52 protein-coding genes, 1 pseudogene and 1 riboswitch are annotated in these 49,237 nt (G+C 65.2%); of the genes and pseudogenes, 23 read left to right on the top strand and 30 right to left on the bottom strand.

Going from position 1 to position 49,237, the window contains the following annotated elements:
- A partial coding sequence (locus VEI45_RS22055) for a diiron oxygenase (RefSeq protein ID WP_324856648.1) occupies window positions 1–950 on the bottom strand: 950 nt, incomplete at its 3' end.
- Window positions 951–1,158: 208 nt separating this feature from the next.
- On the opposite strand from VEI45_RS22055, the gene serC reads away from it, so the two are divergent.
- Both serC and sepH read left to right on the top strand, forming a co-directional pair.
- On the top strand, window positions 1,159–2,277 hold the full coding sequence (gene serC / locus VEI45_RS22050) for a phosphoserine transaminase (RefSeq protein WP_324856647.1): 1,119 nt from the start codon (window positions 1,159–1,161) through the stop codon (window positions 2,275–2,277).
- A gap of 124 nt (window positions 2,278–2,401) precedes the next feature.
- Complete coding sequence (gene sepH / locus VEI45_RS22045; RefSeq protein WP_324856646.1) at window positions 2,402–3,181, top strand: septation protein SepH; 780 nt, start codon at window positions 2,402–2,404, stop codon at window positions 3,179–3,181.
- Here the strand turns inward: sepH and VEI45_RS22040 are convergent.
- From VEI45_RS22040 to VEI45_RS22030, 3 genes are read right to left on the bottom strand one after another with little or no spacing between them, the layout of a single operon-like run.
- Window positions 3,178–3,450, bottom strand: a complete 273-nt coding sequence (locus VEI45_RS22040; RefSeq protein WP_324856645.1) for a DUF2537 domain-containing protein — start codon at window positions 3,448–3,450, stop codon at window positions 3,178–3,180. The two genes, sepH and VEI45_RS22040, sit on opposite strands and share 4 nt — an antisense overlap.
- On the bottom strand, window positions 3,447–4,301 hold the full coding sequence (locus tag VEI45_RS22035; protein WP_324856644.1) for an RNA methyltransferase: 855 nt from the start codon (window positions 4,299–4,301) through the stop codon (window positions 3,447–3,449). The genes VEI45_RS22040 and VEI45_RS22035 overlap by 4 nt, the downstream gene beginning before the upstream one ends.
- Entirely contained in the window at window positions 4,298–4,726 is a 429-nt protein-coding gene (locus tag VEI45_RS22030; RefSeq protein ID WP_414687559.1) for a MarR family winged helix-turn-helix transcriptional regulator, read from the bottom strand. Before VEI45_RS22030 ends, VEI45_RS22035 begins: the two co-directional genes overlap by 4 nt.
- Before the next feature lie 82 nt (window positions 4,727–4,808).
- Here VEI45_RS22030 and VEI45_RS22025 point away from each other — a divergent pair, with 82 nt between their 5' ends.
- Both VEI45_RS22025 and VEI45_RS22020 read left to right on the top strand, forming a co-directional pair.
- Window positions 4,809–5,090: a DUF2530 domain-containing protein gene (locus tag VEI45_RS22025; protein ID WP_324856642.1), complete on the top strand. Its 282-nt coding sequence runs from the start codon at window positions 4,809–4,811 to the stop codon at window positions 5,088–5,090.
- Between the two features lie 27 nt (window positions 5,091–5,117).
- Entirely contained in the window at window positions 5,118–5,573 is a 456-nt protein-coding gene (locus VEI45_RS22020; RefSeq protein ID WP_324856641.1) for an SRPBCC family protein, read from the top strand.
- Here VEI45_RS22020 and VEI45_RS22015 read toward each other — a convergent pair.
- Window positions 5,570–6,361: a DUF3027 domain-containing protein gene (locus VEI45_RS22015; protein WP_324856656.1), complete on the bottom strand. Its 792-nt coding sequence runs from the start codon at window positions 6,359–6,361 to the stop codon at window positions 5,570–5,572. The genes VEI45_RS22020 and VEI45_RS22015 overlap by 4 nt on opposite strands.
- Window positions 6,362–6,467: 106 nt before the next feature.
- On the opposite strand from VEI45_RS22015, the gene VEI45_RS22010 reads away from it, so the two are divergent.
- Together VEI45_RS22010 and VEI45_RS22005 are read left to right on the top strand one after the other, a co-directional pair.
- On the top strand, window positions 6,468–8,141 hold the full coding sequence (locus VEI45_RS22010; protein WP_324856640.1) for an MFS transporter: 1,674 nt from the start codon (window positions 6,468–6,470) through the stop codon (window positions 8,139–8,141).
- Complete coding sequence (locus tag VEI45_RS22005; RefSeq protein WP_324856655.1) at window positions 8,138–8,641, top strand: DUF2771 domain-containing protein; 504 nt, start codon at window positions 8,138–8,140, stop codon at window positions 8,639–8,641. The genes VEI45_RS22010 and VEI45_RS22005 overlap by 4 nt, the downstream gene beginning before the upstream one ends.
- On the opposite strand, the gene VEI45_RS22000 is transcribed toward VEI45_RS22005, so the two are convergent.
- The 3 genes from VEI45_RS22000 to VEI45_RS21990 form a co-directional block, all read right to left on the bottom strand.
- Complete coding sequence (locus VEI45_RS22000) at window positions 8,638–9,642, bottom strand: glutathione S-transferase family protein (protein WP_324856639.1); 1,005 nt, start codon at window positions 9,640–9,642, stop codon at window positions 8,638–8,640. The two genes, VEI45_RS22005 and VEI45_RS22000, sit on opposite strands and share 4 nt — an antisense overlap.
- A gap of 11 nt (window positions 9,643–9,653) precedes the next feature.
- Window positions 9,654–11,591, bottom strand: a complete 1,938-nt coding sequence (locus VEI45_RS21995; RefSeq protein ID WP_324856638.1) for an acyl-CoA dehydrogenase family protein — start codon at window positions 11,589–11,591, stop codon at window positions 9,654–9,656.
- A 135-nt stretch (window positions 11,592–11,726) separates the two neighbouring features.
- Window positions 11,727–12,134 carry a cold-shock protein gene (locus tag VEI45_RS21990; protein ID WP_324856637.1) on the bottom strand — a complete coding sequence of 136 codons (408 nt, stop codon included), beginning with the start codon at window positions 12,132–12,134 and terminating at the stop codon, window positions 11,727–11,729.
- A gap of 153 nt (window positions 12,135–12,287) precedes the next feature.
- On the opposite strand from VEI45_RS21990, the gene VEI45_RS21985 reads away from it, so the two are divergent.
- Together VEI45_RS21985 and VEI45_RS21980 are read left to right on the top strand one after the other, a co-directional pair.
- The gene (locus VEI45_RS21985; RefSeq protein WP_324856636.1) at window positions 12,288–12,698 is read left to right on the top strand and encodes a YccF domain-containing protein; all 411 of its coding nucleotides are present in this window, start codon (window positions 12,288–12,290) and stop codon (window positions 12,696–12,698) included.
- A gap of 331 nt (window positions 12,699–13,029) precedes the next feature.
- Window positions 13,030–13,211: riboswitch (cyclic di-AMP (ydaO/yuaA leader) on the top strand.
- 9 nt (window positions 13,212–13,220) lie between these two features.
- Window positions 13,221–14,276 (top strand): transglycosylase family protein, encoded by a 1,056-nt coding sequence (locus tag VEI45_RS21980; RefSeq protein ID WP_324856635.1) that lies wholly within the window; start codon window positions 13,221–13,223, stop codon window positions 14,274–14,276.
- A 42-nt stretch (window positions 14,277–14,318) separates the two neighbouring features.
- Here VEI45_RS21980 and VEI45_RS21975 read toward each other — a convergent pair whose 3' ends face one another.
- Complete coding sequence (locus tag VEI45_RS21975; RefSeq protein WP_324856634.1) at window positions 14,319–14,519, bottom strand: hypothetical protein; 201 nt, start codon at window positions 14,517–14,519, stop codon at window positions 14,319–14,321.
- Window positions 14,520–14,651: 132 nt separating this feature from the next.
- Here VEI45_RS21975 and VEI45_RS21970 point away from each other — a divergent pair, with 132 nt between their 5' ends.
- Both VEI45_RS21970 and VEI45_RS21965 read left to right on the top strand, forming a co-directional pair.
- Entirely contained in the window at window positions 14,652–16,913 is a 2,262-nt protein-coding gene (locus tag VEI45_RS21970) for a helicase-associated domain-containing protein (protein WP_324856633.1), read from the top strand.
- Between the two features lie 9 nt (window positions 16,914–16,922).
- Window positions 16,923–18,572 (top strand): DNA repair helicase XPB, encoded by a 1,650-nt coding sequence (locus tag VEI45_RS21965; protein WP_324856632.1) that lies wholly within the window; start codon window positions 16,923–16,925, stop codon window positions 18,570–18,572.
- Here VEI45_RS21965 and VEI45_RS21960 read toward each other — a convergent pair.
- Both VEI45_RS21960 and VEI45_RS21955 read right to left on the bottom strand, forming a co-directional pair.
- Window positions 18,569–19,723: a thiolase family protein gene (locus VEI45_RS21960; RefSeq protein ID WP_324856631.1), complete on the bottom strand. Its 1,155-nt coding sequence runs from the start codon at window positions 19,721–19,723 to the stop codon at window positions 18,569–18,571. The genes VEI45_RS21965 and VEI45_RS21960 overlap by 4 nt on opposite strands.
- Window positions 19,724–19,738: 15 nt before the next feature.
- On the bottom strand, window positions 19,739–20,152 hold the full coding sequence (locus VEI45_RS21955) for a Zn-ribbon domain-containing OB-fold protein (RefSeq protein WP_324856630.1): 414 nt from the start codon (window positions 20,150–20,152) through the stop codon (window positions 19,739–19,741).
- A gap of 247 nt (window positions 20,153–20,399) precedes the next feature.
- On the opposite strand from VEI45_RS21955, the gene VEI45_RS21950 reads away from it, so the two are divergent.
- Window positions 20,400–20,651, top strand: a complete 252-nt coding sequence (locus VEI45_RS21950) for a hypothetical protein (protein ID WP_324856629.1) — start codon at window positions 20,400–20,402, stop codon at window positions 20,649–20,651.
- A 19-nt stretch (window positions 20,652–20,670) separates the two neighbouring features.
- On the top strand, window positions 20,671–20,964 hold the full coding sequence (locus VEI45_RS21945) for an antibiotic biosynthesis monooxygenase family protein (RefSeq protein WP_324856628.1): 294 nt from the start codon (window positions 20,671–20,673) through the stop codon (window positions 20,962–20,964).
- A 6-nt stretch (window positions 20,965–20,970) separates the two neighbouring features.
- Here VEI45_RS21945 and VEI45_RS21940 read toward each other — a convergent pair whose 3' ends face one another.
- Together VEI45_RS21940 and VEI45_RS21935 are read right to left on the bottom strand one after the other, a co-directional pair.
- The gene (locus VEI45_RS21940; protein WP_324856627.1) at window positions 20,971–21,960 is read right to left on the bottom strand and encodes an LLM class F420-dependent oxidoreductase; all 990 of its coding nucleotides are present in this window, start codon (window positions 21,958–21,960) and stop codon (window positions 20,971–20,973) included.
- A gap of 11 nt (window positions 21,961–21,971) precedes the next feature.
- Window positions 21,972–22,526, bottom strand: a complete 555-nt coding sequence (locus VEI45_RS21935; protein ID WP_324856626.1) for a TetR/AcrR family transcriptional regulator — start codon at window positions 22,524–22,526, stop codon at window positions 21,972–21,974.
- Window positions 22,527–22,609: 83 nt separating this feature from the next.
- Here VEI45_RS21935 and VEI45_RS21930 point away from each other — a divergent pair, with 83 nt between their 5' ends.
- From VEI45_RS21930 to VEI45_RS21920, 3 genes are all read left to right on the top strand, one after another.
- On the top strand, window positions 22,610–23,833 hold the full coding sequence (locus VEI45_RS21930) for an FAD-dependent monooxygenase (RefSeq protein WP_324856625.1): 1,224 nt from the start codon (window positions 22,610–22,612) through the stop codon (window positions 23,831–23,833).
- A gap of 4 nt (window positions 23,834–23,837) precedes the next feature.
- Window positions 23,838–24,455: a class I SAM-dependent methyltransferase gene (locus VEI45_RS21925; protein ID WP_324856654.1), complete on the top strand. Its 618-nt coding sequence runs from the start codon at window positions 23,838–23,840 to the stop codon at window positions 24,453–24,455.
- 79 nt (window positions 24,456–24,534) lie between these two features.
- Window positions 24,535–25,143, top strand: a complete 609-nt coding sequence (locus tag VEI45_RS21920; RefSeq protein WP_324856624.1) for a class I SAM-dependent methyltransferase — start codon at window positions 24,535–24,537, stop codon at window positions 25,141–25,143.
- 4 nt (window positions 25,144–25,147) lie between these two features.
- Here the strand turns inward: VEI45_RS21920 and VEI45_RS21915 are convergent, their stop codons facing one another.
- The gene (locus tag VEI45_RS21915; RefSeq protein ID WP_324856623.1) at window positions 25,148–27,292 is read right to left on the bottom strand and encodes a 3-hydroxyacyl-CoA dehydrogenase NAD-binding domain-containing protein; all 2,145 of its coding nucleotides are present in this window, start codon (window positions 27,290–27,292) and stop codon (window positions 25,148–25,150) included.
- Window positions 27,293–27,296: 4 nt separating this feature from the next.
- On the bottom strand, window positions 27,297–28,508 hold the full coding sequence (locus VEI45_RS21910; RefSeq protein ID WP_324856622.1) for an acetyl-CoA C-acetyltransferase: 1,212 nt from the start codon (window positions 28,506–28,508) through the stop codon (window positions 27,297–27,299).
- A gap of 226 nt (window positions 28,509–28,734) precedes the next feature.
- On the opposite strand from VEI45_RS21910, the gene VEI45_RS21905 reads away from it, so the two are divergent.
- Complete coding sequence (locus tag VEI45_RS21905; protein ID WP_324856621.1) at window positions 28,735–29,913, top strand: pyridoxal phosphate-dependent aminotransferase; 1,179 nt, start codon at window positions 28,735–28,737, stop codon at window positions 29,911–29,913.
- Here the strand turns inward: VEI45_RS21905 and VEI45_RS21900 are convergent.
- The 4 genes and pseudogenes from VEI45_RS21900 to VEI45_RS21885 all read right to left on the bottom strand — a co-directional run bounded on the left by VEI45_RS21900 (window position 29,890) and on the right by VEI45_RS21885 (window position 32,434).
- Window positions 29,890–30,351: an SRPBCC family protein gene (locus tag VEI45_RS21900; RefSeq protein WP_324856620.1), complete on the bottom strand. Its 462-nt coding sequence runs from the start codon at window positions 30,349–30,351 to the stop codon at window positions 29,890–29,892. The genes VEI45_RS21905 and VEI45_RS21900 overlap by 24 nt on opposite strands.
- 48 nt (window positions 30,352–30,399) lie before the next feature.
- Window positions 30,400–30,867 carry an SRPBCC family protein gene (locus VEI45_RS21895; RefSeq protein ID WP_324856619.1) on the bottom strand — a complete coding sequence of 156 codons (468 nt, stop codon included), beginning with the start codon at window positions 30,865–30,867 and terminating at the stop codon, window positions 30,400–30,402.
- Window positions 30,868–30,906: 39 nt separating this feature from the next.
- The gene (locus tag VEI45_RS21890) at window positions 30,907–31,986 is read right to left on the bottom strand and encodes a CaiB/BaiF CoA-transferase family protein (protein ID WP_324856618.1); all 1,080 of its coding nucleotides are present in this window, start codon (window positions 31,984–31,986) and stop codon (window positions 30,907–30,909) included.
- Window positions 31,987–31,991: 5 nt separating this feature from the next.
- Window positions 31,992–32,434, bottom strand: a pseudogene (locus tag VEI45_RS21885) (SRPBCC family protein).
- Between the two features lie 62 nt (window positions 32,435–32,496).
- Between VEI45_RS21885 and VEI45_RS21880 the strand changes: the two are divergent.
- Window positions 32,497–34,185 (top strand): alpha-keto acid decarboxylase family protein, encoded by a 1,689-nt coding sequence (locus tag VEI45_RS21880; protein ID WP_324856653.1) that lies wholly within the window; start codon window positions 32,497–32,499, stop codon window positions 34,183–34,185.
- 16 nt (window positions 34,186–34,201) lie between these two features.
- Here the strand turns inward: VEI45_RS21880 and VEI45_RS21875 are convergent, their stop codons facing one another.
- The 5 genes from VEI45_RS21875 to VEI45_RS21855 are packed head-to-tail and all read right to left on the bottom strand — an operon-like array spanning window position 34,202 to window position 39,226.
- On the bottom strand, window positions 34,202–34,378 hold the full coding sequence (locus VEI45_RS21875; protein ID WP_324856617.1) for a (2Fe-2S)-binding protein: 177 nt from the start codon (window positions 34,376–34,378) through the stop codon (window positions 34,202–34,204).
- 12 nt (window positions 34,379–34,390) lie between these two features.
- On the bottom strand, window positions 34,391–34,990 hold the full coding sequence (locus VEI45_RS21870) for a fatty-acid--CoA ligase (RefSeq protein ID WP_414687558.1): 600 nt from the start codon (window positions 34,988–34,990) through the stop codon (window positions 34,391–34,393).
- A 26-nt stretch (window positions 34,991–35,016) separates the two neighbouring features.
- On the bottom strand, window positions 35,017–36,432 hold the full coding sequence (locus VEI45_RS21865; RefSeq protein ID WP_324856615.1) for a FadD3 family acyl-CoA ligase: 1,416 nt from the start codon (window positions 36,430–36,432) through the stop codon (window positions 35,017–35,019).
- 29 nt (window positions 36,433–36,461) lie between these two features.
- Window positions 36,462–37,652, bottom strand: coding sequence for an amidohydrolase family protein (locus tag VEI45_RS21860; protein ID WP_324856614.1), 1,191 nt, complete (start codon window positions 37,650–37,652; stop codon window positions 36,462–36,464).
- A 35-nt stretch (window positions 37,653–37,687) separates the two neighbouring features.
- Window positions 37,688–39,226, bottom strand: coding sequence for an AMP-binding protein (locus VEI45_RS21855; protein ID WP_324856613.1), 1,539 nt, complete (start codon window positions 39,224–39,226; stop codon window positions 37,688–37,690).
- Between the two features lie 115 nt (window positions 39,227–39,341).
- On the opposite strand from VEI45_RS21855, the gene VEI45_RS21850 reads away from it, so the two are divergent.
- Window positions 39,342–40,076, top strand: a complete 735-nt coding sequence (locus VEI45_RS21850) for an enoyl-CoA hydratase/isomerase family protein (RefSeq protein ID WP_324856612.1) — start codon at window positions 39,342–39,344, stop codon at window positions 40,074–40,076.
- Between the two features lie 89 nt (window positions 40,077–40,165).
- Entirely contained in the window at window positions 40,166–40,492 is a 327-nt protein-coding gene (locus VEI45_RS21845; protein ID WP_324856652.1) for a hypothetical protein, read from the top strand.
- On the opposite strand, the gene VEI45_RS21840 is transcribed toward VEI45_RS21845, so the two are convergent.
- Window positions 40,408–41,088 (bottom strand): helix-turn-helix domain-containing protein, encoded by a 681-nt coding sequence (locus tag VEI45_RS21840; protein WP_324856611.1) that lies wholly within the window; start codon window positions 41,086–41,088, stop codon window positions 40,408–40,410. The genes VEI45_RS21845 and VEI45_RS21840 overlap by 85 nt on opposite strands.
- A gap of 194 nt (window positions 41,089–41,282) precedes the next feature.
- Between VEI45_RS21840 and VEI45_RS21835 the strand changes: the two genes are divergently transcribed.
- Entirely contained in the window at window positions 41,283–42,611 is a 1,329-nt protein-coding gene (locus VEI45_RS21835; RefSeq protein ID WP_324856610.1) for a cytochrome P450, read from the top strand.
- Here the strand turns inward: VEI45_RS21835 and VEI45_RS21830 are convergent.
- Both VEI45_RS21830 and VEI45_RS21825 read right to left on the bottom strand, forming a co-directional pair.
- On the bottom strand, window positions 42,598–43,800 hold the full coding sequence (locus VEI45_RS21830) for a cytochrome P450 (protein ID WP_324856609.1): 1,203 nt from the start codon (window positions 43,798–43,800) through the stop codon (window positions 42,598–42,600). The two genes, VEI45_RS21835 and VEI45_RS21830, sit on opposite strands and share 14 nt — an antisense overlap.
- A 36-nt stretch (window positions 43,801–43,836) precedes the next feature.
- Window positions 43,837–44,445, bottom strand: a complete 609-nt coding sequence (locus tag VEI45_RS21825; RefSeq protein WP_324856651.1) for a helix-turn-helix domain-containing protein — start codon at window positions 44,443–44,445, stop codon at window positions 43,837–43,839.
- Window positions 44,446–44,508: 63 nt separating this feature from the next.
- Here VEI45_RS21825 and VEI45_RS21820 point away from each other — a divergent pair, with 63 nt between their 5' ends.
- Both VEI45_RS21820 and VEI45_RS21815 read left to right on the top strand, forming a co-directional pair.
- A complete protein-coding gene (locus tag VEI45_RS21820; RefSeq protein ID WP_324856657.1) occupies window positions 44,509–44,637 on the top strand; it encodes a hypothetical protein in 129 nt (42 codons plus the stop codon).
- Window positions 44,634–45,419: a spirocyclase AveC family protein gene (locus tag VEI45_RS21815; RefSeq protein ID WP_324856608.1), complete on the top strand. Its 786-nt coding sequence runs from the start codon at window positions 44,634–44,636 to the stop codon at window positions 45,417–45,419. The genes VEI45_RS21820 and VEI45_RS21815 overlap by 4 nt, the downstream gene beginning before the upstream one ends.
- A gap of 17 nt (window positions 45,420–45,436) precedes the next feature.
- Here VEI45_RS21815 and VEI45_RS21810 read toward each other — a convergent pair whose 3' ends face one another.
- Both VEI45_RS21810 and VEI45_RS21805 read right to left on the bottom strand, forming a co-directional pair.
- Complete coding sequence (locus VEI45_RS21810; protein ID WP_414687556.1) at window positions 45,437–46,426, bottom strand: dihydrodipicolinate reductase; 990 nt, start codon at window positions 46,424–46,426, stop codon at window positions 45,437–45,439.
- A gap of 108 nt (window positions 46,427–46,534) precedes the next feature.
- On the bottom strand, window positions 46,535–47,512 hold the full coding sequence (locus VEI45_RS21805; RefSeq protein ID WP_324856607.1) for an LLM class flavin-dependent oxidoreductase: 978 nt from the start codon (window positions 47,510–47,512) through the stop codon (window positions 46,535–46,537).
- A 213-nt stretch (window positions 47,513–47,725) separates the two neighbouring features.
- On the opposite strand from VEI45_RS21805, the gene VEI45_RS21800 reads away from it, so the two are divergent.
- Window positions 47,726–48,829, top strand: a complete 1,104-nt coding sequence (locus VEI45_RS21800; protein WP_324856606.1) for a dihydrodipicolinate reductase — start codon at window positions 47,726–47,728, stop codon at window positions 48,827–48,829.
- A gap of 3 nt (window positions 48,830–48,832) precedes the next feature.
- Here VEI45_RS21800 and VEI45_RS21795 read toward each other — a convergent pair whose 3' ends face one another.
- Window positions 48,833–49,234, bottom strand: coding sequence for a hypothetical protein (locus VEI45_RS21795; RefSeq protein WP_414687557.1), 402 nt, complete (start codon window positions 49,232–49,234; stop codon window positions 48,833–48,835).
- Window positions 49,235–49,237: the final 3 nt, after the last annotated feature.

Here is a 49,237-nt window from a genome sequence, read left to right as displayed (position 1 = left end):
AGCGGGTTCATCAGACCGGTGTCGTGGCAGAGCATCCGGACGTCGCCGAACATGTCACGCAGCATTTGACGCGACTCCGGCGAACCGAAGAACACCGCTTTGCGGACCTGGCGCGGGATGTCGAACTCCTGCCAGAACGCCTTCGGCGGAACCACGATCGCCGAGCACAGGATGCGCATGGTGACGGGCACATACAGCGACAGCCAGAACCGCTTGCGGCGCGGCAGGTGCGGCACCCGCTTACGCAGGTACTCGTGCGCGAACGAGATGTGGCGGGCCTCCTCGGCCACGTGGATGGCCATCACCCGCTCCATGATCGGGTGCAGCTCCTTGCCCTCGCGCAGCACGTTCTTCTGGGTGTGGTCGATGGGCTCTTCACCGGCGAGGATGCCGAACCAGAACGGGATCGGCAGCGGTCCGGCCACCAGCGGAATAAACGGCTGAATCCACTTGAGCATGCGGGGCATGCCGGGCACGTCGGCGCCGATGTGGTTCACCATCTCCTGGAACATCATGGTGTGGTTGCACTCTTCGACGGCTTCGTGCAGGCAGTAGCGGTACTCCGGCGACCCGTTGGGCACCCAGAACGCATACTCCATCAGGCCGCGAATCAGGATGGACTCGAAGTGCAGACCGACCTTGGCGACGTTCGCCTGACGCCACATGCCGATCTGGATCTGACGTTCTTCGGACTGCGCCTGGTACCAGGGGTGCCGACCCAGCGGGTCGGTCTCGGGCAGCTTCCAGCGCGGATCGTTGTCGGTGACCGCGAACTCGGGTGAATTCCAGTCGATGTCGGTGTACGGGTTGAAATTGCGCCGCACCGACCCCTCGGACAGTGTGGTCAGCATCTCAACGTACTTCGTGTCGTCCTGGACATCCATGTTGCGGCGCCAACGCCGCACCATCTTCGTCCGTGCCTGCTTTTGGGCCGTTCCAGCCTGGGCCATTACAGCCTCCCCAATGAGGTTTACATTTGGACGCGCTATGTCCAAAGACAGTACCGTAGGTATCGCAAACTTTCTAGACCCTTGATAGCCGCTGTGGCCCATCCGTGAACATGTGTGCACTGTGACTTACGTCGCATCAGATCGCGTCTGACCAGCATCGCCGGACCGCGTGATCGTCCGGCTCGGCCGGTTCACTAGCCTGGTGATCATGGCTGACCAGCTCACGATCCCTGACAACATCAAACCCGGTGACGGCCGCTTCGGCTCCGGCCCGTCGAAGGTCCGACCCGAGCAATTGCAAGCTCTCTCCACCAGCGCCGCAGCGCTTTTCGGCACCTCGCACCGGCAAGCGCCGGTGAAAGATCTGGTGGGCCGGGTACGCGACGGCTTGCGGCACTACTTCTCGGTGCCCGACGGCTACGAAGTCGTGCTGGGCAACGGCGGGGCAACCGCGTTCTGGGATGCCGCTGCGTTCGGGCTGATCGACAAGCGGTCGTTGCACCTGAGCTACGGCGAGTTCAGCTCGAAGTTCGCCGCCGCGGTTGCCAAGAATCCGTTCATCGGGGAGCCGATCATCGTCAAGGCTGATCCCGGCAGCGCGCCCGAGCCACAGACCGACCCGTCGGTCGACGTGATCGCGTGGGCGCACAACGAGACCTCGACGGGGGTCGCGGTGCCAGTCACACGGCCCGACGGCTCCGGCGATGCGCTGATCGTCATCGATGCCACCTCCGGCGCCGGCGGCCTCCCGGTCGACGTCGCCGACACCGATGCCTACTACTTCGCGCCGCAGAAGAACTTCGCCAGCGACGGCGGGCTGTGGCTGGCGATCTTGAGCCCCGCGGCGCTCGGTCGGATCGAGGCGATCGCCGCGTCCGGGCGATGGGTGCCGGACTTTTTGTCGCTGCCGATCGCGGTAGAGAACAGCCTGAAGAACCAGACCTACAACACTCCGGCCATCGGGACGCTGGTGCTGCTGGCCGAACAGATCGACTGGCTGTTGGGCAACGGCGGGCTGGACTGGGCGGTCAAGCGCACCGCGGATTCGTCGCAGCGGTTGTACAGCTGGGCGCAGGACCGGCCATACACGACGCCATTCGTGGCTGAGGCACGACTTCGCTCCCAGGTTGTGGGCACGATCGACTTCAACGATGACGTCGACGCCGCGGCGGTGGCCAAGGTGCTGCGCGCCAACGGCATCGTCGACACCGAGCCGTACCGCAAACTCGGTCGCAACCAGTTGCGGGTGGCGATGTTCCCCGCCGTCGAGCCTGACGACGTCAGCGCGCTCACCGAGTGCATCGACTGGGTGGTGGAGCGGCTTTAGCTCGCTCCTGAAAAGAGGCCCAGGTGGCCCCCGCGTGTCAGCGCGGTTACGGCCGCTGTCTGCACTAGAGTCCGCAGCTGACAGGCCTGGCGCGCTGGTCTGCGAGGAGCCTGCGAGGAGACACATGCGGGAACTCACGATCGTCGGACTCGATGTCGATGGCAAACACATCATCTGCGAGAGCACGAAAGACAACGGGGACCCCGGCGACAAGTTCAAGATCCGAGTCGACGACCGGCTGAGGGCGGCGGCCCGCGGCGACGGGACCCGGATGGGTCAAACCCATATCGACATCGAGGTCACCAGCATGCTGCGTCCCAAGGAAATTCAGGCTCGCATCCGCGCGGGCGCATCCGTCGAGCAGGTGGCGGCCGCCGCCGAGGTGGACATCGAGCGGGTTCAGCGGTTCGCCCACCCGGTGCTGTTGGAGCGCTCGCGCGCTGCCGAGCTGGCAACGGCCGCCCATCCCGTTCTGGCCGACGGCCCCGCGGTGCTGACGCTGCTGGAGACCGTCACGTCGTCGCTGCTGGCGCGTGGCCTCAACCCGGACAGCACGACGTGGGACGCCTGGCGCAACGAGGATGGCCGGTGGACGGTCCAGCTGGGCTGGAAGGCAGGTCGTTCCGACAACCTCGCGCATTTCCGCTTCTGCCCGGGCGCGCACGGCGGGACGGTCACCGCCGTCGACGACACGGCCAGTGAACTGATCGACCCCAGCTTCGACCGTCCACTGCGGCCCGTCGCCCCGGTCGCCCAAATCGACTTCGACGAGCCGGCACCCGCGCCGGTGGAACGCCCGACCGTCGAAGCCAAGAGCGAGCCGACGCGCAGCCGGCGCGGCAAGCCACCGGTGCCGGCGTGGGAAGACGTGTTGCTGGGTGTTCGTTCCGGCGGGCAGCGCTAGCTGAACAGCTGCATCGAGACCAGGGTCAGCCAGGCAGCTGTCACACCCACTCCGACGCCCAGCACCAACCAGCGCAGTACCGCGGTATGCCGCCACCCCCATAGCGTCGGCGCCAACCCGCCGGCCGCGACGACATTAAGCCCGACGGCCAACAACGGATGCACCCGGATCAGCCCGAGACTGAGCACCACGACTGCGACCCCGGTGACCGCGGCGACAAATCCGGCCACCGTCAAACCCGTTGCCCACGGGGTGGATTCGTCGGTCACGAGCCGAGCCTAGCCCGCTCGTAGAAAGCCAGCGCCGCCGCGGTGGCGACGTTGAGCGAGTCGGTGCCGCGTGACATCGGGATCCGTACCCGCAGATCGCTGACCTGCAGCACGGCACGGCTCAAGCCCGGCCCCTCGGCGCCGACCAGCACCGCCACCCGCTCGTCCTGCACCGCCGTCATTGCCTCCGGCAAGGACGCGGCATCGGGATTGGGCGTCATCGCCAGCAACCGAAAACCCATCTGCTGCAACGTCTTCAAATCGGCCGGCCAGTTGGTCGCCCGCGCATACGGCACCAGTAGGGCGTGACCCATGGAGACGCGCACCGCGCGGCGGTACAGCGGATCAGCGCAGCCGCTGCCGAACACCACCGCGTCGACGTTGAGCCCCGCGGCGTTGCGGAAGATGGCGCCCAGGTTCTCGTGGTCGTTGACGCCCTCGAGCACCGCGACGGTCCGGGTGCCCGCGACGACCTGTGCGAGGCTGCGCTCGGGCTCCCGGCGCGCGGCGGCCAGCACCCCGCGGTTGAGATGAAAGCCGACCACCTGGGCCATCACCTCGGCGGATACCCGATAGTAGGGCGCGGAGCTGCCGGCCAGATCGGCCTTGAGCTCGGCGAGCCTGCGATCGGTGCCGAGGAAAGCCAGCGGCGCGAACGGCGAGACCAGCATGCGCTGCACGACCAGCACACCCTCGGCAATCACCAGGCCCTTCCCGCTCGGCAGGTCGGGCCTACGGTCGATGCTGTTCAAATCGCGAAAGTAGTCCAGCCGCGCGTCGCCGGGATCAATGATATCGCTGACGACCACACCATCGGTGTCACTGGTGGGGTCAAAACCGTGCGGGGTCAAGGGCTTTCATCGACAAGAGCCAAGATCAGGTCGGCGGCCTCGCGCAGGGTATCCCGCTGGGCGCCGCCGAGGGTATCCAGCCGTTGCGCCAGCCACTCCTGGCTGGCGCGGCGTTCGGCCTCCAGCAGTTCAGCACCAGCATCGGAGACCGAGACCAAGACCTGCCGGCCGTCGTCGGGGTGCGCAACACGGTCCACAAAACCCAAATCGGCCAACGAGGCGATTACCCGCGTCATCGACGGCGGGCGAACCCGTTCCCTGATAGCCAGCGCACCCGGCGTCATCGGGCCGTAGTTGGCCAATGTCGCCAGCGCCGACAGCTGCGACAACGACACCGGGGACTGCGGCCGCCGAAACCGCAGCTGCCGGGACAGCCGCATTACCGCCAACGACAGGTCGCTGGCCAATCGGCTGTCGCCCTCCATCACAGCGCGAAGGTTACGACAGAACGCCCAATCGTCGACAACGAATGACCGAGTCCGGGCTCGCCAAGCTATCTTTATCTTGATGTCTATCGAGCCTGGCAAAAGCCTCGATCCGCCGATGCTGCCCGCTGCGCTGCTGGAGGTATGGCCGGTCATCGCCATCGGAGCACTGGCCTGGCTGGTTGCCGCCGTGGCCGCGTTCGTTGTGCCAGGCCTCGAGACGTGGCGACCGCTGACACTGGCCGGGCTAGGAGTCGGGGTGCTGGGCACCAGTATCTTCCTGTGGCAGCGTGACGCCGCCCGCCGTGGCGCGCGTGGTGCACAGACCGGATTGAATTACCAGCACGATCCCGACCGGAAATGATGGCCCGAGCTAGGAGGTATGCATCCAATGGCAGCGCCGCTGTTGCAAGCACAGGTCGATATCAAGGCACCCGTCTCGAAAGTCTGGTCGCTCGTTAGCGATTTCCGCCGCATGCCGCAGTGGAGCCCGCAGTGTCGACTGATGCGGGCATTCGGTCCGCTTCGCCACGGCACCCGCACCATCAACCTCAACCGCCGCAACCGTCTGTTCTGGCCGACGACATCCACCGTCCTCGAGGTGATCCCGGACCAGAAGTTGGCATTCCGGGTCAACACCAACAACACGATCTGGAGCTACGAGTTGCAGCCGATCCCCGAGGGCACCCGAGTGATCGAGAGCCGGCACGCCGAGAACGGGGTGAAGCCGCTGTCGAGCATGACGGTGAACGCTCTCTTCGGCGGGACCGCGAACTTCGAGCGGGAACTTGTCGACGGCATGAACGCCTCGCTGGCCAAGATCAAAGCCGCGGCGGAGAACAGCTAGCCGTCCTCGGCCGGTTTCTCGCTGACGTCGAGCACCCCGTCGTCGTACGGGTCATACATCGGCGAGCCGCTGCCCGCGGGAGCCGGGGTGTCGGAATGCGCACCGCAGCCGTATTCGAAGTCGACGACATGCCCGTCGGCGGACAACTCGTTGCCGCATATCCCGAACATCGCGCCCAGCGATCCGGCAAGCGGTAGGAAGAAGCCGCAATCGCGGCATACGCGTTTGGTGGATTGCGCCATCTGCGACGACGGACCATAGTCGCCGTCGTGCCAGCGTTGAGCGGCATCCGAGCGACCCCAGGCACTCAGCACCCGGCGCCGTCCCAAACCGATCTCGAGAGCGATCTCGTCAACCTGCGGGTCACCGGAGGCCAGGTAACCGGGCACCAGGCGTGGATCGTCCGGCAGCGGCGCCAGTTGGTCGCCCGGGCTCAGATCGCCCGGCCGGATCCGCTGATCCCAGGGCACCCAGTCCGGTGCCAACAGCGACGTCGGCCCGGGCACCAGCACGACCTCGCTGATCGTTGCGTGGTCAGCGCCCGGGTAAGCGGCGACGACGACGGCCCACTGCCAGCCCTGATAGCCGGGCATATGCGCCAGGAATCGGTGGGTGGCGCTGGTGGGATCTTCGTAGCCGACGCCGAGGTAGTCGCCCACGGTGTCGGCGCCGCTGAACTCGATAATCGCTGCCCGCGCGGGCTCGACGGCGTCGGTGAGCAGGGTCGCCAACTCAGGCGACCACTCATCGGTGGTCGCCGCGGCCGACTCAGGAGTCGGTCGGGTCACGTTGTCCGCTATTTCCATACGCGCTCAATTCTGCCGCAGAGCCGCGGGGTCCGGCCACACCGGTTGCCTGCCCATCGCACGGGCCGGTATCTGTGAGAATTGAGGCATGGCTGGACGGCGGCGCAACCACCCGGATACGGGCCGAACATCTGGCGCCCGCCGCACTCGCAGCGGATCTGCGGCCGAGCACCCGGGCATGGCCAACTACCCGGCCGACGAACCGGACTATCGCCGGCCGCGCCGTCCCCCGGCGATGCCCAGCGCCAATCGCTATCTGCCGCCGTTGAACCACGAGCCCGAGCCGGACCGTCGCAGCGAGCCCCCGCGTGTCGGCGGAGGCGGCGAGCGGGTCACGGTCACCCGCGCCGCAGCGCAGCGCAGCCGCGAGATGGGTTCGCGGATGTACGGGTTGGTGCAGCGCGCCGCCACCGCCGACGGCGCCGACAAGTCGGGGCTGACAGCGCTGACCTGGCCGGTGGTGGCCAATTTCGCGACCGATGCCGCGATGGCTGTGGCCCTGGCCAACACCCTGTTCTTCGCCGCGGCCACCGGGGAAAGCAAGGACAGGGTGGCGTTGTACCTGCTGATCACGATCGCGCCGTTCGCGGTTGTCGCGCCGCTGATCGGTCCAGCGCTGGACCGGCTGCAGCACGGCCGACGAATCGCGCTGGCGGCATCGTTCGCGCTGCGCACGGGGTTGGCGGTGTTGCTGATCAGCAACTACGACGGCGCCACCGGAAGTTTCCCGTCGTGGGTGTTGTATCCGTGCGCGCTGGCCATGATGGTGCTGTCCAAGTCGTTCAGCGTGCTGCGCAGCGCGGTGACGCCACGGGTGATGCCGCCGACGATCGACCTGGTGCGGGTCAATTCCCGGCTGACCATGTTCGGGCTGCTGGGCGGCACCATCATCGGCGGTGCCATCGCCAGCGGCATCGAGTACGTCTTGACCCGCCTGTTCCATTCGCCCGGCGCGTTATTCGTCGTCATTGCCGTGACGGTTGCGGGCGCCTTGCTGTCCATGCGAATTCCACGCTGGGTCGAGGTGACCGAGGGTGAGGTTCCGACCACGCTGAGCTATCGCAGTCGCCCGCCGGGCCGAAGCTGGTCCCGGGAGTTCAGCGGGGCGCTTCGACGACCGTTGGGCCGCAACATCATCACTTCGTTGTGGGGCAACTCCACCATTAAGGTCATGGTCGGATTCCTGTTTTTGTATCCGGCCTTTGTCGCCAAAGCCCGTGACGCCAGTGGATGGGTGCAGCTCGGCATGCTGGGACTGATCGGCGCCGCGGCCGCCACCGGTAATTTCGCGGGCAATTTCGCCAGCGCACGGCTGCGGCTGGGCAGGCCCGCGGTGCTCGTCGTGCGCTGCACTCTGGCAGTAACCGTGGCGGCGGTGGCGGCGGCGGTGGCCGGCAATCTGCTGGCTGCCGCGATCGCAACACTGATCACGTCAGGGTCGAGCGCAATCGCCAAGGCCGCACTGGACGCATCGTTGCAGGATGACTTGCCCGAGGAATCACGCGCGTCGGCGTTCGGGCGGTCGGAATCGACGCTGCAACTCGCATGGGTTCTTGGCGGCGCGCTGGGCGTGTTGCTCTACACCGATCTGTGGGTCGGCTTCAGCGTCGTTGCGGCTGTGCTGATCCTGGGTCTGGCCCAGACGGTGGTCAGCTTCCACGGTGACTCGTTGATCCCGGGTCTGGGTGGCAATCGGCCGGTGATGGTCGAGCAGGAGGGTGGCCCCAGCGGTCACGACGCCGCGGCGGTCTCGTGGGAGTGAAGCCGACGGCGAGGTTCGGTGCCGCCGGGCTGCTCGCGGTTTTGGTGCTGCTGGCATGCGCGGCTGCGGGAGTCGGCGCCTGGACGCTCGCCCGCGGGCGCAGTCCGTTACACCCCGAGATCAGCGCCTATTCCCACGGTCAACTGACCCGGGTGGGTCCCTACCGATACTGCAAAGTGCTCGACCCCAACGACTGCCAAACCCCGGAGGCGCAGGGTGAGCTGCGGGTGAATGCTCGGGATCCGGTGCAGCTTTCGGTGCCGCCGGCGATTGGCCGGGCTCCCTGGTGGCTGTTGCGGGTCTATGAGGATGCGGTCAACCCCACGACGACCTTCTACCGGCCGGGCAGCCGCCTGGCGGTCACCATCCCAACCGTTGACCCACGCCACGGGCGGCTCACGGGAATAGCCGTGCAGTTGATGACCGTCGTCATCGACCAGGCCGGCCAACTGCACGGTGTGCCCCATGCGGAATGGTCGGTGCGAACCGTGTGGGGCTAAGCGCCGTGGCCGTCGGGCACTTGTTCGCCGGCAAGCGGCGGTCCCGGCGGGGTGCCGTCACCGAAGGGCTTGCCGCCCAATGCTTCCCGGCCGTGCGGCGTCAGCCAGTTGGCCAGCTCCGGGCCCTTTGGGACGATACGGGTCGGGTTGATGTCGGCGTGCACGATGTAGTAGTGCTGCTTGATCTGGACGAAGTCGACGGTATCCCCGAAACCCCGCGTCTGGAAAAGGTCACGCGCGTAGGCCCACAGCACCGGCATCTCGGAAAGTTTGCTTCGATTGCACTTGAAGTGCCCGTGGTAAACCGGGTCGAAGCGGGCCAAGGTGGTGAACAACCGGACATCGGCTTCGGTGATCGTCTCGCCCACCAGATACCGCTGGCTTTCCAGTCGATCGCTGACCCAGTCCAACGCCGTGAACAACCGATCGTAGGCCCCGTCGTAAGCCTGCTGCGAACCGGCGAAGCCACACCGGTAAACACCGTTGTTGATTTCGGTGTAGACCCTTTTGTTGACCTCGTCGATCTCGGCGCGCAGCGACTCGGGGTATAGCTGCGGAGCGCCATCACGTTGGTAAGCAGTCCATTCCGTGGACAAGTCCAGCGTCAGCTGCGCGAAATCGTTAGTGACCACAGCGCCGGTCGGCACGTCGACGATTGCCGGGACGGTGATGCCTTTCGGATAGTCGGGAAAGCGTTTGAAATACGCGTCCTGCAGCCGGGGGATCTTCAACACCGGGTCGACGCCACCCGGGTCGAGGTCGAAGGTCCAACTGCGCTTGTCATGGGTCGGGCCGCAAAAACCAATGGAGATAACGCTTTCCAGTCCCAGCAACCGTCGAACAATGATCGCGCGGTTGGCCCATGGGCAGGCGCGGGCAACGATCAGTCGATACCGGCCCGGCTCTACCGGATAGCCGTCGCGGCCGTCGGCGGTGATACGGGTCGCGATGTAGTTGGTGTCGCGGGTGAACTCGCCGGCCTCCGCGACATAAGAAGCCATGGTTGCCTCGGTCAGGGCTCGGCGAGGGTCAAGAACCGCCGGGCCAAATCGGCCTCGGTGGACGCACCAACTTCCCACTCTGCGATCCACGGTCCGGTGCCCTCGGACTGATCGACGATCCCGTCTTCGAGCCAGGTGTAGCGACCCTTCAGCACGTTGCGGGCCAGCGCAGCGTCGGTGCTGTCGGTGTTGGTCCACAAGGCGTTAAACAGCGCCTCGACCCGCAGGGTGGCCTGCTGGCAGAACGCGTCGGCCAGCTCGTATGCCTGCTCGCCCTGGACCCGATCTGCACCTAGCTGGGCCTCGGCCCGGACGCACGCCGCCGACATCGCGAACAGTTCCGCGCCGATGTCCACCACCCGGAAGAGGAATCCCTGCTTTTGCTCCAGTGCCGCTTGCCAGCGCGCCATTCCGTAGAAGGTGTTACGGGCCAGCTTGCGCGCAGAGCGTTCGACAAATCGCAAATGCGTTGCCAATCGGCCGAACTCGCGATACGCCGTCGGCCGCTGCCCCTCACCGAAAACGAGTTGCGGCAACCACTTTGCGTAAAAGCCGCTCGCGCCAACCGCTGCCTTGGCCTTCTGCCGAACATCGGCTTTGGGATTCGCGAGATCGCCGGCCGCAGTCAGGTGGGCGTCGACCGCCTCACGGGCGATCAGCAGCCGCATGATCTCGCTGGAGCCTTCGAAGATGCGGTTGATCCTCAGGTCGCGGACCACCTGTTCCACCGGCACCGCGCGCTCACCGCGGGCGGCGAGCGACTCGGCGGTCTCATAGCCGCGGCCGCCGCGGATTTGCAACAGTTCGTCGGCGATCAGGCAGGCCATCTCGCTTGACCACAGCTTGGCCAGCGCAGCCTCGATCCGGATGTCGTTGCGGCCCTCATCAGCCATCTGACCGGACAGCTCAAGTACCGATTCGAGCGCATAGCTGGTTGCGGCGATAAACGAAATCTTTTCTGCGACGGCCGCGTGTTCGCCGACCGGTTTGCCCCACTGCACCCGCTCGCACGACCACTCGCGGGCGATCTTCAGCGACCACTTGGCCGAGCCGGCCGCTATCGCAGGAATCGACAGCCGTCCGGCGTTCAGTGTGGTCAGCGCGATCTTCAGACCGTCGCCTTCCCGGCCTATCAAGTTTTCCGCCGGAACCCGGACGCGATGCATCCTGGTGACGCCGTTTTCGATCCCGCGCAGCCCCATGAACTTGTTGCGCCGTTCCACGGTGATGCCAGGTGAATTGGCCTCGACGACGAACGCGCTGATCCCGCCGCGGTGCCCGTCACCCTTGGGCACGCGGGCCATCACCACCAGCAGATCCGCGACCACGCCATTGGTCGTCCACAACTTCACGCCATCCAGTTCATAGGCCGCTCCGCCGTCGACGGGAGTAGCCGTCGAGGCCAACCGTGCCGGGTCGGAACCCACATCAGGCTCGGTCAGTAAAAAAGCCGATATCGCACCGGCAGCACAGCGCGGCAAAAACCTGCGCTTCTGCTCTGGAGTTCCGGCTAGCTTCAACGGCTCCGGTACCCCGATCGACTGATGCGCCGAGAGCAGCGCGCCGAGACTGGCGTGCACGGTCGAAACCATCTCTAGTGCACGGTTATAGGCGACCTGCGACATGTTCAGGCCACCGTACTCGGACGGGATTTTCATGCCGAAGCAACCGAGTTCGGCAAGGCCTTTGACATATTCGTCGGGTATCTGCGCGTCGCGCTCGATGACGCTGCCGTCGATCGTGTCGAGGAATTCCCGCAGCTGGGCCAGGAATTTCTCGGTACGAGCGGCGTCTTCGTCAGTGGGTCTGGGGAACGGGTGAATGAGCTCAAGCGGAAATCGGCCGAGGAAAAGTTCCTTGGCCAAGGATGGTTTATCCCAACCACTCTCGCGAGATTCCTCAGCTACGGCTCTCGCTTGTTCCTCGCTGACCTGCGCCTGCTGTGCCATCAGACTTCCCTCACTCGAAGCGACTCCTATGGAGCTTCGGTGACCAGTGTTCCCCGCCGGGCTCTCTGGTACAGGCGTTTGGGCAACTAGCGCACAACTGCCGACGCCGATATTTGGCGGGTCAAGCAGGCCGAGCTAGGCGTCGAGCTCTTGGGCCACGGCTTTGACCACCTCGGAGACCCTGCGAGCGGTTTTGCGGTCCGGGTAGCGACCTTTCCGCAGTTCGGGCTGGACGGTGCTCTCCAGCAACGTGATCATGTCCTCGACCATGCCGTGTAGCTCATCTGGGCTGTGTTTGTGTTCGGCCGGGCTCTCCCTGCGCGGGCGGGTCAGGCTGGGCGGGGGGTCAATCAGTTTGAGACTCAATGCCTGGGGTCCGCGGCGTCCGGAAGCAACGCCGAATTCAACGCGCTGCCCCGCCTTGAGGCCCTCGACCCCCGCGGGCAACGCCGAGGAGCGGACGTAGACGTCCTCGCCGTCCTCCTGGGATAAGAAGCCGAATCCCTTCGCGGCGTCGTACCACTTCACCTTGCCAGTCGGCACCGGTCTCACCTGCTTGTCTGACGGATAACTAGATGTGGGCAAACAATGAAGCGTCCCGCCTGCGCAGGACGCGATGACGACCGATCCTACTCGGAAGGCTGCCAGCCGAGCACCCTGTTTCCCGGTACTCTGGCACTACCGCTGGAGGAGACAATGCGCCTGGTCCTGAACGTCATCTGGTTGATTTTCGGCGGCCTCTGGTTGGCTCTCGGCTATCTACTGGCCGCGATTGTCTGCTTCCTGCTCATCGTCACCATCCCCTTCGGATTCGCGGCGTTGCGCATCGCATCCTATGCGCTGTGGCCGTTCGGGCGGACGATCATCGACAAGCCCGGCGCCGGTACCGGCGCGCTGATCGGGAACATCATCTGGCTGGTCTTGTGCGGGGTCTGGCTCGCGATCGGGCACTTGTTGAGCGCGGTGGCGATGGCGCTGACAATCATCGGTATTCCGCTGGCACTGGCCAATCTCAAACTAATCCCCGTATCCCTGGTGCCGCTGGGCAAAGAAATAGTTCCCGTCGGTCAGCCACACCAAGCCGGATCGCTGCCGCTTTATCGCTGACCCGCGCTGGGTGCGCCCGGCGTGAGCCAACCGCCTTTGGCGCTTTCACTCCAGCCCCACGCCCATCTGTGAGGCGTCCCTCGGCGGCTAATTCGATGTGAGTTCGGTCACATAACGGATTGATTACAGGGCGGCAACGACTCGATATCGGAGCCGGCGACCTGCACGAACGGCGAACCTTCCTGGTGTTTTCCACATTCGCGGAAAACGAAACGCCGGATCCGACAAAAAATGACTCTGCTGCGATCACCCGCTACCGTCGTCCGCGGGCTTGCCGAGTCTTCCTGAGCGGCGGGCCTTCCCGCCTATAGCGCCGAGCTCCATCCGATAGGCGGGGACACAACCAACCTGTGGATGGAGGCGGGGGACCCATTGGTCCGCCGAAATCGGACCGGGGCCGTCCGCGGCTCCTTGGGGTGAAGCCATCGCCGGATCTGTGGATTCGAAGTGGCCGGGCAACCTCTCCAGCCCGAACCCGACAGCTGACCTCGTGGGCGCATCAAGAGAGGACGTCTTCGGCGTATGAGCGGACGGCATCGTAAGCCCACCACTTCGAACATCAGCGTCGCCAAACTCGCATTCACCGGAGCTGTGATCGGTGGCGGTGGGATCGCATTCACGGGCCACGCTGCCGCAGCTACCGACGCCGAATGGGATCGCGTCGCTGGATGCGAGTCGGGCGGCAACTGGGCCATCAACACCGGCAACGGTTACCACGGTGGACTGCAGTTCACCCAGGGCACCTGGGCTTCTCACGGTGGCGGCGAATTCGCCGCTTCCGCGAACCAGGCCACTCGCGCACAGCAGATCGCCGTCGCCGAGCGGGTGCTGGCCACCCAGGGCCGCGGCGCCTGGCCGGTATGCGGCCGTGGCCTCGGGGCCGCGACGCCGCGCAACGTCGTCGCCGACGCACATGCACCGGACGCACCACCGCCGCCACCACCAGCCGAGCTGGCTGCGTTCGACGCTCCCCCACCGCCTCCGCCCGCTGACCCCGCACCGCCGGAGCTGCCTCCGCCGCCGGCCCCGCCTGTTCCTGCCGAGACGGCCGCCTTTGACGCACCTCCGCCGCCGCCTGCCGACCCCGCACCGCCGGCCGAACCGGCACCAGCCGAGCCAGCCGCCATCGACGCCCTACCGCCGGCAGACGCCCCGCCACCGGCCGAACCGGCACCAGCCGAGCCAGCCGCCGTCGACGCCCTACCGCCGGCAGACGCCCCGCCACCGGCCGAGGATCCAGCACCGCCAGCACCGCCGGCCCCTCCCGCGGATGAACCGTTGGATGTCGACCGAGCCACGGCCGTCGCGCGTTGGACCTTCGCCGACGACCCGACCCCGGGCCTGCCGACGGTTCCCTGGCTGCCCACCGATCCGGCCGCCGCGGGCTCGGCGATACACGACCTTCAGGTGCCGCCGCAGCTCGCGCCCATGCTCGATCCGGCGAACCTGCCCGACACGTCAAAAGGGCTGCCCGTCGCGCCGCCGCAAAACCTGGACCCGAGCTACGTCAAAGACCTGCTCAAAGCTATCCAGTCGCAGAACGTGAGCGGTAACCCGGCTTTGTCCTCGCTCGCCTGAGGCGATCCCCGTGTCGGCGCCGCAGCGCCGGGCAACGGCCGCCTAGCGGTTGATCTCGGTGACGGGATGCAGGTACGGCAGCTCGTCGGCGGGTAGCGGGAAGACCAAGTCGCCGTAGGGAGACAACGCGCCGACCCGGTCGGTTGCCAATTCGCTCACCGCGTGGTCGTCCGGGTTGGTCGTCGGCCATCCGTTGTCGACGTAACGAGTCTTCGGCGCCTTTTTGCCAGCGTTGTCAGCCACGCGTCTCATTCTGACAGGTCTTACTCGCCGTCGCCTCGGAAGGCTGATTGCTCGGCTCCTCACTCGTAAGCCCCGCTTACTCGCCGTCGCCTCGGAAGGCCCACTCTTCCGGCTGCTTTACGCTGGTCAGCAATGACCGAACACACCCCGGGCATCTCGCTGGGGTCCTGGCTGGCCGACTTGCCCGACGAGCGGCTGATCCGTCTGCTGGAGCTGCGGCCCGACCTTGCCCAGCCACCGCCGGGCAGCATCGCGGCCCTTGCCGCCCGCGCCCAGGCCCGGCAGTCGGTCAAGGCTGCCAGCGACGAACTGGACTTCCTGCGGCTGGCGGTGATCGACGCGCTCCTGGTCCTGCACGCTGAAACCGAGCCGGTGTCCTTGGCCAAGTTGCTCGCATTAATCGACGGTCGCGCGCCCGAAGCCGACGTGCTCGACGCCCTCGACGACCTCAAAGAGCGCGCCCTGGTTTGGGGTGACACCGAACTACGAGCGGCCCCCGATGCCGGTGCCGGGCTGCCCTGGCATCCGGGGCAAGTGACCCTGGAAGACGCCTCGCAGAGCGGCGAGCAGATTGCCGAGCTGATCGACGGCCTCGACGACCCACAGCGGGAACTGCTGGACAAGCTGCTGGAAGGATCACCGCTAGGGCGCACCCGCGATGCCGCACCCGGGGCTCCCGCGAATCGCCCGGTGCCACAACTGCTCGCAATGGGACTACTGCGGCGAATCGACGCCGACACGGTGATCCTGCCGCGCCACGTCGGGCAGGTGCTGCGCGGCGACGAGCCTGGGCCGGTGCAGCTGGCCGCGCCGGACCCGGTGGTCGCCACCGCTAAGTCGGCCGACGCCGACGCCGCGGCCGCCGGCGCGGTCATCGACTTGCTGCGCGAACTCGATGTGCTGCTCGAAGCACTCGGCGCCGCACCGATTTCCGAGCTGCGCAGCGGCGGCTTAGGAGTACGTGAGGTCAGGCGGCTGGCGAAAGTGACCGGCATCGACGAGGCCCGGCTGGGTTTGATCCTCGAGCTGGCCGCCGCGGCGGGCCTGATCGCCAGCGGCCTACCCGATCCACAACCACCCAGCGGTGAGGCGCCCTACTGGGCGCCAACGGTGGCCGCCGATCGGTTCGCCGAGGCGTCCCCCGCCGAGCGCTGGTATCTGCTGGCCAGTACCTGGCTCGATCTGCCGGCCCGTCCGGCGTTGATCGGATCCCGCGGACCTGACGCTAAACCCTATGCCGCGCTGTCGGATTCGCTGTACTCGACGGCGGCCCCGCTGGACCGCCGGCTGCTGCTGAACATGCTGGCCGAACTGCCCGCCGGTGCGGGTGTGGACAAGAACACGGCGTCGGCGGCGCTGATCTGGCGACGGCCGCGCTGGACTAAACGGTTACAGCCGGCGCCGGTGGCGGACCTGTTGGAAGAGGCACACCTGGTCGGCCTGGTGGGCCGCGGAGCGATCAGCACGCCCGGCCGCGCGTTGGTCGACGGCGCAAAAGATGGGGACGCCGGCGTCGCCGACGCGATGGCACGTGTCTTGCCTGCGCCGATCGACCACTTCCTGGTGCAGGCCGACCTGACCGTCGTGGTTCCCGGGCCGCTCGAACGCCATCTCGCCGAGGAACTGGCGGCGGTGGCGACCGTCGAGTCTGCGGGCACGGCGATGGTGTACCGCGTCAGCGAACAATCCATCCGGCATGCGTTGGATATCGGCAAGACCGCCGACGCGTTGCACTCGCTGTTCGAGAAGCACTCCAAAACATCTGTGCCACAAGGTCTTACCTACCTGATCGATGACGTCGCGCGCCGGCACGGGCAACTGAGGATCGGTCTCGCCGCATCATTCGTGCGATGCGAAGACCCGGCGCTGCTCACCCAGGCGGTGGCCTCCACCGAGGCCCAAGCGCTGGGCATGCGTGTGCTGGCGCCGACGGTGGCGATCTCCCAGGCGCCGATCAGCGAAGTACTAGCGGCCTTGCGGGACGCCGGTTTCGCCCCGGCCGCCGAGGACTCCACCGGCAACATCGTCGACATCCGGGCTCGCGGCGCCCGGGTACCCGCGCCACAGCGCCGTCGCCCGCACCGACCCATACCCCGCCCGAGCGGCGAAAGCCTGAGCGCGCTCGTCGCGGTCCTCCGCAAGGTGACCACCGCACCGTTCGGCAGTGTCCGGGTTGACGCGGCGGTGGCCATGTCGCTGCTGCAGAGTGCCGCCCGGCGGCAGGACACCGTGGTAATCAACTATGTCGACGCGGCCGGCGTAGCCACTCAGCGGGTGGTCTCGCCGATCACGGTGGCCGGCGGGCAGCTGGTGGCGTTCGATTCCGCCTCCGGGCGCGCACGTGAGTTCGCCATCCACCGCATCACCTCGGTGATGTCGGCCGACGACGGATAATGGAGTTCTATGACTGACGGGCCGTTGATCGTGCAGTCCGACAAGACAGTGCTGCTCGAGATTGACCATGAGCTGGCCGGTTCGGCGCGCGCGGCGATCGCGCCGTTCGCCGAGCTCGAGCGCGCTCCCGAGCATGTGCACACCTACCGCATCACCCCGCTGGCGCTGTGGAACGCGCGTGCCGCGGGCCACGACGCCGAGCAGGTAGTCGACGTGCTGGTCAGCTACTCACGCTACGCCGTCCCGCAGCCGCTGCTCGTCGACATCGTCGACACCATGGCCCGCTACGGGCGGCTGCAGTTGGTCAAGAACCCGGCCCACGGCCTGACGCTGGTCAGTCTGGACCGCGCGGTGCTCGAAGAAGTGTTGCGTCACAAGAAGATCGCACCGATGCTGGGCGCGCGGATCGACGACGACACCGTCGTCGTGCACCCCAGTGAGCGGGGCCGGGTCAAACAGATGCTGCTCAAGATCGGCTGGCCCGCCGAGGATCTGGCCGGATATGTCGACGGCGAGGCGCACCCGATCAGCCTCAAGCAGGACGGCTGGCATCTGCGCGACTACCAGGAGATGGCCGCCGAGTCGTTCTGGGCGGGCGGATCGGGCGTAGTAGTCCTGCCGTGTGGGGCGGGTAAGACACTTGTAGGCGCGGCAGCCATGGCGAAAGCCAGTGCGACAACGCTTATTCTGGTGACCAACACCGTCGCCGGCCGGCAGTGGAAACGCGAACTGATCGCCCGCACCTCGCTGACCGACGAGGAGATCGGCGAATACTCCGGGGAGCGCAAGGAAATCCGGCCGGTCACCATCGCCACCTATCAAGTGATCACCCGTCGCACCAAGGGCGAGTACCGCCACCTGGAGCTGTTCGACAGCCGCGACTGGGGGTTGATCGTCTACGACGAGGTGCACCTGCTACCGGCGCCGGTGTTCCGGATGACAGCTGATCTGCAGTCTCGGCGGCGGCTGGGGTTGACGGCGACACTGATCCGCGAGGACGGCCGGGAGGGCGACGTGTTCTCGCTGATCGGCCCGAAACGCTATGACGCGCCGTGGAAAGACATTGAGGCACAAGGCTGGATCGCGCCGGCGGAGTGCGTCGAGGTACGGGTCACGCTGACCGACAGCGAGCGGATGAGGTATGCCACCGCCGAACCCGAAGAGCGCTATCGGGTCTGCTCGACGGCCCATTCGAAGATCGCAGTGGTCAAGTCGATCCTGAGTCGCCACCCCGGCGAGCAGACGCTGGTGATCGGCGCCTACCTGGATCAGCTCGATGAGCTCGGCGTTGTGCTCGATGCCCCGGTGATCCAGGGGTCAACCAAGACCGTGGAGCGCGAGGCACTGTTCGACGCCTTCCGCCGTGGTGAGATAGGCACGCTGGTAGTGTCCAAGGTAGCCAATTTCTCCATCGATCTACCGGAAGCCGCAGTGGCGGTGCAGGTTTCGGGAACATTCGGCTCACGACAGGAGGAGGCACAGCGGCTGGGCCGGTTGCTGCGACCCAAGGCCGAGGGCGGTGGGGCGGTGTTCTATTCGGTGGTGGCCCGCGACAGCCAAGATGCCGAGTACGCCGCGCACCGGCAACGGTTTCTGGCCGAGCAGGGTTACGGCTATGTCATCCGCGACGCTGACGACCTGCTGGGCCCGGCGATCTAGAGCGACAGGATGGTCGCCGACGACGTACCGGGTGCGCCGTATACCTGAGCCAGGCCGACGCGTGGATTGCCGGGCACCTGACGCTCGCCCGCCTCGCCGCGCAGTTGGCGCACCAGCTCGTGCACCTGCCGTAGCCCGGATGCGCCGATCGGTTCGCCGTTGGCGATCAGCCCGCCGTCGGTGTTGACCGGAATCGAGCCGTGGATCTCGGTGGCCCCGTCGGCTATCAGCTTCTCCTGCTCGCCGTCGGCGCACAGACCCGTCTCGGCCATGTGGATGACCTCGGCGCCGGCGTCGGTGTCCTGCAGCTGTGCGATGTCAACGTCGTCCGGCCCGATGCCGGCCGCCTCGTAGGCGGCCTTGGCCGCGTACACCGTGGGCGACACATCCTCGTCCAACGGCGCGAAGGTGGCGTGCACCTCGTATGCGCCGTAACGGCGGGTGCGGATCTCGGTGGCTCGCACGTAGACCGGTTTGTCGGTGAACTTGTGCGCTATGTCTGCTCGGCACATCACCACCGCTGCGGCACCCTCGTCGGGGGCGCAGAACATGTACTGCGTCAGCGGGTAGTTCAGCACCGTCGAGTTGAGGATCTGGTCTTCAGGAATTGGTTTGCGGCGAAACGCATTTGGATTCAGTGCGCCGTTGCGGAAGTTCTTGGCGGCCACCTTGGCCAGAGTGGCCTGGGAGATGTTGTTGTCGTGTAGGTACTTGTTGGCCTTCATGCCGAAGAATTTGGTTGTGACGAACTGCCCGTTCTGCGCATACCACTGCGGCAGCGCCAGCTTGGCCGGGTCGTCGGTGAAGGCGCCGCGGGGATGCTTGTCTAAGCCGATGGCGATGCCGATGTCGTACTTGCCCAATCGGATGGTGTCGGCGGTCTGCTGAATGGCGCTCGCCGCGGTGGCACAGGCGTTGAACACGTTGGTGAAGGTGATGCCGGTCAGCCCGACCAGGCGGGTCACCGCATCGGGGTTGGACACCTCGTGGCTGCCGCCGAAGCCGAACTGGATGTCCTTCCAGCCCACACCGGCGTCGGTCAACGCGAATTGGATGGCCTCGGCGCCCATCTGCATCGCGGTCTTCTCGAACCTGCCGAATGGATGCAGGCCCACGCCAATGATGGCCACTTCGTTACTCGTGTCACTCATGTCGTGGCTCCTCCTCTAAACCGGCTGGAACGCGAACGTGACAATCTCGTTGCCGTCAGCGTCGGTGGTAAACGGCACCATCGTGAGCTCGACCTGCTGGCCGAACTTGAGCTTGGCTGGGTCGTTCTCGGTCAGCCGGCCCTCGACCCGGATCACGTCGCCGAGCTGGACCAGGCCCACACCGAACGGGACGAAATCGTCACCGGTCGGGCCGGCGTAGGGAGCTCCGGGCGGAAAACCCTGGGTGGTCCACGCCACCAAAGTTCCGCTGCGCGGCAACAACAACTCAGTCATCTCGCCGCCACTGCAGCGCGGACACCGCTGCTGCACTGGGAAGGTGGTGGCACCACAGTCGCCGCATCGGCTGCCGATCAGCTGCGGGCTCTCGTTGGGCCAGGTTGAGATGTCGGGGGCAAGAGCTTTCTGCATCGAGCGATCCTTTGGTCGTCGGCCGACGGTAATGCGCTCACTAAAAGGTACAACAGCGTTCGATAAATACGGAAACCACGTTCTCGCCGCTGTCCGAGGCAACTGCCGACCTGCCGTTTTCCCTTCACACGGAGCCAAACTCTTCAACTCGGTGGGCAATGTGAAACTGATCTTCCTGCAGCCCGGCGATGCGCTGTCAGCATTCGCCAACGGCCAGGCCGATTGCTGGGTCATCTGAGATCGCGATATGGCGCAAGCCGATCCTTCGGAGTGGGCCACGAAATACGCCAGCGCCATCGGCCTGGCCATCAAGGTCGTCAGGCTCGCACAGAGCCGGACCTTGCGGCTGCCGATCCCCCTCGATAACAAGGTGGTGGCCGCCGAGCAAAGGCTCGCGAGCCTTTTCGCCACCGCCGACCAGATCCCCGGGGCCCCCAATTTCGCCAATTGGGTCGACCGTAGGTTCAACAGTGTGCTCGCGGAGACCAGCGCGAAGTGACAATACGAGGAGGACGACTATGGCCGTCACAGTGCTACTTGAACTCAGGTTCAAGCCCGACGAGGTGCCCGCGGGGCGCGAACTCATGGGCCGGGCGCTGCAAGACACCCGGGCGTTCGACGGAAACTTGCGCACTGACGTGCTCGTCGACGAGGACGACGAAGCGCACTGGATCATCTACGAGCTTTGGGATTCGGTCGAGCACGACGAGGCCTACCGCAGATTTCGCGCCAACGAGGGCAAGCTGACGCAGCTCCCCCCGCTGCTGGCCGCGCCGGCGCTGAAGACGAGGTACACCACCACCGATATCTAGGACGGTCTAGCTCAACGCGGGAATCACTTCTTGCTCGAACCGCTCGATGCTGGAGCGGTCATAGGCGGCCTCCGGGAAATAACAAATCACGTACTCGCAGCCGAAGCCGCGCAGCTGTTGCAGACGCTCAATTACCTGTTCCGCAGTACCGGTTGCCGACTCGGGTCCGGTGGTGCCGCCGATCATCGCGTCGGCCGCGGATTCCGGTATGTAGCCCACCATCCGGTCGCGGATACGCTGCAGCCGGTCTTTGACGTCGGCCTCCGAGGTACCGATGATGGCGTTGACATTGACTGAACGCACGATCGCGTCGAAGTCGGTACCCACGTCGCGGCAATGCCCCGCAAGCACTTCGGACTTACGGACAAATCCGGCAGGCTCGGGAGTGAAGTTGGTGTACTGCGCGTATTTCGCGGCGATGCGCAAGGTGACCTTCTCACCCCCGCCAGCGATCCACAGCGGAATCCCGCTGTCCTGCAAGGGCTTCGGGGCCACGATCGCGCCGTCGACCTGGTAATGCTTACCGTCGAAGCTGACCTTGCCGTCGCGCCAGGCGTCGCGCATGACCTGCACGCCTTCGTCCAACCGAGCCAACCGCACCCCCGCCGGCGGAAAGCCGTAACCGTAAGCCCGCCACTCGTGTTCGTACCAGCCGCCGCCGATACCCATCTGGATGCGGCCACCCGAGATGATGTCGGCGGTGGCCGCGACTTTGGCCAGATACACGGGATTGCGGTAGCTCATCGCCGTGCACATCTGGCCCAGCTTGATCCGCGACGTGGTCGCCGCGTAGGCCGACATCAGCGACCACGCCTCGTGGGTGGCTTCGGCGGTCGGCATCGGCACGGTGTGGAAGTGGTCGTAGACCCACAACGAGTCCCACCCGCCGTCGTCGGCGTGGGCGGCAAGGTCGCGCATCACCGCCCAATGCTCAGCGGTGTCAAGCCCGACTAGATCCAGCCGCCAACCTTGCGGAATGAAGAGTCCGAAGCGCATAGCTTGGGACTCTAGCCCGGCGATGATTGCCCGATCCCCAGTGCGGCCAGTGCTCCGTCGACGACCGCGCGCCGTAACTCGTGGTAGGGCGTATCGGGAAATTGCAGGCAGCAGTCTTGCAGACCGCCGAAGGCGAGCACCGCGCGTGTTGACTGCTCTAGCGTCGGATGCGAACCGAAAGTCAGCTTTGCCAGCCGGTCACGCCAGGCAAGCAGTTGGTCGATCAAGCCGAGATCGGCCAGCGTGGTCAACTCGGTCACCACCAACACCAGATCGCCGCGGTGTTCAAAATGAAAGTCGAAGTATCCCTCCAGCAATTCACGCGGGGTCGCATCGCGCGAGCTTTCGTGGTTTGCGATGAACCGCTCCCCTTCGTCGATCAACGGCTGCACGATGCTGCGGACAAGGTCCTCACGAGACGTGAAGTGGTAGTACAACGCCGGCTTGGTGATTCCGAGCTTGTCAGCGATGTCCTGCAGGCTGGTGCGCTGGACGCCCTGCTGCTTGAAGAGTGCACGGGCGACGTCCTGGATGCGCTCGCGGGTGTCTGAGCGGGGCCTGCTCACTTTGCCAGCGTATCTGACTTACCGATAGGTAAGTGGATTCTGCTAGGCTTACTGATCGTTAAGTAAGCCGCGGGAGGTGCGCGATGCGGATTCTCATCTCTGGTGCCAGCATCGCCGGACCGGTGTTGGCCTACTGGCTCACCCGGTGCGATTTCGAGGTGACCGTGGTCGAGCGCGCCCCGACGTTGCGCAAGACCGGTGGCCACGCCGTCGACTTGTTCCGGCCGTCAATGGAGATCTCGGCGAAGATGGGCGTCCTGCCCCGCATCGAGGCGCTCGCCACCGGAACAGACACGCTGATGCTGTACCGCAAAGGGCGCCGACCGGCGCGGATCGATCTCACCAAGATCATCGGCGCCGCGTCTGATCGGCACGTCGAGATCATGCGCGACGACCTCAGCGAGGTCTACTACGAAGCCGGCCGCCAAGACGTCGAGTATCTGTTCGGCGACTCGATCACAGCCATCTCCCCAGACGGCGAGGTGACATTCGAACACGCGGCAGCCCGCAGGTTTGACATCGTGGTCGGCGCCGACGGGCTGCACTCCAACGTTCGGCGCCTGATCTTCGGCGACGAGGCCGGACTCAGCCGGTTCATCGGGGGGTACCTGGCGGTCGTGTCGGCGCCGAAAGCAATCTCGTTCGACGGCGAGATGGTCGTTCACTTCGGCGCCGGCCGCCTCGCGGGAATCTACAGCGCAGAGCACCTGGACGACGCGCGTGTATTGTTCATGTTCCGCAGCAAGGACGAACTTCAGTACCACCACCGAGATGTCCTGCGGCAGAAGGAGTTGCTCCGCGACGTGTTCACTGGGATGGATCCAGAGGTGGACCGGTGGCTCGACGAGATCGACCGGACGCCGTCGTTCTACTTCGACTCGATCACCCAGTTGCAACTCGACACCTGGTCGAGCGGACGGGTCACCCTGGTCGGCGACGCCGGGTACTGCCCCGGGCCCGCGGTGGGTGGCAGTACCAGCCTCGCGGTCGTGGGCGCGTACGTGTTGGCCGGCGAACTGGCCCGCGCACGTGGCGATTACGCGGCGGCGTTCGCAGCCTACGAGCGAGAAATGAGGCAGCCGGTGCTTCGCAGTCGCGCCTTTGCGCGCGGGGCCGCCAAAAGTCTCGTTCCCGGCTCCCGCGCCGCGGCATGGGCAATGACCCAGGCCGTCCAGCTGGTCTCGCTGCTGCCCGCGTCGCTCACCCGTGCGATGGCGAAGTTGAACACCAAGGGCGTCCGCATGCACGATTCGATACGGGTGCCCGACTACACCGACGTTTGGCAACATAGCCGGCATGAAACTTGACCTTCTGGGCTCCAAGCACACCCTGTTCCGGCTGTTCTACCGGCTTGGGTTCACGCCCTGGGAGGGCCACCCGCTGGCGCAAAGCCTGCGAAACCTGGTCGAAGGCAACAATTCCAGTGACTCCAGGGGCTCTGCCGCATTGCCGGCGGGCACCGCACTCGAACTTGGTTGCGGTACCGGCGACACCGCCATTTACCTGGCTAAGCACGGCTGGCAAGTCACGGCCGTGGACTTCGTGCCCACGGCGCTGGAGAAGGCGCGGGCCAAGGCGCGCGTCGAGAGCGCCAACGTCAACTTCGTCCACGCCGACGTCAGGCAGTTGCGTCAGGCCGGCATCAATGGACCCTTGCAGCTGATCGTCGACAACGGCTGCCTGCACAACATGAACGACGGCGACCGCGACTCGTACGTCCGCGAGGTCAGCGCTGTGGCAGCACCCGACGCGCGGCTGCTGATCGTTGCGTTCGTTCCCGGCGGACGATTCGGCGTGCGGGGCATCGACCGCGCCGAGATGGAACGACGGTTCGCATCCGGCTGGACACTGGTGTCAGCCGGCTCCGAGCAGGAGCTAGACCGCGAGAAGACGCCGACGCGGTATTACCTCTTTCAGCGCGACGCTTAGGTCAGCGAGTTCGCAGCAGGGACTTTCATCCGACCTCGAGACCTTTAATCAACGGCTGCCAAAGAATACCGTCAAAGTCATGGCTTCTCGACACTTATTGTTTCGGGTCTTCTACGGACTCGGGTTCACTCCGTGGGACGGTCATCCGCAGTCGGCGACGCTGCGTGAACTCATTGAGGGAACCGAGATGCTGCCACCAGGATCGGTACTCGACGTCGGGTGCGGCACCGGAGATTCGTCGATATATCTCGCGCAACACGGATGGCAGGTCACCGGAGTTGACTTCACGCCGAAGGCGCTGGAGAAGGCGCGGGACAAGGCCAGCGCCGCGAACGCCAACGTCAACTTCCTCCATGCTGACGTCACGCACTTGCGTCAGGCCGGAATCAATGGGCCCTTCCAGGTGGTCGTGGACAACGGCTGCTTCCACGGCATGAGCGACGGCGATCGTGAGCTCTACGTCAAAGAGATCAGCGCGGCAGCGGCCCCAGGCGCACGGCTGCTAATGATCGCCTTCAAACCCAGTGGCCGTTTCGGACCGGCGGGAGTCGCTCAAACCGAGATCGAGCGCCGATTTGCGCCTACCTGGACGCTCGTGTCGGCGGCGGACGAACCGCGGTGGACAGCTGGTAATAGGTTTGCGGCGCGATTCACCGCGCGTAGTTACGTGCTACAGCGCCAGCCCTAGTGCCCTACGTCAGCGAGTCCGGCGGCAGGAAGCGGTCGCCGTACTTGGCCGCCAGCTCGCGAGCCCGCGCGACAAAGGCTTCCTTACCCGTACCGGTCGCGCCCTGGTAGCCGACGATGTACTGCGCACTGCCACCGGTCCACGGCGGGAACCCGATGCCCATGATCGACCCGATGTTGGCGTCGGCGGTGGACGTCAGCACATTCTCGTCAAGGCACTTCTGGGTTTCCAGCGCCTCGGCGAACAGCATCCGGTCGATCATGTCCTGCAGCGGTGGCTCCGACGAACCGGATTTGAATGTCTCGCGCAGGCCGGGCCACAGGCGGGTGCGTTTGCCGTCGACGTATTCGTAGAAGCCGGCACCCTTCAGGCGGCTGGGCCGGCCGATCTCGATCATCTTCTCGACGACGGCCTCCGCTGGATGCGGCTCGTAACTGCCGCCGGCGTCCTCGACACCCTTACGGGTGGCGGTGGCGATCTTGTGCATCAGCTCTAGGTTGAGCTCGTCGGACAGTTGCAGCGGCGGCGCCGGGTAGCCGGCCTGCGAACCGGCGTGCTCGATGCTGGCGGGCTCCACGCCCTCGCCCAGCATCGCCAGCGCCTCGTTCACGAAGGTGCCGATGACGCGGCTGGTGAAGAAGCCACGGCTGTCGTTGACCACGATCGGGGTCTTGCCGATTGCCAGCGTGTAGTCGAACACGCGGGCCAGCGCCTCGTCAGAAGTCTTCTCGCCCTTGATGATTTCGACCAGCGGCATCTTGTCGACCGGCGAGAAGAAGTGGATCCCGATGAAGTCCTCCTGCCGCTTCACCCCGGTCGCCAGACCGGTGATCGGCAGCGTCGACGTGTTCGACCCGAGCAGCGCGTTGGGTTCGACGATGTCCTCGATCTCCTGGAACACCTTGTGCTTGAGTTCCTGGTTCTCGAACACCGCCTCGATCACAAAGTCGACACCCTTGAAGTCAGCGGCGTCGGCCGTCGGCGTGATGCGGTCCAGCAGCGCCTTACTCTTCTCTTCGGTGGTCTTGCCACGTTGAAGTGCCTTGGCCTCAAGCTTTTCCGAGTAGCCCTTGCCTTTAGCGGCGGCTTCCGCACTCACGTCTTTGAGTACCACCTCGAAGCCGGCCTTGGCCGAGACGTAGGCGATAGCGGCGCCCATCATGCCCGCGCCCAGCACACCGATCTTGTTGATCGGCGTCTTGCCGATGCCTTCCGGACGCGAGCCGCCGCCGTTGATGTGCTGCAGGTCGAAGAAGAACGCCTGGATCATGTTCTTGGCGACCTGGCCGGTGACCAGTTGTGTGAAGTACCGGCTCTCGATGCGGCTGGCCGTGTCGAAGTCCACCTGGGCACCCTCGACGGCCGCGTCCAGGATGGCCCGCGGCGCAGGCATTGGCGCACCTTTGAGCTGCTTTTTCAGCAGCGCGGGGAACGACGGCAGGATGCCGGCCAGTGCCGGGCTGGACGGGGTGCCGCCAGGCATCTTGTAGCCCTTGGCATCCCACGGTTGCGTGTGCGAGTCCGGGTTGGCCTTGATCCACGCCTTGGCGGCGGGCACCAGTTCGTCGACCGAGCCGACCAACTCGTCGACGAGCCCGATCTCCTTGGCCTTGTCCGGCTTGAACCGGGTGCCCTGCGAAAGGATGTTCATGAACGCGTTCTGGATACCGAACATCCGCACAGTGCGCGTCACGCCGCCACCACCCGGCAGCAGACCCAGCGTGACCTCGGGCAGACCGACGACCAGGCCCTTGACGTCGGCGGCGATCCGGTGGTGACACGCGAGCGCGATCTCCAGACCGCCGCCGAGCGCGGCACCGTTGACGGCGGCCACCACCGGCTTGCCCAGTGTCTCCAGCGCACGCAGGTCACGCTTGACCGCCTCGACAGTGTCGAACGCCTCACCGGCGTTCTCGGGCCCGAGTTTGATCATGCCCTTGAGATCACCGCCGGCGAAGAAGGTCTTCTTCGCGCTGGTGATGACCACGCCGGTGATCGAATCCTTCTCCGCGACAAGGCGTTCAACCGCTTTGTGCATGGACTCGGCGTAATGCTCGTTCATCACGTTGGCCGACCCGGTGGGGTCGTCCATCGTCAGCGTGACGATGCCGTCGGCGTCCTTGTCCCAAGCAATGGTGTTCTCTGCCATGGCCTTAAACCCTCTCGATGATGGTGGCGACACCCATGCCGCCGCCGATGCATAGCGTGACCAGCGCGCGTCGCGCGTTGCGACGCTCGAGCTCGTCGACCATGGTGCCGGTGATCATGGCGCCGGTGGCGCCCAGCGGGTGGCCCATCGCGATGGCGCCACCGTTGACGTTGAGCTTCTCGTCCGGGATGTTGAGGTCCTTCTGGAATTTCAGCACCACCGACGCGAACGCCTCGTTCAGTTCGAACAGGTCGATGTCGTCGATCGTCAGGCCGGCGCGGTCGAGCACCTTACGGGTGGCGGGGGTTGGGCCGGTGAGCATGATGACCGGGTCCGAGCCGCTGGTGGCGGTGGCCACGATGCGGGCCCGCGGAGTCAGGCCTTGCGACTTGCCCGCAGCCTCGGAACCGACCAGCACCAATGCGGCGCCGTCGACGATGCCGGAGCTGTTGCCGCCGGTGTGCACGTGGTTGATCTTCTCGACCCAGTGGTACTTCTGCAGCGCCACATCGTCGAAGCCGCCCATCTCGCCGATGCCGTCGAATGCGGTCTTCAGCTTGGCCAGGCCTTCCGGCGTGGTGTCAGGACGCATGTGCTCGTCGTGGTCGAGGATGACAAGACCGTTCTGGTCGCGCACTGGCACCACCGACTTCGCGAAGTAGCCGCCCGACCAGGCGTCGGCGGCCTTTTGCTGGCTCCGCAGCGCGTAGGCGTCGACGTCCTCGCGGGAGAAGCCTTCGATGGTGGCGATCAGGTCGGCGCCGATGCCCTGCGGCACGAAGCCGATCTGGTAGTTGGTCTCGGGGTCAGTCGCCATGGCGCCGCCGTCCGAGCCCATCGGGACCCGGCTCATCGACTCGACACCACCCGCCAGCACCAGGTCGTCCCAGCCGGAGCGCACCTTCTGCGCGGCGGTGTTGACCGCTTCCAGACCTGAGGCGCAGAACCGGTTCAGCTGGACACCGCCGGTGGTCTCGGGCAGCCCGGCCGCCAGTACCGCGGTCCTGGCGATGTCGCCGCCCTGGTCGCCGACCGGAGAGACCACCCCAAGGATGACGTCGCTGATCAGCGTCTCGTCGAGGTCGGGGAAGCGGTTGCGCAGCTCGTCGACCAGACCGACCACCAGGTTCAGCGGCTTGACCTCGTTCAAGGACCCGTTGCGCTGCTTGCCGCGCGGCGTGCGGATGGCCTCGTAAATGAAGGCTTCTTCGGACATGGGTGATTCTCTTTCCACTGGTTTCAGGACCGGGGTTTTTTGGATCTGTCCTTGGGACGCTAGTCCTCTGCCCGCCACCCTAACAGGGCGGCCGATCAACCTGTTGGTTGGGCGGGGGCGGGCTCGAGCGTCACGCTGGAGCGACGCTAGTTGCCCAGCTGGGGGCACCTCCCGCTTGCGGGGGACACGCTGGAGTTGCGCTCGACGGCGCATACCCTCAAGTCCCATGACGGTGTCCCGACTGCAGCCCTATGCGACTACGGTGTTCGCCGAGATGTCGGCGCTGGCGGCCCGCGTCGGCGCGGTGAACCTCGGGCAGGGCTTCCCCGACGAAGACGGACCGCCGGCAATGCTCAAGGCCGCGCAAGACGCCATCGCCGAGGGCGTCAACCAATATCCGCCGGGAATCGGGGTCGCTGCGCTGCGCGAAGCCATCGCCGCCCAGCGCAAAAGGCACTTCGGCGTCGACTACAACCCAGACACTGAGGTACTGGTGACGGTCGGGGCCACCGAGGCGATCGCCTCGGCGGTGCTCGGCCTGATCGAGCCCGGCTCCGAGGTGATGTTGATCCAGCCGTTCTACGACTCCTACTCGCCGGTGGTGGCGATGGCCGGCGCGCAGCAGGTCATCGTGCCGCTGGTGCCTGACGGTCGCGGCTTTGCGCTCGACACCGATGCCTTGCGGCGTGCGGTGACACCGCGCACCAGGGCGTTGATCGTGAACTCGCCGCACAACCCCACCGGCACGGTGCTCAGCGCGGCCGAGTTGGCGGCGATCGCGCAGACCGCGGTGGCCGCCGACTTGCTGGTTATCGCTGACGAGGTATACGAGCATCTGGTGTATGACGGCCGCCGGCACCTGCCGCTGGCCGGTTTCGACGGGATGGCCGAGCGCACGATCACGATCTCGAGCGCGGCGAAGATGTTCAACTGCACCGGCTGGAAGATCGGATGGGCTTGCGGGCCAGCCGAACTCATTGTCGGCGTGCGGGCGGCCAAACAATATTTGAGTTACGTCGGCGGAGCGCCGTTTCAGCCGGCTGTGGCGCAGGCGCTGAACACCGAGGAAGCCTGGGTGGCCGCGTTGCGGGCGTCGTTGCAGGACAGGCGCGATCGGCTGGCACGTGGATTGACCGAGGTCGGATTCCGGGTGCACGACAGCTCGGGCACCTACTTCCTGTGTGCCGATCCGCGTCCGTTGGGTTACGACGACAGCACGGCCTTCTGCGCCGCGCTACCGGAACGGGTCGGGGTGGCCGCGATCCCCCTAACGGCGTTCTGTGATCCCGCCGCCGCAGACTGGACGCAGTGGAATCACTTGGTGCGGTTCACCTTCTGCAAGCGCGACGACACACTGGACGAGGCGATCCGCCGACTTTCACTACTGCGGGATCGAGCGATCTGAACCACGGGCGGCCATGACCCACCGTCGCAGCCCCTCGGTCGCGGCGTCGAGGACCTTCTTGCGCCCCCGGTTGACCAGGAACTCCGGAATCGGCGCCGAAGGCTCGAGGGTGATCTCGAATCGGACCCGCGTCGTGTCCTCAGTTTCCCGCTGCAGCGTGTACTCGACGTGCTGGGCATGCTGCTGCAGAGTCTTGTCGGCATCCCAGACCAGCCAATCCGGCCCCCAGTGGTATTCGAGGACTTCGGTGTCGACGATGCCGACCACCCTGACCGTGACCTTCACGTGGTGCGGGCGACCGTCGGGATAGCTGTCGATGACTTCGGCCCGTTTGTGCACCGAGGACCAGGACGGCACCGAGCCGACATCGGCCAGCGCGTCCAGAATCACCTCCGGCGGCGCGTCGATGACAACCTCTCGCGATGCTTGTACGGCCACTACTAGCAAGTTAGCAACGCAACGGCGTTCGCGGACCAGGTTGCGCGGCTATTTCGGCTGATCAGATCCTATGTCGGAACCTATCAAGCCCATAACCTGATCGCGCAGTCCCGTGGTCGCGGCATCCAACACAATTTTGCTCGCCCGCTTCACGATGAAGGCGGGGACCGGTCCCGATGGTTCGACGGTGATGTCGAAGCGCACCCGGGTCTTGTCGACGCCCACCCGCAACAGGTTGTATTCCACGTGCTGCCCACGCTGTTGGAAGGTGTCGCCGGCATCCCAGACCACCCAGTTGGGACCCCAGTGATACTCCAGGATCTCGTTGTCGACGAGCCCGAAGATTTTGATGGTGGCCTTCACGTGGTGGGGCCGACCGTCGGCGTACCAGTCGAGAACCTCGATCCGTTTATGTACCGGTGACCACGACAACAACGACCCGACGTTGGCCAGCGCCTCCAGGATCACCTCCGGCGGCGCGTCGATGAGGATCTCTCGCGATGCTCGTACGGCCACTACCTCAAAGCTACCAAGGCGACCCGGTTAATGGGCTGATTACCAGCCGATTTCGTCCAGCGGCGTGGTTGCGGGCGGCGGCGACCCGACCGGTCCGGCCGGTGTGCGGGAGAACCGCGGCGCAGGCGCGGCCTGGTCGACGCCGCCCGAGTTGATCACCGTCGCACGTGCGGTCAGATGTGGATCCGCGGCGGCCTCGCTCCACGTCAACACCGGAGTGACACACGCGTCGGTGCCGTCGAATATCCGCGCCCACTCGTCGCGGGTCTTGCCGGCGAACCGCGCAGTGAAAACCTCGAACATCCGCGGATAGGAACCGATGTCGAGCTGACCCGGCACCTCGTCGGCGGACAACCCCAGTCCGGCCAACAGTTCGGCGAAGAACTGCGGCTCGATGGCGCCCACGGCCATGTACTTAGCGTCGGCCGTTTCGTAGCAGCGATAGAACGGGGCGCCGCCGTCGAGCAAGAATGCTTCCCGCTCGTCGCGCAGCGCGCCGGTCGACTTCATCGTCCACATCATCTGGGCGAGCACGCTGACCCCGTCGACCATCGCCGCGTCCACCACCTGACCAACCCCCGATCGCTCTCGCTCGTAGAGCGCGGCCACGATGCCCAGCAGCACGAACATCGAACCGCCACCGAAGTCGGCGACCAGGTTCAGCGGCGGCATCGGTGGCCGATCGCGATAGCCCAGCGCCGACAGCGCCCCGGTCTGGGACAGGTAGTTGATGTCGTGGCCGGCGGTGCTGGCCCGCGGGCCGTCCTGTCCCCATCCGGTGATGCGCGCGAAGATCAGCTGCGGGTTGACCGCCGCGCAATCCTGCGGGCCGATGCCGAGTCGCTCGCAGGTGCCAGGCCGGAAGCAGTCCAGCAGCACGTCGGCCTTGGCGACCAACTCCAACAGCGCCTGCGGCTGCGTCTTGACATCCAAGTCGACGATCCGCTTTCCGCGGTGCAGCAGGTCGCGGTCCTCGGCCGGCATCGTCAGTCCGCCGGGGCGGCGCACCCGCACCACGTCGGCGCCCAAATCCGCGAGCACCATCGCAGCGTGTGGGCCCGGTCCGATGCCGCCGAGTTCGATGACTCGCACCCCGGCGAGTGGCCCCGCTTTTGTCACGACGACTACTTACCCTTCTTCACCTTCAGCACCCGCTGGCGCAGACCTCGGTCCCGCTGTCGATCGTCCCTTTGACGGTACGTTTCAAGACGAAGCCGGGCAGCGGGACGACAGGGTCGACGCTGATCTCGAACTTGACCTTGGTGCGGTCGCCGTCGGGTACCAACGTGTATGAGGCGTCCTGCGAACGCTGCTGGCCAGAACTGACCAAGGTCCAGCTCACTTCGTTATCGCTCCACGTATAGGCCACGACTTGCTCGTCGGTGATGCCGGCCGCCTTCACCTTCATCTTGGCTTTGCTGGGTCGTCCGTCCTTGTTTTTCTCCAGGACTTCAGAGCTCTGGTGTGGCGGCGACCACTCGGTCAGCGACTCCAGATCGGCAATCACATCAAGGATCTCCGCCGGGGTAGCCTCGATGACTATTTCGCGGGTTTCGTTGATTGCCATGCCCGGACGATAGCGAGGCAGCACGGCGCGGAGGGTGTTTTCGACCGCAGACGCGTACCGTCATCCTCGTGACCGCTGATAGTGAATACGCCTACACCGTCGGTGACTACCTCCTCGACCGCCTGGTAGAACTCGGTGTTTCCGAAGTCTTCGGAGTCCCCGGCGACTACAACCTCGAATTCCTCGATCACATCGTCGCCCACCCCGACATCCGGTGGGTCGGGAACGCCAACGAGCTCAATGCCGGCTATGCAGCCGATGGATATGGCCGTCTACGTGGAATGTCAGCTGTGGTAACCACATTCGGAGTCGGCGAGCTTTCAGCGGCCAACGCGATCGCGGGCAGTTACGCCGAGCATGTCCCGGTTGTGCACATCGTGGGAGGGCCATCGAAAGATGCACAAGGCACCCGTCGGGCTCTGCATCATTCGCTGGGCGACGGCGATTTCGAGCACTTCTTCCGGATCAGCCGGGAAATCACTTGTGCCCAGGCTAATCTCATGCCGGCGACGGCCACCAGGGAAATCGACCGGGTGCTCAGCGAGGTCCGAGAGCAGCGGCGGCCCGGGTATCTGCTCCTGCCCACCGATGTGGCCCGCTTTGAAACTGAGCGGCCTACCGCGCCGTTGCCACGCTATACGGGTGGGACCAGCCCACGTGCGCTTGCTTTATTCACCCAAGCCGCAACCGAACTCATCTCCGATCACCAGTTGACTGTGCTGGCCGACCTGTTGGTCCATCGTTTGAATGCCGTCGACAAGCTCGAGGCGCTGCTGGCCGCCGATGTGGTGCCGCACGCCACGTTGATGTGGGGCAAAAGCCTGGTCGACGAGAGCGCGCCCACCTTCCTGGGTATCTACGCAGGAGCGGCCAGCGCCGAACCGGTCCGTCGGGCGATCGAAGAGGCGCCGGTGCTGGTGACTGCGGGAGTCGTCTTCACCGACATGGTCAGCGGCTTTTTCAGCCAGCGCATCGACCCGGCCAGGACCATCGACGTCGCAGCCCAGCAGAGCACGGTCGGCAATCAGGTGTTCGCGCCGCTGGAAATGGAAGCCGCGCTCGAGGCGCTGACCTCGATTCTCTTTCACCGTGGAATCACCTCACCGCCGGTCGCATCGACATCCGACGACGTGCACGTGAGAGCCCCCGGCCGCCAAGAGCCGCTCAGCCAAAAAGTGTTGTGGGACAGGTTTTGCCACGCGCTCACACCCGGCAATGTGGTGCTTGCAGATCAGGGCACCTCGTTCTACGGCATGGCCACTCACCGTCTCCCCCGCGGCGTCACCTTCATCGGCCAACCGTTGTGGGGTTCGATCGGATACACGCTGCCCGCCACCCTCGGCGCGGGGCTGGCGCATCGGGATCGTAGGCCGGTGCTGCTGATCGGCGACGGGGCCGCGCAGCTGACCGTCCAGGAGCTTGGCACCTTCTCGCGGGAAGGACTGTCGCCGGTCGTCGTGGTGGTCAACAACGACGGCTACACCGTCGAACGGATGATTCACGGAAAAGACGAGCCCTACAACGACATTGTCAGCTGGAGTTGGGCCGACATTCCCAACGCGCTCGGCGTGACCAATCACCTGACGTTTCGGGCCCAAACCTACGGCGAGCTGGACGACGCCTTTGTCGCGGCAGCGCAGAACCGTGACCGGATGGTGCTCATCGAGGCGATCGTGCCGCGGCTGGACGTCCCTGACCTGTTGAACGAACTCGCCCAACCGACTTCTCCGGATGGCAGCCCGCGTCGATGAACCTGTTGCGGCTGAGCTACGCACCCTGATCCGCGGTCGACACGCCCAGCAACGAGCGCAGCGTGCGCCGGCAGCGGCCGCAGTCGGCGCCCGCCCCGCACGATGCAGCGATCTGATTGGTTGTCGACGCCCCTTTGGCGATGACGTCGGCCACCACCTGGCTGGTGATGCCGTTACAAAGGCAGACGAACACCGAAGGGTCCGTTCACCCGTCGATCCGCATCATGTCGAAGAACTTGCCCACAAACACCGGCGGATAAGCGCCTACCCCGGCCCTGGCGATCCACGGGGCAGCGGCGTCGGGATGTTCGATCCAGCGGTGCGCAGAGTCCTCGTCATCGAGCTCCTGCAGGATCATCACCTCGTGCCCGTCGTCGAATGCCCGGAATATCCGGGTCTTTCGGACACCTGCCGCGGCGAATCTGGTCAGCCCGGCGCGGACTTCCGCGGTCAGCACGGACACGTCGTCGACTGATGCGATGGCGGCCACCACTACGCCTGGGTCGGTCGGGTTCGGCGGTGGTGACACCTCGAATCGCTCGACGATCTCACCGGCGAAGACCGCCGGAATGTCTTCTACGCCAACCGCGTCAAACCAGTCGAAGAACACGCGTGAGCGCAGCAGTTCCACAATCGGTTCACGGCTGTGCACACCGATCGTCACCAGCACGCGTCCGTAGTCATTTATCGACGTGTAAAGCAGCACATGGTGTGCGCCGATCCCGGCGAGCGCGGATTTGCGGCGTTGAAGCAGCGGCCACACCCGTTCCGGGTTCGGCACCCGATAGTCCGATGCGATCACCATCGAATGCGCTTGCGGATCTGTCGAGTTCACCGAAGTTGGTCCTTCATCACCTTGCCGGTCGCGTTCAGCGGCAGTTCATCGAGAAACTCAACGTACCGCGGAGCTTTGAAACCAGCCATCCGGTCGCGGCACCATGCGATCAAATCCTGCTCGGACACCGCGCTTTTGGTATTTTGAGTCGGCACCACGAATGCCTTACCCACCTGGCCGAGCCGCTGATCAGGCACACCGATCACCGCGACCTGAGCAACCGCGGGATGTTGCAACATGAAGCCCTCGATCTCAGCCGGGTAGGCGTTGAACCCGCCGACGATGAACATGTCCTTTTTACGCCCGTCGATCCGCAGCCGACCGGCTACATCGAGGTTTCCCAGGTCTCCGGTGTGCAGCCAGCCGTCGTCGTCGATCGCCTGCGCGGTGGCCGCCGGGTCGTCGAGGTAGCCCTGCATGACGCCATATCCGCGGACCAGCACCTCGCCGTCGTTGGCTATGCGCACCTCAACCCCCGCGCAGGGCAGGCCCGCGGTGGTGGCCACGTCCTCGAAGGAGTCGCCGGGCCGCGACAAGGTGACGTTGCCCGCCTCGGTGAGCCCATAGCCGGTCATCAGCGTCTGGAACGGCAATTCGCCGTGTACGCGCCGAACCAGTTCGACAGGGATGTCGGCGGCGCCGGTCACGCCTGCCCGCAACGTCGACAGCCTGGTCTTGTCGCGAACCGCGAGTAACGAATGGTACAGCGTCGGCGGACCGGGCAGCATCGTAATACGTTCGCGTTCAATGAGATCCACCACCATGTCGACGTCGAACACCGCGACCGGCAGCATCGTCGCGCCACGGAGGAAGGATGTGATCAGGCCCGCCTTCAAGCCGAACGTGTGGAAGTAGGGGTTGATCTGCAAGTAGCGGTCGCCCTCGCGCAGATCCGCGAGCGTCGCCCACTCTTCGTACATCCGCAGCGTTTGGTGATGGTTCATCATCGCGCCCTTCGGGCGGCCGGTCGTGCCCGAGGTGAAGATGATGTCCGAGATGTCGGTGCCGTCCACGGCACGCTCGAACGGGGAACCGCTGGAAAGGAAGTCGGATTTCAGCTCGATGACCGGTATCCCCGCGGGCGCGGCGTAGTCCTGGCCAAGGAATCCTTTCTGCACCAGGACGGCCTTCGCTGCGCTGCGGGTGATGATGTCGGCCGCTTCCTCGGTTTTGAAGCGGGTGTTGACGGGAACCAGCACGCCGCCGGCGGTCAGCAGCCCGAACGCCGCGATGATCCATTCCGCCGAATTAGGCGCCCAGATTGCGGCCCGATCGCCTTTACCGATACCGAGGTCGGCGAACGCACCCGCGGCACAACGGATTCGCTGGACCAGATCCGCAAAGGTGAAACGCAGCGGACCGTCGACGACCGCTTCCGCGTCGCCGAAGCGGTCCGCTGCGCTCAAAACCATCTCGGGGATGGTCTGCCAAGGCGGCTCCGTCACACGGTGAAGAGCCGACCGAGGTTGCCGCCCATGATCTTTGCCTGATCCTCGACGGACAGGTGCGACAGCGCGTTGACGTAGAAGGTCGGCTCCGCCAGCCCTTCCGGGTGCGGCCAGTCCGAGCCGTACAAGACCTGATCCACACCGACGAGGTTGACCAGATCGTCGATGCCGTCCTCGAAGAACGGGCTGACGTGGATTCGGTTCTTGACCATCTCGACTGGGTCGCTCGGGAAAGCCTCCGGGGCCTTCCGGTAGACCTCGGCCAGGCCGTCGAGCAGCGGCAACATCCACTTCGAACCGGCCTCGACAATCGCGACCTTCAGCTTGGGATGGCGGTAGAGCGCGCCGTGGATCACCCACGACCCCACCGAGTCCTGGATCGGCCGCCACTCGTTGAGGATGCCCATCGCATTGGTTTGGAACGGCAGCATCTCCTGCTCGGCACCGTCCCATTCGGAGGTGTATCGGGAGTAGCCACTGTCGCTGGAGTGCATGCCGACCAGCACGTCGTACTCGACGACCCGTTCCCAGAACGGGTCGAACTCGGGCACCGCGAACGACCGCGGGCCACGGAAGCCGGGGACCGGAGCCGGACGGACCAGGATGCAACGCGCACCACGCTTGACCGCCCACTCCAGCTCCTCGATCGCCTTCTCGACGATCGGCAAGGTGATGACCGGGGTGGTGAAGATCCGGTTTTGGTAGTTGAAGCCCCAGACCTCATCGAGCCACTGGTTCAGCGCATGGATCAGGACGTGGATGGCGACTGGGTCGTCGCGCAGCCGCTCCTCGAGCAGGCTGGCCAGCGTCGGGAACATCAGGGTGCGGTCCAGACCCAGCTCGTTCATCTTCTCCAGGCGCGGGCCGGGCTCGAAGAACGCCGGGATCGCGCGCATCGGCTCACCGAACAGCTCGCGCTTGGTTTTGCCGTCCGGGTTGCCGTACTTGAAGTACTCCTCCCAGGCACCCGGCCGGGCGACGACCTCGAAGGTCGGGTTGGGAATGTAGTTGCTGATCTGGCCGCGGATCGCGATTTTGGTGCGCCCATTGATCTGCACGTACTGGACGAAGTCCCGGTACTCCTTGGGGAGGAACTTGGTCAGCGCTTCCGGCGGCTCGTAGAGATGGTTATCCGCGTCAAAGATTGGAAACGGAATGTCCTCCCGATGCGACAACTGGCCCATGGAATCCTCCTTCGCAATTTGTGAGAATACTATTCTCACCCCGAGGCTACCGCAATGCCCTCCCGCACCAGACGTTTCTGCACCTTGCCGCTTGCCGTGCGCGGATAGTCGCTGACTTCGAGCAAAATCTCCGGCCATTTCTGACGAGCCACCCCCTGGCCGGAGAAATGCACCCGAACCTGGTCTTCGGTGGGCAATGCGTGGCCCGGTTTGAGCCGCAGGACGGCGGCGACCCGCTCACCAAGACCGGCGTCGGGGGCGGCGACCACCACCGCCTCCGCGATCCCGGGCATCCCGAGCAGCACCTCTTCCACTTCCACGGCGCTGATGTTCTCCCCGCCGCGGATGATGACGTCGGCTTTGCGGTCGGTGATGGTGAGGTAACCGTCGGCATCCAGCACGCCGACGTCACCGGTGCGATACCAGCCGTCGTCATCAAAGGCGGCCGCGGTCAGCACATCGTCGGTATAGCCCAGGAACAGGTCAGGCCCGCGGCTGAAAATCTCGCCGTCGGCGGCCAACCGGATCTCCACGCCGGGCATCGGACAACCGTCGGTGAGCAGGCGTTTGTCTTCCGGCGCGTCCAGGGTTGACCCGGTGATCGAGGGATGCTCGCTGCTGCCGTAGGACCGGAAGACGATGATGCCCATATCCGAGAGCCGTCGCGTCACCGCCGCCGGCACCGTCGACCCGCCCAGCCCGAGGGTCCTGATCCGGGCCCGATGCGCGGGCGTGCAATCGGGGTGATCGAGCAGACTGGTGACGAAGTAGGGCGGGCCGCCGCCCAGCGTGAGACCGTCGCGGTCCATCAACGCCAGCACTTCGCCCGGGTCCCAGTTGTCGATCAGATGGACCGACCCGCCATTGAGGACCGGGATCAGCAAAGCGGCAAGCATGCCGATGAAGTGCCCGACCGGTGTCGCGGTCAGCTGGTTGTCGCCGATTGACCGGATCTGGCCGGAGAGTTGGCGCGCTTCGCAGACCAGGCTGCGATGGCTGTGGATGACGCCCTTGGGCGCGCTGGTGGTGCCGGAGGTGAAGGCGATCAAAGCAGGTCCCGCCGGGTCGGCGGCAACCGTGCCGGCCATCGGTTCGTCGGCCAGCAGATCGTCGAAGTCCCGCCCGACCAAGCCGACGATTGGAATGTCGGAGCACAGATCAGGCTGATAGGTCATCCGGCCGAATTCCTCGGCGCTGATGAACACTCGCGGTTTGGCGGCGGCCAGGATGTGCGCCAGCTCCTTGCGGCCGTAGAAGTGCACGATCGGCACCAGCACCGCGCCCAGGAACGCCGACGCCCAGAACGTCGCGGCGGCCTCCATCCAATTCGGCAGCTGAAACGCGACGACGTCGCCGGCGCCGACGCCGCGGGCACGCAACCCGGCCGCAAGCCGACGGGCCACCTGCTCGACCTCGCGGAACGTTCCCGACCATGGTCGTACCGCCGAATACGCCCGAAACTGCGCGTCCGGAGCGGCGTTCAGCCCGCCGGCCAGCACCTGTCCCAGGGTCTCGCGGGTCCACCAGCCCGCGTCCTCGTATTGCGTGACCAGTTCGACGGGAATATTGCGCATTGGCTCAAGCCTCCGACCGGCAAACGTTAGGGTCCTTCGAAGGGCTATCGACTTGACGGGCCGATGCTATTCTCCGCTGAGGAGAATGCCAATATCGCGCGATGGGAAGCGGCGCATGGTGGACCTGGAGTTCGACCAAGGGCTTGCCGTGCTGACCATCGACCGTCCGCACGCGCGCAACGCGATCTCGCTGGACACCATGGACCAGTTGGAGAAGGCGCTCGACGCGGCCGAGGGGGCCAGTGCTCTTGCCATCACCGGCGCCGGCGACCGGGCCTTCGTATCCGGCGGGGACCTCAAAGAGCTCAGCAAAATCCGGACCGAGGAAGACGCGGCGGCGATGGCCTGGCGGATGCGATCGCTCTGCGACCGGCTGGCCAACTTTCCCGCGCCGGTGATCGCCGCATTGAACGGTCACGCTCTCGGCGGCGGCGCCGAGGTCGCAGTGGCCGCCGACATCCGATTGGCCGCCGACGACGTCAAGATCGGGTTCAACCAGGTGGCCCTGGAGATCATGCCGGCCTGGGGCGGAGCCGAGAGGCTGGCCGAATTGGTCGGCAAGAGCAGGGCATTGCTCCTAGCCGGAACCGGCATGGTGCTCGATGCCGCAGACGCCGAGCGGATCGGACTGATCGACCAGGTGTTGCCGCGGTCGACCTTCGACGAGGACTGGCGACGAGTGGCCCGGGCACTGTCGGCGCGTCCCGCGGGCGAGATCAAACGGGTCATCGACGGGGTCTCCCCCGACGAAGCCGTGAATGCGTTTGCGCGGCTATGGGTTCGCGACGGCCACTGGCAAGCCGCCGATCGGGTGATGAACCGGAGCGCCAAAGTAGGAGGTGCGATGTGAATACAGTCGGTAGGTCTCTGCTGGGCACGTCGGCGATCGCGCTGGCCGCCGTCGGCTTCGCGGTGCCGTCGCGGGCTGATGACCCGGTAATGCATCCAGTCACCTACGTGATCACGTCGGCCAGTCCGATCTATGCCGACATCTATTACCTGGACCAGCAGCCGCCGAAATTCTCCGACTACAGCCACAACACCTACCAGTACACGCCCAATGTCCGAGCCGACATCGCGCCGGGCCACCCATGGGTCTCGCCGACGGTGATGCTGTCAGATCCCAACGACTACGCCATGGTCACAGTTAGCACCGGTACCGAACCGGGCACGCCGATGTTTCACTGTGCTCTCGTCGTCGACGGGGCGGTGGTCGTCTCGAACGACGGCGCCAAGGGCGTGATCTGTTCGCTGCGTAGCTGGTGAGCCGGCAGACCCTCAGGGTCGCCCTCCAGTCGGTGGAGGTAGCGCTCGACGAACTCGACGGTCTCGGCATGCCCGGCGGACATGCCGAGCGCCTGCTCCATCACCAGCACCCGGGAGACACTGGTTATCAGCACCGACCACACCAGCGGCGGCACCTGGGCGGGGTCGACACCGTAGCGCTGCAGAACCGTCGACAGCGCCTTTTGTTGCTCTTCGCGAAAACGCTCCGCGTAGTAGGCAATTTCGGTTTTGAGCGCTTTGCGGTGATTGGCCAACGCGACGAATTCCATCGTTATCGCGGTGGCCGCCGGATCGGTGCTGAACCGCCACAGCGCCCACAGTGGTTGCGGCGATTGCAGTGCCTGCGCCTGTACCTCAAGTCCTTCTTCCGCGCGACGGCGGAACGCGGCCAAGAAAAGATCGTCCATGGTGCGGAAGTAGTAGTGAACAAGCTGAGGCTTCAGCGCGGCCTTCTCGGCGACACGGCGGGAAGTGACTGCGGCATAACCCTCTTCGAGCATCAACTGCTCGGCGGCGTCGAGCAGCACGCCCCGGTTCTTGGCATCGGGCGCCCCGATCCTGCGTGCCGAAGTCATGCCTTAGCTCCAAACTCCTGCCGATCGCCTGCTCAACATGGGTGATCGTAGCGTTGCGCAACGCCGTGACCTTGACCACGACATTAGCGCCATGCTAAGCAGGTGCTCAGCACTTTTCTCGATCTTGTATCAGGACGGCGCTACGTCTCGCCCTGAAACCACGGGTACATCAGCCTCGGGAGGCCCGTAACGACATGGCAAGCCTTGACTCAACGTTCGGTTCCATCGACTTTTTCACCGACCCGTCCCTGGTTCCCGATCCGCACCCTTACTTCGACTACCTGCGCAGCCAAAACCCGGTGATGCGGCTGCCCCACCACAACGTCGTCGCGATCACCGGCTGGGAAGAGGCCAACGCGGTCTATAAGGACCCCGACACGTTTTCCAACTGCGTCGCGCTCGGCGGCCCGTTCCCGCCGCTGCCGTTCGAACCCGAGGGCGACGATCTCAGCGCTCAGATCGAGGAGCACCGCAGTCAGTTTCCGATGTTCGAGCACATGGTCACCATGGATCCGCCCGACCACACTCGCGCACGCTCGATACTGAGCCGGTTGCTGACACCGAGCCGGCTGAAGGAAAACGAGGAATTCATGTGGCAGCTGGCCGACCGCCAGCTCGAGGAGTTCCTCGACACCGGCGAGTGCGAATTCATCGCCGAATATTCAAAGCCCTTCGCAACGTTGGTGATCGCTGACCTGCTCGGTGTCCCCGAAGAAGACCACAAGCAGTTCCGCACGGTGCTGGGCGCCGACCGTCCCGGAGCGCGGGTCGGGGCGCTGGATCATGAGTCGGTCGGCGTCAATCCGCTGGAGTGGCTCGACGAGAAGTTCTGCTCCTACATCGAAGACCGGCGCAGCAGTCCCCGCGACGACGTGCTGACCTCGTTGGCGACGGCGAAGTACCCGGACGGATCCACGCCCGAAGTCATCGAGGTGAGCCGTTCGGCGACCTTCCTTTTCGCCGCCGGGCAGGAGACCACCGCCAAGCTGCTGTCTGCGGCGCTGCAGGCACTCGGCGATCGACGCGATATCCAGCAGAAGCTGCGCAATGACCGCAGCCTGATTCCCAACTTCATTGAAGAATCGCTGCGCATGGAGAGTCCGGTCAAAAGTGACTCCCGGCTGGCCCGCAGGCCGGCCATGGTCGGCGGCGTCGACATTCCCGTCGGCACCATCGTGATGGTGTTGCCCGGCGCCGCCAACCGTGATCCGCGCCGATTCGACAATCCACATGAGTTCCAGCTCGACCGCAAGAACGTCCGCGAACATATGGCGTTTGCCCGCGGCGTGCATTCCTGTCCCGGTGCACCGCTGGCCCGCGTCGAGGGTCGGGTCTCGATCGAGCGCATTCTGGACCGGATGTCCGAAATCGGCATCAGCGAAACCAAACACGGACCGGTTGGCGAACGCCGTTACTCCTACGAGCCGACGTATATCTTGCGCGGCCTATCCGAATTGCACCTGACCTTCACGCCCCGATCGGCGCTGGCGCCGGCCGGCCGACCGCTACTCATCCGACGATGACAGGTAGGCGTGCCCACCCGCGCACGCTTGCGGTGTGCGCCCGTTCCGCGTTGGCGTAGTCGACTTCCCAGTCAGGCCAGCGTTTGAGGACCTCTTCGAAGGCCACCCGAGCTTCCAAACGGGCCAGCGCCGAGCCGAGGCAGAAGTGCAGTCCTTGCCCGAAGCTAAGGTGGCTGCCACGACGGTGGATGTCGAAGCGGTCCGGATCGGGGAACTGATGTCCGTCTCGGTTGGCAGAAGCGTTGAGTAGCAACATGAACGACCCTTCCGGTACGACGCGGCCGTAGTGCTCGGCATCCTGAGCGACGTAGCGGGCCTGCACCGGCGACGGCGGCTCGAAGCGCAGTGACTCCTCGACCGCGCCGGGGATCAACGACGGGTCGACGACGAGCTCGCGCCGTTGATCCGGGTGATCCGAGAGCAGCTGTCCCATGAAACCTATGAGCCGGGCGGTGGTCTCGTTGCCCGCACCGGCGATCATCGCGGTATAGGACAGCACCTCAGTGCGTGACAGCGGCCGTCGCGTCCCGTCGGGTTCGTCGATCTCGGCGGCTAGCAGCTCGCTCATCAGGTCATCGGAGGGATGCTCGGCCCGCCATTCGATGAACTCGCCGAACATCACGATGGTTCCTTCAAATATCTTCTGACTGACCTCGCCGGGCTCGCGGCCCTTGGCGACGTCGATATAGGCGGCGTTGCGATCTCGGATGCTTACTTGATGCTCTTCGGGTATGCCAAGGAGGTAGCCGATTGTCCGCATCGGCATCATCGCCCCGAGATCCGCGATGAAATCGAAACCCCCAGAACCAATTAGCGGGTCCAACTCTTTGACGCAGAAATCGCGAACCAGCGACTCCACCGCAAGCATGCGCCGGGGAGTGAAGACCCGGGACAGCAGGCGACGGTGCAGATCGTGCAGCGGGGGATCCTCGAAAAGCAAAATGCCGGGCGGCACCTCGATGTTGTTGAACAAGATATCGGCGGTGGTGCCGCGTCCCGATCGATAGGTCTGCCAGTTCGGCAGCTCGCGCGCGACGTCCTCGTACCGACTCAGCGCATAGAAGTTGTACTTTTCGTTGTAGTACAGCGGCGCTTCTTCGCGCATCCGCTTCCATACCGGGTATGGGTTGTCGTCGATGTCGGGATCGTATGGGTCGTAATACAACTCGACCGCCTTGGCGCCTGTCATCTTCTTTCGAGTCCCTTCCAGTGCAGCGTTGGCTGTTCAGTCGTTGCGGTGCAGGAAGCCGTGCAGGATTGCCTGGATGAGTTCGTCAACGATCACCTCCCTCGACGGCGGCTTGGTGCCGAAGTAGGTTGACCGCAGCGCAGCCATGCCGGCGATCATGGCTACCGTTGAGTGCGCCGGCAGGTCGGGATGGTCGGAGCGCAGCCCGCGTAAGTTCATGCCCTCGGCACTGATTCGACCGAGGACCCGCAGTGCCCGCCTGACGTCGGCAATCCCGGTGTCGGCCAGTTCATCCTCGCTCAGAGCCTCCGATGCCATCAGCGTCAACAGCAGACCTTGGTGTTTCACGAACACGTCGTAGAGCTGTCCGACGAATAGCCGGGTCAGCTCCTGCTCGTCGGTCTCCTCGGGGACCACCGACTGCCACGTCTGGCCGAATTCGTCGACGAAGCTGGTGAACGGTAGGACAAGGGCCTCGCGGAACAGCGCTGCCTTCGAACCGAAGTGGCGGAACAGCAGATGCTCGGTGACACCGGCGGCCGCTGCGATTTCACGGGTCGTGGTGCTTCTGTAGTCCTGACGGGCGAACAGCGTTCGGGCGGCGTCGAGCAGCAGTCTGCGCGGTTCGCCACGGGGCCGGCGCATCGTCGCGGCGGCAGATCGCTGGGGCACGACGTTTAGGATAGTATGCACTATCCTAAACGTCGAGTGCGTATCGAAAGGGGTGCGGACATGGGCGCGGTGATCATGCTCGGCACGCTGTTCGGACTGATCGTGTTGATCTTCGGGCTGGTGCTGCGTTTCGACCCGGAGGCACGTCAAGGGCGCGACCAATGAGTGCCCAGATGACACCCGTGATGCAGGCGGCCAGCGACTTCGCGCTCGTCGGGGGCATCGCATTTACCGCCAGCGGTGTGTACCTCAGCGTTCGCCAGCGCCGTGTGCACCCCCTCCTGCTGCTGTGCATCTCGGCGATCTCTTTCTCGTGGATTGAGGCGCCCTACGACTGGGCGATGTACGCGCAGTTTCCGCCCGCGATTCCCCGCATGCCGTCGTGGTGGCCGCTGAACATGACGTGGGGTGGATTGCCCTTGTTCGTTCCCATCGGCTACATCTCCTACTTCGTGCTGCCGGCCGTGACAGGCGCCGGGCTGGGGCAATGGTTGAGCGCAAAGTTCGGTTGGCGCAGGCCCACAACACTATTGACGGTCGGCCTGATTGTGGGCTTCTGCTGGGCGCTTCTCTTCAATGGGTTTCTCGGAGCCAAGCTCGGCGTTTTCTATTACGGCCGGGTGATTCCCGGCCTGGCGATACGTGAGGGAACGACTCACCAGTACCCGCTTTACGACTCGCTGGCGATGGGTATTCAGATGATGGTCTTCACCTATCTCCTCGGTCGCACCGACGCGCAAGGACGAAATGTCATCGAGATGTGGGCCAATAAGCGGTCGAAGAGTCGACTTGGATCGTCGATTCTGTCCATCGTCGCCGTCGTCGTCATCGGAAACGTTCTCTACGGTGCCGTCTTTGCGCCCCATCTGGTTACGAAGTTGGGCGGTTGGGTGACCGCCGCGCCGCCGGGCCAGTTGTTCCCAGGCGTGCCGAACCAGCCCAAGTAGGCACTTCCGTGAACTGCTCAGTCAAAAGCGTGCCGCGGCAGGGTCATTGGGATGTCCAACGAGCTCAGCAGCCCAGGCGCCGCGTCGATGACATACGGGATCGCGTTGACGACGCGCATGGCCGTGGACGCCATGGCGGCCCGGCCCGCGCCGTGGCCTTCGGCCTCGCCGAGCGCCATCTCGCAGTGGATGTCAGGATCGCCGACGATGTCGACCCGGTAGGTCGCGTCGAACTCCGACTGCGGCCAGTCGGGTGCGACGTCGCGCGCCATCCGGATGACGTGTTCGATCACGATCGCTTCCCGGCCGTTGACCACGCCTGCGGCGCGGGTGCGGACGGCGCCGCAGGTGCCTGCCGGGATGGTGCCGAATGCCACCTCGATCTCGCGACCGGTCGGTTGCCGATCGAAGGAACTCCGCATCTCCTCCACCTCGACGCCGAGGCCTTGTGCCATCAGGTATATCGGTGCTTTCCAAGCCATCTCGATGAAACCCGGTGTCTTCATCATCGGTTCGAAGTCCAGCGGCCGACCGAAGCCCAGTCCGTCCATCATCACGTCCGCGACCGGGTAGTGGTCATTCAGCGCGACCTCGCTGGCCGTGATGCTGCGAATGTTCTTCGACTGGGTGCTCATCAGCAGCGCAAGCTGGTCGGATGCGAAGCCGGGGAAGATGCCCGATACATACAACGACGCGTGGCCGGCGGCGGCGGCCGCCTCGAGTTGCTTTCGCCAATCCGGGGCGAAATACGACGGCGGGTGGACCAGGCTGGTCGACGACGTCGACACGACGTTGATGCCGGCCTCCAGCAACCGCAGGTAGTCGCGCACCGCGGCCGCGTCCCGTTCGGGTCCGCTCGCGGCATACACCACGCAGTCGGGCGCAAGCCCGATCAGCGCATCGGCGTCGTTGGTTGCGGTCACACCGATCGGTTCGCCACCGGCCAACTCGCCGGCGTCCTTACCAACTTTGCCAGGCGAATACACCCATACGCCAACCAGTTTCATATCGGGACGGCGCCTGATCGCATCAATTGCGTGCGCGCCGACTCCCCCGGTGGACCATACGACGGTACGAGCGGGTTCAGACACCGAAGACGGCACAGACGTTCTCCTCTACTCGGACCGCGCCCGCGCGGTCGCCGCGGCCGCAAGCTCCAGATGGTGCCACGCCGCAGCGGGCGGAATGCCGCCGCACAGCGGGTGCAGCGGCAGCGGTCGCCCGCTGCGGATGTAGTCGGTTGCCTCATCTGGGGTGAATATCCGGTAGGGACCTTCCTCTTCCCGCAGGGCCGTCACGTTGTCGGCACGAGTGATGCTGCCCACCGAGTCGTCGTGCGGGCGGTACGACGCGGCGGTCACGGCGTCGTGCACCAGGTGCGGTCCCAGCACCTCCCACGCCTGATCGACATCGTCGGCGACGAAAACCGTTGTGGGAGTGCCTGGCACCGGAGACTGAACGATGCCGGGCTCGTGCCCGGCGGCCCGGCATTGCGATTCGTAGTACTCCCGCAGATCCGGGGAATCGGTCTGCGAGATGAACCCGAGGCCGTGCGTGGCGGCGCGCCGAGCGGCCGCCTTGCTGCCGCCGGCGATCATCATCAGCGGTCCCGTCGCCGACCCGCACGACGGGGTGACGCGAACCCGGCGGCCGTGATACTCGACAGGTTCGCCTCGCACCAGACGGCCGAGCACGGCCAGCATCTCGTCGGCGACCCGGCCACGCGTGGTGATGTCCAAGCCGAAATGGTCGTACTCCTCGCTGCGATGACCGACACCAAAGACATACGACACGCGGCCTCTGCTGATGAGATCCAAGACCGTCATCTCCTCGGCCAGCCGTATCGGATCCCAGAGTGGAATCGGCACCGCGGCAAGCAGAATCGCCATCTGCTTGGTTCTGGCGGCGATCGCCGAGGCCAAGATCAGCGGGGTCGGCAGATGGCCGTCGTCGGCGCCGTGGTGCTCGGACAGGACGGTGAGGATCGCACCACGGGTGTCCGCCCAGGCGCACATGTCGATGGCCGCGGCATACAGGTCGGTGGCGGGCGCGGCCCAATCGGGCGCTCGCATGTCGAACCTCAGCGTGAACATCGGTCACGTCTCCCGCATTGTTCTCGTGCCGGCCGGCGGTATGAGGACCGCCGCGTGTGGGCACCTTATCAACCTAATATTTGTTCTTTGGATCTTTTGTCCAGGTTCGCGATACTACATATCAATGCTTTCGGTAAGAAGGCGTCTGCCCCACCCACCCCGATCACGGACCAAAAATTAGGTAGCCTCAACACTTAGTAAGAGAGGATCGAAATGACGAACAGCCCTTTACGTGTGGTGGTCTGGGCGACGGGCGGCATCGGATCGATCGCCATCCACGCCATCCAACGTCGACCCGACATCGAGCTCGTGGGCGTGTGGGTGCACTCGGATGAGAAGGTCGGAAAGGACGCCGGCGAGCTGGCCAACGGTGAGCCGATCGGACTTGCCGCCACCAACGACGCGGATGCGCTGATCGGCCTGAAACCCGACTGCGTCATCTACGCGGCCAGCGGTCCCGAACGCGACTCGCTGGCCATCCCTGACTACGTCAGGTTTCTCGAGGCCGGTGTCAATGTCGTCACGACAAGCACCACGCGGCTGGTCAATCCGCGCGCCTACGAACCCGCGGAGTGGCGCGACCAACTCGCCGCCGCAGCCAAACAGGGCCAGGTCTCGCTGTACGCGTCGGGAATTGAGCCGGGCTTCGCCGCCGACTACTTACCTCTGGTGCTGTCGACCCAGTCGTCGTCGATCGAGAAGATTCACGCGTTCGAGATCGGGTTGTACGACGACTACGGAGTTCCCGACATCATGATCAACGGGTTGGGTTTTGGTCAGCCCCTTGACTATCAGCCATGGATCAGCTTTCCCGGCGCGATTGCCGGCGAATGGCAGGGGCAGATCCGATTAATCGCCGATGCACTCGGGGTCGAGGTCCAAGAGGTGCGCGAGAACTTCGATCGCGCGGTGACGAATCGGACCCTGGACGTCGCGATGGGCACCGTCGAGGCTGGGACCTGCGGCGCACTGCGAATGCGGGCGATCGGTGTGGTGGACGGTCGCGAGGCCATCGTCATCGAACACATCACCCGACTGGCACACGATGTCGCGCCGGATTGGCCCACCGGCATCGGCGATTTGAGCTACCGCATCGTCATCAGCGGTGATCCCGACATCGAATGCACGCTGGCGGCGACGCTCAAGGATCCGCAACGGGCCGGAGTGGCGGGAATGACGTCAGGCGCGGGCGCGATGGTCGCCACCGCGATGCGAGTTCTCAACGCGGTGCCCTATGTCGTTGCCGCAGAACCTGGACTGCTGAGTTCGGTCGACCTACCGTTAACAATTCCGCGCAATGCGTTTGTCAGGCAATAACTTTTACGTGTCGCCCCGCGTCCAGAAGGTCTGGCCCGCCTGCGCTATGCAGACCAGGAATAGCCCGTCGGGCGACTGCGCAACGTAGTTCAGCCACTGCTTGCAGTCAGCATTTTCTTCCTTGATTCCCGCCATCGGAGGCGAACGGAACCACCGTGGCTGATATCTGCGGGGTGAGCCGCAGAACATCAGCCGTCCGGGCTGCGAGGAAAAAGAAGTGTAATAGTCTGTGACCCCAAACACGTAATAAGTGGTGTTGTCACACGGTGCGCCGAGGACCATGTGCGGGGCGACGCCTGGGGTGCAGTCCGGATAGTCGCAAACAGTCGGACCGGCGGCAGCAGTCGGCGGCATCAACGCGCCGACTCCGATCAGCGCAGCAACCACTGCCACGATGAGACGCACCGA

This window comes from Mycobacterium sp., assembly GCF_035623875.1.
In the GTDB taxonomy this organism is placed as follows: Bacteria; Actinomycetota; Actinomycetes; order Mycobacteriales; family Mycobacteriaceae; genus Mycobacterium.
This window is presented reverse-complemented; position numbering and strand designations above follow the sequence as displayed.

Bases quoted from the DNA above. Each gene is read 5' to 3' on its own strand.
- serC (WP_324856647.1), top strand. From the start codon at position 1,159: ATGGCTGACCAGCTCACGATCCCTGACAACATCAAACCCGGTGACGGC.
- sepH (WP_324856646.1), top strand. From the start codon at position 2,402: ATGCGGGAACTCACGATCGTCGGACTCGATGTCGATGGCAAACACATC.
- VEI45_RS22030 (WP_414687559.1), bottom strand. From the start codon at position 4,726: ATGGAGGGCGACAGCCGATTGGCCAGCGACCTGTCGTTGGCGGTAATG.
- VEI45_RS22025 (WP_324856642.1), top strand. From the start codon at position 4,809: ATGTCTATCGAGCCTGGCAAAAGCCTCGATCCGCCGATGCTGCCCGCT.
- VEI45_RS22020 (WP_324856641.1), top strand. From the start codon at position 5,118: ATGGCAGCGCCGCTGTTGCAAGCACAGGTCGATATCAAGGCACCCGTC.
- VEI45_RS22010 (WP_324856640.1), top strand. From the start codon at position 6,468: ATGGCTGGACGGCGGCGCAACCACCCGGATACGGGCCGAACATCTGGC.
- VEI45_RS22000 (WP_324856639.1), bottom strand. From the start codon at position 9,642: ATGGCTTCTTATGTCGCGGAGGCCGGCGAGTTCACCCGCGACACCAAC.
- VEI45_RS21995 (WP_324856638.1), bottom strand. From the start codon at position 11,591: ATGGCACAGCAGGCGCAGGTCAGCGAGGAACAAGCGAGAGCCGTAGCT.
- VEI45_RS21985 (WP_324856636.1), top strand. From the start codon at position 12,288: ATGCGCCTGGTCCTGAACGTCATCTGGTTGATTTTCGGCGGCCTCTGG.
- VEI45_RS21980 (WP_324856635.1), top strand. From the start codon at position 13,221: ATGAGCGGACGGCATCGTAAGCCCACCACTTCGAACATCAGCGTCGCC.
- VEI45_RS21970 (WP_324856633.1), top strand. From the start codon at position 14,652: ATGACCGAACACACCCCGGGCATCTCGCTGGGGTCCTGGCTGGCCGAC.
- VEI45_RS21965 (WP_324856632.1), top strand. From the start codon at position 16,923: ATGACTGACGGGCCGTTGATCGTGCAGTCCGACAAGACAGTGCTGCTC.
- VEI45_RS21960 (WP_324856631.1), bottom strand. From the start codon at position 19,723: ATGAGTGACACGAGTAACGAAGTGGCCATCATTGGCGTGGGCCTGCAT.
- VEI45_RS21955 (WP_324856630.1), bottom strand. From the start codon at position 20,152: ATGCAGAAAGCTCTTGCCCCCGACATCTCAACCTGGCCCAACGAGAGC.
- VEI45_RS21950 (WP_324856629.1), top strand. From the start codon at position 20,400: ATGGCGCAAGCCGATCCTTCGGAGTGGGCCACGAAATACGCCAGCGCC.
- VEI45_RS21945 (WP_324856628.1), top strand. From the start codon at position 20,671: ATGGCCGTCACAGTGCTACTTGAACTCAGGTTCAAGCCCGACGAGGTG.
- VEI45_RS21940 (WP_324856627.1), bottom strand. From the start codon at position 21,960: ATGCGCTTCGGACTCTTCATTCCGCAAGGTTGGCGGCTGGATCTAGTC.
- VEI45_RS21930 (WP_324856625.1), top strand. From the start codon at position 22,610: ATGCGGATTCTCATCTCTGGTGCCAGCATCGCCGGACCGGTGTTGGCC.
- VEI45_RS21920 (WP_324856624.1), top strand. From the start codon at position 24,535: ATGGCTTCTCGACACTTATTGTTTCGGGTCTTCTACGGACTCGGGTTC.
- VEI45_RS21915 (WP_324856623.1), bottom strand. From the start codon at position 27,292: ATGGCAGAGAACACCATTGCTTGGGACAAGGACGCCGACGGCATCGTC.
- VEI45_RS21910 (WP_324856622.1), bottom strand. From the start codon at position 28,508: ATGTCCGAAGAAGCCTTCATTTACGAGGCCATCCGCACGCCGCGCGGC.
- VEI45_RS21905 (WP_324856621.1), top strand. From the start codon at position 28,735: ATGACGGTGTCCCGACTGCAGCCCTATGCGACTACGGTGTTCGCCGAG.
- VEI45_RS21870 (WP_414687558.1), bottom strand. From the start codon at position 34,990: ATGGTGATCGCATCGGACTATCGGGTGCCGAACCCGGAACGGGTGTGG.
- VEI45_RS21865 (WP_324856615.1), bottom strand. From the start codon at position 36,432: ATGGTTTTGAGCGCAGCGGACCGCTTCGGCGACGCGGAAGCGGTCGTC.
- VEI45_RS21860 (WP_324856614.1), bottom strand. From the start codon at position 37,652: ATGGGCCAGTTGTCGCATCGGGAGGACATTCCGTTTCCAATCTTTGAC.
- VEI45_RS21855 (WP_324856613.1), bottom strand. From the start codon at position 39,226: ATGCGCAATATTCCCGTCGAACTGGTCACGCAATACGAGGACGCGGGC.
- VEI45_RS21850 (WP_324856612.1), top strand. From the start codon at position 39,342: ATGGTGGACCTGGAGTTCGACCAAGGGCTTGCCGTGCTGACCATCGAC.
- VEI45_RS21845 (WP_324856652.1), top strand. From the start codon at position 40,166: ATGCATCCAGTCACCTACGTGATCACGTCGGCCAGTCCGATCTATGCC.
- VEI45_RS21840 (WP_324856611.1), bottom strand. From the start codon at position 41,088: ATGACTTCGGCACGCAGGATCGGGGCGCCCGATGCCAAGAACCGGGGC.
- VEI45_RS21835 (WP_324856610.1), top strand. From the start codon at position 41,283: ATGGCAAGCCTTGACTCAACGTTCGGTTCCATCGACTTTTTCACCGAC.
- VEI45_RS21830 (WP_324856609.1), bottom strand. From the start codon at position 43,800: ATGACAGGCGCCAAGGCGGTCGAGTTGTATTACGACCCATACGATCCC.
- VEI45_RS21825 (WP_324856651.1), bottom strand. From the start codon at position 44,445: ATGCGCCGGCCCCGTGGCGAACCGCGCAGACTGCTGCTCGACGCCGCC.
- VEI45_RS21815 (WP_324856608.1), top strand. From the start codon at position 44,634: ATGAGTGCCCAGATGACACCCGTGATGCAGGCGGCCAGCGACTTCGCG.
- VEI45_RS21810 (WP_414687556.1), bottom strand. From the start codon at position 46,426: ATGAAACTGGTTGGCGTATGGGTGTATTCGCCTGGCAAAGTTGGTAAG.
- VEI45_RS21805 (WP_324856607.1), bottom strand. From the start codon at position 47,512: ATGTTCACGCTGAGGTTCGACATGCGAGCGCCCGATTGGGCCGCGCCC.
- VEI45_RS21800 (WP_324856606.1), top strand. From the start codon at position 47,726: ATGACGAACAGCCCTTTACGTGTGGTGGTCTGGGCGACGGGCGGCATC.